This is a genomic window from Salinibaculum salinum, assembly GCF_037645885.1.
GTDB classification, from domain to species: domain Archaea; phylum Halobacteriota; class Halobacteria; order Halobacteriales; family Haloarculaceae; genus Salinibaculum; species Salinibaculum salinum.
Map to the genome: position 1 here is coordinate 169,785 of NZ_JBBENW010000001.1, position 54,520 is coordinate 224,304.

62 protein-coding genes and 1 pseudogene (2 of these 63 only partly in view) are annotated in these 54,520 nt (G+C 62.0%); 20 read left to right on the forward strand and 43 right to left on the reverse strand.

Features of this window, described 5'->3' with window-relative positions:
* A protein-coding gene (locus WDJ60_RS00800; protein ID WP_340097833.1) for a V-type ATP synthase subunit I crosses the window boundary here: on the reverse strand, positions 1-1,222 show its 5' portion. The gene continues 1,049 nt to the left of window position 1, outside the view; only the first 1,222 of its 2,271 coding nucleotides appear in the window; the start codon lies at positions 1,220-1,222; its stop codon lies off the left edge, out of view.
* Positions 1,209-1,541: an ATP synthase archaeal subunit H gene (gene ahaH / locus WDJ60_RS00805; protein ID WP_340097834.1), complete on the reverse strand. Its 333-nt coding sequence runs from the start codon at positions 1,539-1,541 to the stop codon at positions 1,209-1,211. The genes WDJ60_RS00800 and ahaH overlap by 14 nt, the downstream gene beginning before the upstream one ends.
* 179 nt (positions 1,542-1,720) lie before the next feature.
* Here ahaH and WDJ60_RS00810 point away from each other — a divergent pair, with 179 nt between their 5' ends.
* Entirely contained in the window at positions 1,721-2,344 is a 624-nt protein-coding gene (locus WDJ60_RS00810) for a methyltransferase domain-containing protein (protein ID WP_340097835.1), read from the forward strand.
* Positions 2,345-2,349: 5 nt separating this feature from the next.
* Here the strand turns inward: WDJ60_RS00810 and WDJ60_RS00815 are convergent, their stop codons facing one another.
* Positions 2,350-3,624 (reverse strand): DUF7094 domain-containing protein, encoded by a 1,275-nt coding sequence (locus tag WDJ60_RS00815; RefSeq protein WP_340097836.1) that lies wholly within the window; start codon positions 3,622-3,624, stop codon positions 2,350-2,352.
* Between the two features lie 153 nt (positions 3,625-3,777).
* Here WDJ60_RS00815 and WDJ60_RS00820 point away from each other — a divergent pair, with 153 nt between their 5' ends.
* The 4 genes from WDJ60_RS00820 to WDJ60_RS00835 all read left to right on the forward strand — a co-directional run bounded on the left by WDJ60_RS00820 (position 3,778) and on the right by WDJ60_RS00835 (position 6,977).
* Positions 3,778-4,950: a helix-turn-helix transcriptional regulator gene (locus WDJ60_RS00820; protein WP_340097837.1), complete on the forward strand. Its 1,173-nt coding sequence runs from the start codon at positions 3,778-3,780 to the stop codon at positions 4,948-4,950.
* An 87-nt stretch (positions 4,951-5,037) separates the two neighbouring features.
* Positions 5,038-5,817, forward strand: a complete 780-nt coding sequence (locus tag WDJ60_RS00825) for an electron transfer flavoprotein subunit beta/FixA family protein (protein ID WP_340097838.1) — start codon at positions 5,038-5,040, stop codon at positions 5,815-5,817.
* Positions 5,814-6,767: an electron transfer flavoprotein subunit alpha/FixB family protein gene (locus tag WDJ60_RS00830; RefSeq protein ID WP_340097839.1), complete on the forward strand. Its 954-nt coding sequence runs from the start codon at positions 5,814-5,816 to the stop codon at positions 6,765-6,767. Before WDJ60_RS00825 ends, WDJ60_RS00830 begins: the two co-directional genes overlap by 4 nt.
* A gap of 63 nt (positions 6,768-6,830) precedes the next feature.
* Positions 6,831-6,977 (forward strand): hypothetical protein, encoded by a 147-nt coding sequence (locus tag WDJ60_RS00835; protein ID WP_340097840.1) that lies wholly within the window; start codon positions 6,831-6,833, stop codon positions 6,975-6,977.
* A gap of 24 nt (positions 6,978-7,001) precedes the next feature.
* Here WDJ60_RS00835 and WDJ60_RS00840 read toward each other — a convergent pair whose 3' ends face one another.
* Genes WDJ60_RS00840 through pyrH form a run of 5 tightly spaced genes read right to left on the reverse strand, consistent with a single transcriptional unit; the run spans position 7,002 to position 14,225 of the window.
* Positions 7,002-8,960 (reverse strand): heme-binding protein, encoded by a 1,959-nt coding sequence (locus tag WDJ60_RS00840; protein WP_340097841.1) that lies wholly within the window; start codon positions 8,958-8,960, stop codon positions 7,002-7,004.
* A gap of 43 nt (positions 8,961-9,003) precedes the next feature.
* Positions 9,004-10,002, reverse strand: a complete 999-nt coding sequence (locus WDJ60_RS00845) for a LamG-like jellyroll fold domain-containing protein (protein WP_340097842.1) — start codon at positions 10,000-10,002, stop codon at positions 9,004-9,006.
* Between the two features lie 48 nt (positions 10,003-10,050).
* On the reverse strand, positions 10,051-11,823 hold the full coding sequence (locus WDJ60_RS00850) for a site-2 protease family protein (protein WP_340097843.1): 1,773 nt from the start codon (positions 11,821-11,823) through the stop codon (positions 10,051-10,053).
* 57 nt (positions 11,824-11,880) lie between these two features.
* Complete coding sequence (lysS, locus tag WDJ60_RS00855; RefSeq protein ID WP_340097844.1) at positions 11,881-13,545, reverse strand: lysine--tRNA ligase; 1,665 nt, start codon at positions 13,543-13,545, stop codon at positions 11,881-11,883.
* On the reverse strand, positions 13,542-14,225 hold the full coding sequence (gene pyrH, locus WDJ60_RS00860) for a UMP kinase (RefSeq protein ID WP_340097845.1): 684 nt from the start codon (positions 14,223-14,225) through the stop codon (positions 13,542-13,544). Before pyrH ends, lysS begins: the two co-directional genes overlap by 4 nt.
* A gap of 336 nt (positions 14,226-14,561) precedes the next feature.
* Between pyrH and WDJ60_RS00865 the strand changes: the two genes are divergently transcribed.
* Positions 14,562-14,807 (forward strand): DUF7123 family protein, encoded by a 246-nt coding sequence (locus tag WDJ60_RS00865; RefSeq protein ID WP_340097846.1) that lies wholly within the window; start codon positions 14,562-14,564, stop codon positions 14,805-14,807.
* Between the two features lie 97 nt (positions 14,808-14,904).
* A complete protein-coding gene (locus WDJ60_RS00870; protein WP_340097847.1) occupies positions 14,905-16,038 on the forward strand; it encodes a site-2 protease family protein in 1,134 nt (377 codons plus the stop codon).
* Between the two features lie 16 nt (positions 16,039-16,054).
* On the opposite strand, the gene thiL is transcribed toward WDJ60_RS00870, so the two are convergent.
* The gene (gene thiL, locus WDJ60_RS00875) at positions 16,055-16,927 is read right to left on the reverse strand and encodes a thiamine-phosphate kinase (protein WP_340097848.1); all 873 of its coding nucleotides are present in this window, start codon (positions 16,925-16,927) and stop codon (positions 16,055-16,057) included.
* Positions 16,928-17,011: 84 nt separating this feature from the next.
* Here thiL and WDJ60_RS00880 point away from each other — a divergent pair, with 84 nt between their 5' ends.
* Both WDJ60_RS00880 and WDJ60_RS00885 read left to right on the forward strand, forming a co-directional pair.
* Positions 17,012-18,031 (forward strand): lysylphosphatidylglycerol synthase transmembrane domain-containing protein, encoded by a 1,020-nt coding sequence (locus tag WDJ60_RS00880; RefSeq protein WP_340097849.1) that lies wholly within the window; start codon positions 17,012-17,014, stop codon positions 18,029-18,031.
* Between the two features lie 55 nt (positions 18,032-18,086).
* Positions 18,087-18,548, forward strand: a complete 462-nt coding sequence (locus tag WDJ60_RS00885; RefSeq protein ID WP_340097850.1) for a 30S ribosomal protein S19e — start codon at positions 18,087-18,089, stop codon at positions 18,546-18,548.
* 47 nt (positions 18,549-18,595) lie between these two features.
* Here the strand turns inward: WDJ60_RS00885 and WDJ60_RS00890 are convergent, their stop codons facing one another.
* A complete protein-coding gene (locus WDJ60_RS00890) occupies positions 18,596-19,639 on the reverse strand; it encodes a sensor histidine kinase (protein ID WP_340097851.1) in 1,044 nt (347 codons plus the stop codon).
* A 121-nt stretch (positions 19,640-19,760) separates the two neighbouring features.
* Here WDJ60_RS00890 and WDJ60_RS00895 point away from each other — a divergent pair, with 121 nt between their 5' ends.
* The 3 genes from WDJ60_RS00895 to WDJ60_RS00905 all read left to right on the forward strand — a co-directional run bounded on the left by WDJ60_RS00895 (position 19,761) and on the right by WDJ60_RS00905 (position 21,210).
* Complete coding sequence (locus tag WDJ60_RS00895) at positions 19,761-20,108, forward strand: DNA-binding protein (RefSeq protein ID WP_340097852.1); 348 nt, start codon at positions 19,761-19,763, stop codon at positions 20,106-20,108.
* Positions 20,109-20,110: 2 nt separating this feature from the next.
* Positions 20,111-20,701, forward strand: a complete 591-nt coding sequence (locus WDJ60_RS00900; RefSeq protein ID WP_340098354.1) for a DUF7411 family protein — start codon at positions 20,111-20,113, stop codon at positions 20,699-20,701.
* Positions 20,702-20,763: 62 nt separating this feature from the next.
* On the forward strand, positions 20,764-21,210 hold the full coding sequence (locus WDJ60_RS00905; protein WP_340097853.1) for a universal stress protein: 447 nt from the start codon (positions 20,764-20,766) through the stop codon (positions 21,208-21,210).
* On the opposite strand, the gene WDJ60_RS00910 is transcribed toward WDJ60_RS00905, so the two are convergent.
* The 20 genes and pseudogenes from WDJ60_RS00910 to WDJ60_RS01005 all read right to left on the reverse strand — a co-directional run bounded on the left by WDJ60_RS00910 (position 21,207) and on the right by WDJ60_RS01005 (position 38,169).
* Positions 21,207-21,638, reverse strand: a complete 432-nt coding sequence (locus WDJ60_RS00910) for a DUF5807 family protein (RefSeq protein ID WP_340097854.1) — start codon at positions 21,636-21,638, stop codon at positions 21,207-21,209. The genes WDJ60_RS00905 and WDJ60_RS00910 overlap by 4 nt on opposite strands.
* A gap of 40 nt (positions 21,639-21,678) precedes the next feature.
* Entirely contained in the window at positions 21,679-23,424 is a 1,746-nt protein-coding gene (flaJ, locus tag WDJ60_RS00915) for an archaellar assembly protein FlaJ (protein ID WP_340097855.1), read from the reverse strand.
* Positions 23,424-25,100, reverse strand: coding sequence for a type II/IV secretion system ATPase subunit (locus WDJ60_RS00920; RefSeq protein WP_340097856.1), 1,677 nt, complete (start codon positions 25,098-25,100; stop codon positions 23,424-23,426). Before WDJ60_RS00920 ends, flaJ begins: the two co-directional genes overlap by 1 nt.
* Positions 25,101-25,109: 9 nt before the next feature.
* Complete coding sequence (gene arlH, locus WDJ60_RS00925) at positions 25,110-25,874, reverse strand: archaellum protein ArlH (RefSeq protein WP_340097857.1); 765 nt, start codon at positions 25,872-25,874, stop codon at positions 25,110-25,112.
* A complete protein-coding gene (gene arlG / locus WDJ60_RS00930; protein ID WP_340097858.1) occupies positions 25,871-26,335 on the reverse strand; it encodes an archaellum stator protein ArlG in 465 nt (154 codons plus the stop codon). Before arlG ends, arlH begins: the two co-directional genes overlap by 4 nt.
* Positions 26,335-26,799, reverse strand: a complete 465-nt coding sequence (arlF, locus tag WDJ60_RS00935) for an archaellum stator protein ArlF (protein WP_340097859.1) — start codon at positions 26,797-26,799, stop codon at positions 26,335-26,337. Before arlF (WDJ60_RS00935) ends, arlG begins: the two co-directional genes overlap by 1 nt.
* 21 nt (positions 26,800-26,820) lie before the next feature.
* Positions 26,821-27,264, reverse strand: coding sequence for an archaellum stator protein ArlF (gene arlF / locus WDJ60_RS00940; RefSeq protein ID WP_340097860.1), 444 nt, complete (start codon positions 27,262-27,264; stop codon positions 26,821-26,823).
* Complete coding sequence (locus tag WDJ60_RS00945) at positions 27,248-28,798, reverse strand: FlaD/FlaE family flagellar protein (protein WP_340097861.1); 1,551 nt, start codon at positions 28,796-28,798, stop codon at positions 27,248-27,250. Before WDJ60_RS00945 ends, arlF (WDJ60_RS00940) begins: the two co-directional genes overlap by 17 nt.
* 244 nt (positions 28,799-29,042) lie before the next feature.
* Positions 29,043-29,567 (reverse strand): chemotaxis protein CheD, encoded by a 525-nt coding sequence (locus tag WDJ60_RS00950; protein WP_340097862.1) that lies wholly within the window; start codon positions 29,565-29,567, stop codon positions 29,043-29,045.
* Positions 29,568-29,569: 2 nt separating this feature from the next.
* Entirely contained in the window at positions 29,570-30,784 is a 1,215-nt protein-coding gene (locus WDJ60_RS00955; protein ID WP_340097863.1) for a chemotaxis protein CheC, read from the reverse strand.
* Positions 30,785-30,786: 2 nt separating this feature from the next.
* Positions 30,787-31,146 carry a chemotaxis protein CheY gene (gene cheY / locus WDJ60_RS00960; protein ID WP_340097864.1) on the reverse strand — a complete coding sequence of 120 codons (360 nt, stop codon included), beginning with the start codon at positions 31,144-31,146 and terminating at the stop codon, positions 30,787-30,789.
* 93 nt (positions 31,147-31,239) lie between these two features.
* Entirely contained in the window at positions 31,240-33,330 is a 2,091-nt protein-coding gene (locus WDJ60_RS00965) for a hypothetical protein (RefSeq protein ID WP_340097865.1), read from the reverse strand.
* Between the two features lie 13 nt (positions 33,331-33,343).
* Positions 33,344-33,820 (reverse strand): hypothetical protein, encoded by a 477-nt coding sequence (locus WDJ60_RS00970; protein ID WP_340097866.1) that lies wholly within the window; start codon positions 33,818-33,820, stop codon positions 33,344-33,346.
* An 18-nt stretch (positions 33,821-33,838) separates the two neighbouring features.
* On the reverse strand, positions 33,839-34,486 hold the full coding sequence (locus tag WDJ60_RS00975; protein ID WP_340097867.1) for a DUF7500 family protein: 648 nt from the start codon (positions 34,484-34,486) through the stop codon (positions 33,839-33,841).
* Positions 34,487-34,696: 210 nt separating this feature from the next.
* Positions 34,697-35,203: pseudogene (locus WDJ60_RS00980) on the reverse strand (archaellin/type IV pilin N-terminal domain-containing protein); the annotation flags it as partial.
* A gap of 231 nt (positions 35,204-35,434) precedes the next feature.
* The gene (locus tag WDJ60_RS00985; RefSeq protein ID WP_340097869.1) at positions 35,435-36,004 is read right to left on the reverse strand and encodes an archaellin/type IV pilin N-terminal domain-containing protein; all 570 of its coding nucleotides are present in this window, start codon (positions 36,002-36,004) and stop codon (positions 35,435-35,437) included.
* Between the two features lie 35 nt (positions 36,005-36,039).
* Positions 36,040-36,321, reverse strand: coding sequence for a DUF7521 family protein (locus WDJ60_RS00990; RefSeq protein ID WP_340098355.1), 282 nt, complete (start codon positions 36,319-36,321; stop codon positions 36,040-36,042).
* A 120-nt stretch (positions 36,322-36,441) separates the two neighbouring features.
* Complete coding sequence (locus WDJ60_RS00995) at positions 36,442-36,780, reverse strand: helix-turn-helix domain-containing protein (protein ID WP_340097870.1); 339 nt, start codon at positions 36,778-36,780, stop codon at positions 36,442-36,444.
* Positions 36,781-36,942: 162 nt separating this feature from the next.
* The gene (locus WDJ60_RS01000; protein ID WP_340097871.1) at positions 36,943-37,668 is read right to left on the reverse strand and encodes an RAD55 family ATPase; all 726 of its coding nucleotides are present in this window, start codon (positions 37,666-37,668) and stop codon (positions 36,943-36,945) included.
* 63 nt (positions 37,669-37,731) lie between these two features.
* The gene (locus WDJ60_RS01005) at positions 37,732-38,169 is read right to left on the reverse strand and encodes a chemotaxis protein CheW (RefSeq protein WP_340097873.1); all 438 of its coding nucleotides are present in this window, start codon (positions 38,167-38,169) and stop codon (positions 37,732-37,734) included.
* A gap of 210 nt (positions 38,170-38,379) precedes the next feature.
* Here WDJ60_RS01005 and WDJ60_RS01010 point away from each other — a divergent pair, with 210 nt between their 5' ends.
* The 5 genes from WDJ60_RS01010 (at position 38,380) to WDJ60_RS01030 (ending at position 44,490) form a co-directional block, all read left to right on the forward strand.
* Complete coding sequence (locus WDJ60_RS01010; RefSeq protein WP_417750420.1) at positions 38,380-39,435, forward strand: protein-glutamate methylesterase/protein-glutamine glutaminase; 1,056 nt, start codon at positions 38,380-38,382, stop codon at positions 39,433-39,435.
* Between the two features lies 1 nt (position 39,436).
* Complete coding sequence (cheA, locus tag WDJ60_RS01015; protein ID WP_340097874.1) at positions 39,437-41,455, forward strand: chemotaxis protein CheA; 2,019 nt, start codon at positions 39,437-39,439, stop codon at positions 41,453-41,455.
* Positions 41,452-42,261: a CheR family methyltransferase gene (locus tag WDJ60_RS01020; RefSeq protein WP_340097876.1), complete on the forward strand. Its 810-nt coding sequence runs from the start codon at positions 41,452-41,454 to the stop codon at positions 42,259-42,261. Before cheA ends, WDJ60_RS01020 begins: the two co-directional genes overlap by 4 nt.
* A gap of 48 nt (positions 42,262-42,309) precedes the next feature.
* Positions 42,310-43,548: a HEAT repeat domain-containing protein gene (locus WDJ60_RS01025; protein WP_340097877.1), complete on the forward strand. Its 1,239-nt coding sequence runs from the start codon at positions 42,310-42,312 to the stop codon at positions 43,546-43,548.
* A 75-nt stretch (positions 43,549-43,623) separates the two neighbouring features.
* On the forward strand, positions 43,624-44,490 hold the full coding sequence (locus tag WDJ60_RS01030) for a CheF family chemotaxis protein (protein ID WP_340097878.1): 867 nt from the start codon (positions 43,624-43,626) through the stop codon (positions 44,488-44,490).
* 154 nt (positions 44,491-44,644) lie between these two features.
* Here WDJ60_RS01030 and WDJ60_RS01035 read toward each other — a convergent pair whose 3' ends face one another.
* The 4 genes from WDJ60_RS01035 to WDJ60_RS01050 form a co-directional block, all read right to left on the reverse strand.
* Entirely contained in the window at positions 44,645-45,025 is a 381-nt protein-coding gene (locus WDJ60_RS01035; protein WP_340097879.1) for a CBS domain-containing protein, read from the reverse strand.
* Between the two features lie 83 nt (positions 45,026-45,108).
* Complete coding sequence (locus tag WDJ60_RS01040; protein ID WP_340097880.1) at positions 45,109-45,987, reverse strand: CheF family chemotaxis protein; 879 nt, start codon at positions 45,985-45,987, stop codon at positions 45,109-45,111.
* A 92-nt stretch (positions 45,988-46,079) separates the two neighbouring features.
* Positions 46,080-46,511: a DUF7112 family protein gene (locus tag WDJ60_RS01045; RefSeq protein ID WP_340097881.1), complete on the reverse strand. Its 432-nt coding sequence runs from the start codon at positions 46,509-46,511 to the stop codon at positions 46,080-46,082.
* On the reverse strand, positions 46,508-46,891 hold the full coding sequence (locus WDJ60_RS01050) for a 30S ribosomal protein S6e (protein WP_340097882.1): 384 nt from the start codon (positions 46,889-46,891) through the stop codon (positions 46,508-46,510). The genes WDJ60_RS01045 and WDJ60_RS01050 overlap by 4 nt, the downstream gene beginning before the upstream one ends.
* Positions 46,892-46,984: 93 nt before the next feature.
* Between WDJ60_RS01050 and WDJ60_RS01055 the strand changes: the two genes are divergently transcribed.
* A complete protein-coding gene (locus WDJ60_RS01055; protein ID WP_340097883.1) occupies positions 46,985-47,212 on the forward strand; it encodes a hypothetical protein in 228 nt (75 codons plus the stop codon).
* A gap of 13 nt (positions 47,213-47,225) precedes the next feature.
* On the opposite strand, the gene WDJ60_RS01060 is transcribed toward WDJ60_RS01055, so the two are convergent.
* Entirely contained in the window at positions 47,226-47,651 is a 426-nt protein-coding gene (locus tag WDJ60_RS01060) for a dCTP deaminase/dUTPase family protein (RefSeq protein WP_340097884.1), read from the reverse strand.
* A gap of 109 nt (positions 47,652-47,760) precedes the next feature.
* Between WDJ60_RS01060 and WDJ60_RS01065 the strand changes: the two genes are divergently transcribed.
* Positions 47,761-48,663: an alpha/beta hydrolase gene (locus tag WDJ60_RS01065; protein ID WP_340097885.1), complete on the forward strand. Its 903-nt coding sequence runs from the start codon at positions 47,761-47,763 to the stop codon at positions 48,661-48,663.
* Between the two features lie 52 nt (positions 48,664-48,715).
* Here the strand turns inward: WDJ60_RS01065 and WDJ60_RS01070 are convergent, their stop codons facing one another.
* From WDJ60_RS01070 to WDJ60_RS01100, 7 genes are all read right to left on the reverse strand, one after another.
* Positions 48,716-49,381 (reverse strand): HAD family hydrolase, encoded by a 666-nt coding sequence (locus tag WDJ60_RS01070; protein WP_340097886.1) that lies wholly within the window; start codon positions 49,379-49,381, stop codon positions 48,716-48,718.
* Positions 49,382-49,474: 93 nt separating this feature from the next.
* Entirely contained in the window at positions 49,475-49,714 is a 240-nt protein-coding gene (locus WDJ60_RS01075; RefSeq protein ID WP_340097887.1) for a hypothetical protein, read from the reverse strand.
* Positions 49,715-49,733: 19 nt separating this feature from the next.
* Positions 49,734-50,834 (reverse strand): aminopeptidase, encoded by a 1,101-nt coding sequence (locus WDJ60_RS01080; protein WP_340097888.1) that lies wholly within the window; start codon positions 50,832-50,834, stop codon positions 49,734-49,736.
* A 36-nt stretch (positions 50,835-50,870) separates the two neighbouring features.
* Positions 50,871-51,737: a rhodanese-like domain-containing protein gene (locus WDJ60_RS01085; RefSeq protein ID WP_340097890.1), complete on the reverse strand. Its 867-nt coding sequence runs from the start codon at positions 51,735-51,737 to the stop codon at positions 50,871-50,873.
* Between the two features lie 40 nt (positions 51,738-51,777).
* Positions 51,778-52,356, reverse strand: a complete 579-nt coding sequence (locus tag WDJ60_RS01090) for a TetR/AcrR family transcriptional regulator (protein WP_340097891.1) — start codon at positions 52,354-52,356, stop codon at positions 51,778-51,780.
* 31 nt (positions 52,357-52,387) lie between these two features.
* Positions 52,388-52,975, reverse strand: coding sequence for a DUF4188 domain-containing protein (locus WDJ60_RS01095; protein ID WP_340097892.1), 588 nt, complete (start codon positions 52,973-52,975; stop codon positions 52,388-52,390).
* Positions 52,972-53,271 (reverse strand): SHOCT domain-containing protein, encoded by a 300-nt coding sequence (locus WDJ60_RS01100; RefSeq protein ID WP_340097893.1) that lies wholly within the window; start codon positions 53,269-53,271, stop codon positions 52,972-52,974. Before WDJ60_RS01100 ends, WDJ60_RS01095 begins: the two co-directional genes overlap by 4 nt.
* Positions 53,272-53,380: 109 nt before the next feature.
* Here WDJ60_RS01100 and WDJ60_RS01105 point away from each other — a divergent pair, with 109 nt between their 5' ends.
* A complete protein-coding gene (locus WDJ60_RS01105; RefSeq protein WP_340097894.1) occupies positions 53,381-53,899 on the forward strand; it encodes a DUF8173 domain-containing protein in 519 nt (172 codons plus the stop codon).
* 108 nt (positions 53,900-54,007) lie between these two features.
* Here WDJ60_RS01105 and WDJ60_RS01110 read toward each other — a convergent pair whose 3' ends face one another.
* Positions 54,008-54,520, reverse strand: partial view of an aconitate hydratase gene (locus tag WDJ60_RS01110; protein WP_340097895.1) — the 3' portion only. Its footprint extends 1,458 nt past the window's final position; 513 of the gene's 1,971 nt are visible here — the last part of the coding sequence; the start codon falls outside the window, past its right edge; the stop codon is at positions 54,008-54,010.

Genomic DNA, 54,520 nt, shown 5'->3' on the forward strand with positions numbered 1-54,520 from the left:
CGATCATGAACCCGAAGAAGGCCGGGAACGTCAGGAAGAAGATAAGCGTCGGGTCGAGTTCCGAGTACTTCGGTCGGTTGATGACCTCGACCAGCGCCTCGAAGGGTTTGACGCTGCCGGGATTGTCCTGCACGACCGGCGGGTCGTCTGCACCCATGGTGACCGTTCCACCATCTGCGCGAGCGTTCTGCTCACCATCAGCAGTCACGTCTTCGTCGCCGCCGTCCGCGGCAGTCGGCTGACTTCCGGGCTCGCCGCCCTGTTCGATCTGTTCGTGGTCGACGACGTGACCGTCGTCGTCGTACTCGGCCCGTTCGAGTTCCGCAATCTCGACGTGGTCGCCGACCGCGTCGTGGAGTGCGCTCTCGAACTCGGGGACCTGTTCGGAGGGAATCCATCCCTCTGCGACGAAGGCGTTCGCTGTCGTCGCGTAGGTGAGTGGTGCCTCCCGCTTTTGCACCTCGATGGTCAGTTCCTCCTCGGCCGCGAGCAGGAAGCCACCGACATCGAGGCGCATCTCTTCGAGTTCGTCCTCGATGGTGGTGAGCTTCGATTCGAGTTGCTGTTTCCGGTGACGGAGTTCTCCGAGATACTCCGACGGGTCGCCGTCGCCTTCAGGAACGTCGATTGCGGTGAAGTTCGCGTTGACGAGTACGTCCTGGAGAGCGTCCTCGTCGGTGTGTGCGAAGACGGCGACGGTGCCGGCTTCGGAGAACACCTCGAACGTGTCGATATCGCTCTCGACGAGTGCACCGGAGACCGTCTCGGCGTCACCCTGACCGACCCGCACCGTGAGCGAGTCGTAGCCCCGGAGCAAGTCGAGGTCGATGCCGAGATCGACGAACGGCTCCATCGTGTCGATCTGTTCCTCGACAGCGCGGAGGTCACCGCGGAGCTCGTCACGTCGGTCGTCGAGTTCGTTGACCTCCTGGCGAATCTCTTCGAGTTGTTCCTCGAGAGCCTCGCCGGTGACGATCTGATTGCTCGGACCGGCGTCCTCCTCGGTGACTCCGAGCGTGGACTTCAGCGCGCGAACCGTCACGAGCTTTCCGGATGCCTCGTCGGCACCCTTCTGTGGGTTGCCGGGCTCGAAGCCCTCCCACGAACCGTCGTACTCCGTGACGTGGAGCAGTCGGAGGCCGTGCACCGTCTCGATGACATCGTCGATGACGCGTTTGGACCCGGTCACCGAGACGCGGCTCATCCGTTCAGGTCTGAGCATGTACCGCCTCCTCGAACAGGTCTATCACGTAGTCAGTCACGTCGTCGACGCGCTCCTCGGCGGCCGTTTCGAGGCTCTCGCGCTCTGTTCGGCCCTCCGCGAGGATTTCCTCTCGCTCTTCCTCGATGTCGGCGTTGGCATCGTCGAGACGCTCGGTGGCCGCTGCCTCGGCCTCTTCGCGGGCTTCCTCGCGAATCCGGTCGGCCTCGTCGCGGGCCTCCTGGATGCGCTCGTCGGCCTCCTGTTCGGCTTCGGCAACGATTTCCTCGGCCTCACGCTCGGCGTCCTTGATGCGCTCGAGTACCTGTGTCTCTGGCATTCCTCAATCGTCCGGATGTACCACGAACGCCTATTTCATAGTTGCGAAGCCTCCTCGTGCGTGTGGGAACGCCCCGCTCCCCCGAAGAGAGGGCAGTCTTCCCCGGCGAGGCGAACCCTGCCGCGGCTCTGTGGCCGAAATCCGGGGTATTATCACGGTGAGGGCCCAAACTCGGGTCGATGGGCGTCCTTGAAAACAAGTCACGTGCCCGGACGTTCTACAAGTACCTCTCGAAGGTCTACGACCGCATCAACCCCTTCATCTGGAACGAGCAGATGCGCGACGAGGCAATCGGGATGCTCGACATCGGGCCCGACGACCACGTCCTCGACGTGGGCTGTGGCACCGGGTTCGCGACCGAAGCACTGCTGACCGAGACTGACAACGTATACGGCCTCGACCAGAGTGCCCACCAGCTAGAGAAGGCGTACGCGAAGTTCGGCAAACGCGGCCCGGTCCGGTTCCACCGCGGGGACGCCGAACGGCTCCCCTTCGCCGACGACACCTTCGACGTCGTCTGGTCCTCCGGTTCGATCGAGTACTGGCCGAACCCCGTCACCGCGCTCCGGGAACTCCGGCGCGTGACGAAACCCAGCGGACAGGTTCTCGTCGTCGGACCCGACTACCCCAACAACACCGTCTTTCAGAAGATGGCCGACGCCATCATGCTGTTCTACGACGAGGAAGAAGCCGACCGGATGTTCACCGAAGCCGGCTACACCGAGTTCGAACACCACATCCAGCAAGCGCGGCCCGGGAGTCCGCGCGCGATTACGACGATTGCACAGGTCTCAGACGAGTAGAAACCCTATCCCGACCGGATAAACTGTGTTCGCCTGAGTGAGACCTCGGTGCCGTTCTCACTGGCAGCCGTCAGCGTGAACGACCCGGAGGGACGGACAGTCCAGAGACGACCGTCGTCACCCGTCGTCCCGACGGGCTGGCCGTCGACCAGCACCGTCCCGTTTTGCGTGATCCCGCCCGGCGTGGACAGGTTGACCCGCATCGGTCCGGATTCTGTCGTCGTGGTGACCGTCAGGTTGAGGTCGGCAGTCTCGTTGGACACAGTCCTGTAAACCGGAATCTCGGTCGGGTCGAGCGTCTGTATCTCGTGAAAGGCGTTGGTCGTCGAGCCGCTGAGATACGACGACAGACTGCCCTGCGGGTGGTCTGCTTCGATACGGTAGATACTGGTCGTCGGTCCGGCGGATTCGATGCGCCGGGAGAACTGCTGGTCGTTCGAGTACGCCCACGGGTACAGTTCGGTTGTGCGTTCGACGACCTGCGCGATGGCCTGCTGGTCGCCCTCCTCGAACTGGTCGGGCGCGCCGGGCTGATGCTCGCTCAACAGCGTGGCCTGTCGGCGGAACGTCGGTCCGTCGACAGTCGCGAGGACGAGCGCATCGTCGGCTCCCTCGGTGTAGACGACCAGCGGCTCGGCGTTGCCGACCACCGACTCGCGGACACGCTGGCTGAGTGGGGCCGGAAGCGTAGCGACGTTAGATTGGAGTCTCGAGAACCGATTCTCGAGCGAGACTGGAAGCGAGTTCCCGAACTCGGACTCCGCGCTGGCTTCGACCCGGTCGAGATACCGCTGGTACTCGGTCGCCCGGACCTCCAGCTGCACGAGCTGTCGGAGGAACTGCTGTCGGGAGAGGGTGCCGTCGTTGTACGACCGATAGAGCGATTCCTGCGTGGCGTTGAGTCGCGCCATCCGCGCCTCCGCGTCGGCGACGGTTTGTTCGACGACGGCGAGTTTTCTGTCGGCGTCGTCCGACTGGCTCGCGAGCCGCCTGTCGAACGTCTCGGTCCGGTGGGCCCCCTCTAGTTGGGTCGCGCTGGTGTCGACGGCACTCCCGACGTCAACGCTTGCGCGGACGTACTCCTGACGGTCGGGATTCGTATCGGGGAACAGGTAGTTCGTGGTATTCGCCACGTTGACGACGCGCGTTGGCTGCTCACCGAGGAGCGCCGGTGACGTATCGTCGTCGAGAGCTGGTGGTGGCGGGTGACCAGCGGCACCGACGCTGAGAACAGCAACCGCGAGGGCGACGAGCCCGAGTAGCAGGAACGTCCGAGACATCTACCCTCCCTATACCAACCCCGCCTACAAAAATTAGTCCCTTCTTCGACTGGTGAACGAGCGGTTCAGTGACGCCGAGACGGTTTACGAGCGATTTTAACGTTTTATTGCCGGATGGAAAGGGTTTTGCCGTCAGGCGAAGCACACGATGATATGGTCTCGGGGCCGCGTGCGTTGCTCGTTCTCAGCCTCGTAGTGCTGAGTGCAGTGGCAGTCGTCCCCGGGATGGCCTCGACCGGGCCGACAGACAAACAATCCCAGACTACCGGGGAACTGTCAGCGTCACAGACGATGGTCGTCGATCTCCAGCAAGATGGGGACGCTCGGTGGACGATAACCAAAACGTTCACTCTCAGTTCGCGAAACGAAACCGAAGCGTTCGACGACGTAGCGAGCGATTTCGAAGACGGACAGACCGACGACCTCGGACTGGCGGCCTACCAGCGTGCGAGCCAGCTGGCCAGTGAGTCGACGAATCGGGAGATGACTATCACGGACATCACACGGGAGAGTTCACGGACTGGGACGGCGACGAATGGCACGGGGCAGCTCTCGATTTCGTTCACCTGGACGGACTTCGGACGGATAGAATCGGACACGTTCCACGTCGACGACGTGTTCGCGACCAGTCCGCGGTGGCTCGACGGGCTCTCGGCGGACCAGCAACTCATCATCATCCCACCGGAGGGGTACCGCTTTTTCGATGCCTCGGTCTCCGTGACACTCCGGAACGGGACGATCCAGTGGACCGGGCCCCGCGATTTCACGGACACCACACTCAGTGCCACGTTCGAGCAGACCGGCGATATCGACCCGGGAACGACGACGCCGGGTGTGACGACCGGGACGACTGCGCCCCCACCTGATGGGAACAACACCAGTTCGTTCCTGTGGCTCGGGCTGGCAATGCTCGGTGCTGGCCTCGTCGGCTACCTGCTCGTCCGAGACGGCGACATTCTCGACGCGCCCGGTGGCGGAAGCGAACCGCCAACGGACTCATCCGACGGCGGACCGGCCGCGCCGGCGACGCCAGCGGCCGGCGAATCCACGACTGAAGAACCAGTCGCCGAGAGCGACGACGGGAGCGAGAGCGACGCCATCGACGAGGAGTTGCTCAGCGATGAGGAACGCGTCGAGCGCCTGCTCGAGCAGAACGGCGGGCGGATGAAACAGGCAAACATCGTCAAGGAGACGAACTGGTCGAACGCGAAGGTGTCGCAGTTACTCTCCTCGATGGAAGAAGCGGGTGAGATAAACAAACTCCGCATCGGTCGGGAGAATCTCATCTCGTTCCCCGACCAAGACATCACCGACTTCGAAGAGTGACAGCGTCGTCACCGAACTAGTAAACGGTTGACTAGTTTCCACACACCTGAAAACGTTTATCGGGATTGGGGTCGCATGCTCGACTGTATGAAGATTCTCGTTACAGTCTCCGAAGCCGTCGACGTCGACGACGACTTCGAGATCGCCGGGACAGCTATCGACGAGCGGTATCTCACCTACGACTTGAACGAGTGGGACAACTACGCCGTCGAAGAAGCGGTCCAGATTAGCGAAGCCTCCGACGACGTGGAAGTCGTCACCGTCACGGTCGGCCCGGAGCGAACGGAAGAAGTCATCCGGCAGGCCCTCGCGAAGGGTGCAGACCGCGCTGTTCGCGTCTGGGACGACTCGCTTGCAGAGGCGACAGTACTCGACCCCGCAACGAAAGCAGCGCTCATCGCTGCCGTCGCGCGCGAAGAAGAGCCAGACCTCGTCCTCACCGGCGTCCAGTCCGCGGACTACTCGTTCGGTGCGACCGGCGTCACGCTCGCGTCGGAACTGGACTACGAGTGGGCCGCCGTCGTCAACATGCTCGACCTCGAAGACGGCACGGCCAGCGTCCACCGCGAACTCGAGGGCGGTATCGAGGAACTGACCGACGTCGAACTACCCGCGGTCCTGACGATCCAGACCGGTATCAACGATCCCCGCTACGCCAGCCTCCGTGGGATTCGACAGGCCCAGAGCAAGCCACTGGACGTCAAGACGCTCGACGATGTGGGCGTCGAAGTCGGGGACCTCCCGCTGACGCTCTCGTCGCTGTACGAACCCGAAACCGAGGGCGAGGCAACGCTGTTCGAGGGAAGCGCCGAAGAGACGGCCGGACAACTGGCTGAGCTTCTCGAAGAGAAGGGGGTGGACGCATGAGCGTTCTCGCCGTCGCCGAACACCGACGCGGCGAACTCCGTGACGTGAGCTACGAACTGCTGACCGCCGGCCGCATACTCGCCGACGCGACTGATGGCGACCTCCACGTCGCGGTCGTCAGCGGTGACGTCGACGCCTACGCCGATAAGCTGAACCGCGACGACGTCGACGCAATCCACACCGTCGACCACGGCGAGGAGTTCAACCACGACGTGTACGTCCAGGCCGTCGAACAACTGGTTGACAGCGTCGACCCGACGTACGTGCTCGCGCCCAACTCGGTCAACAGCCTCGACTACGTCCCCGCGCTCGCCCAGCGACTCGACTACCCGCTCGTGACCGACGCCGTCGGTTTCGATGTCGACGACGGACTGACGGTCACTCGCGAACTCTACGGCGGGAAAGCGGAGAGCACCATCGAGGTGGCTGGCGACCGCGCAGTCCTCACTATCCGGGGCGGCGAGTGGCCCGCTTCCGAGGGGACCGGTGAGGCCGAAATTTCCGCCTTCGATGCCGACATCGACGAGAGCGCGGTTCGCTCGACCGTCACCGGCTTCCAGGAAGTCGGCGCTGGCGACGTGGACATCACCGACGCCGACGTGCTCGTCTCCGTCGGCCGAGGTATTGAGGAAGAGGAGAACCTCGACATCATCCACGACCTGGCCGACGCGCTGGGTGCCACCGTCTCTGCCTCCCGGCCGATCGTCGACAACGACTGGCTCCCCAAGGACCGGCAGGTCGGCCAGTCCGGCAAGGTCGTCTCCCCCGACATATACATCGCGATCGGTATCTCCGGAGCAGTCCAGCACGTCGCCGGGATGAAAGGCTCCGAAATCATCATCGCGATCAACGACGACCCCTCCGCGCCTATCTTCGACATCGCCGACTACGGAATCGTCGACGACCTCTTTGATGTCGTGCCGGCGCTGACCGAGGAGTTCGGCGGGTAACGAATAGACGGGTGTGTTCGGACGGTCCCCAAACATATCCCCACTGCGCCCGTGAGTGACAGTATGCGCGACGAAGAAGAAATCCGCGAGCAGTACGAGTTTCTGAAGGAGCAACTCGACTCCGAAGAGATGAAACACGAGAGTGTGCGCCAGATGTTCACGTACTACAAACGGGCGCTCGGCTGGGCACTCGAAGAAGAGCACATGTAAACGGCCCGCGGCGGGAGTAGCAGCTCAGGCGAGGAAGACGTGCCGCGGTTTGTCGGCGAGGATGTCCCGGCCCCAGTCGACAGTGTCGGAGAAGTCATCGGAGCGGAAGAAGGCCATTGCGTCCTCCTTCGAGTCCCACTGGCTGGCGATGAACATGTCGTTCTCGTCGTCGACGTTGGCCAGCAGCGACGTCTCGCGGTGGCCGTCCATACCTTCGAGTACCCCGCCGACGACATCGAACTTCTCGACGAAGTCCGCTCGGTGTTCGGGTTTGACGGTGTAGAACATCCCCATCGTACCGAAGCCCTCGCCTTCGCCGGCCCAGCCGACCACGCCGGGCAGATCCGAGAGGTAGTCACTGGCTGTGTCGGCAGCGTCTTCGGTCTCCCAGAGGCTGACGACGGCGTTTCGCTCGCTGTCAGGATCTTCGTAAACTTTCGTCCCGCCGTGGGTGTCGTAGCGGTCGAAGCCGTCCGAGAGGTCCTCGACTTCCGCGACGAGTGCGTCGCGGTCAGCCTCCGAGTACAGCACCAGCGCGTAGATGTCCTCGCCGTGGGGCTGGCCAGCGTAGATGTCGAGGTCGGCCAGTTCCTCGCGGATGCTCTCGGACCCGTCCTCGTCGTCGGCCGCCTCGGTCGCCGTCTCGCCGCTACCGTCGAGCGGCCCGCGAACCGTCTCGGAGATACCCGGGAGGTCGGTCAGGAAGCCGTGGGCGGTGTCGGCAGCCCCCTCGTTGTCCCAGATGCTGACGACGGCTGCGCGGCCACCGTGGGCGCGTACCGCCGACGCGACGTGGGAGTCGTAGTGCTCGAAGTTGCTTCGGAGCCCGTCGAGTTCGGAAGCGAGTTCCTGCGTCTCGGCGTCGGAGTACAGCACCAGTCCGTAGTCGCCAGTGTCGTAGTCCTCGCCAGCGTGGAAGCCGAGGCTGGCCAGGAGACTCTGTACGTCTTCGCGTTCGGTCTCTTCGACGCCGCCGTCGTGGGGGTGGTCACCCTCGGCTGAACTACCGGGGTGGGCACCGCCCCGTGACTCTGCATCGCCGTGTCCGCGGTCGCTGTGCCCGTCAGCGTCTGTCTCGGCGTGGACGTGCGCCTCGTCGTCGTGGTCGTGAGCGTGTGTCTCGTCACCGTGTCCCGCATCCGCGTCGGCCGGGTGGACCGGACCCGTCTCGGTCGCGCCGTCTGTGCCCTCGCTCGGGACCGGATCGCCAGAGAGAAGCGCAGGCAGGTCCGCCGGCGGGAAGCGGCGGCCGACGTAGAAGGAGCCGAAGTCGGCGTACTGCGAGGTCGAGGGGTCAAAGCGCATCTCGTAGAGCAGGTCTTTCATGTCGGTGAGGTCGTCGCCCCAGAGCGTGACGCCCCACTCCCAGTTGTCCATCGCAATTGCGCCGGTAATCATCTGCTGGACCTTCCCGCCGTAATCGCGGCCGATATCGCCGTGGGCGTCCATGTGCTCGGCCCGCTCGTCGAAGGGGAGGTCGTACCAGTTTTGCTCGGGCTGGCGGCGCTTGTCCATCGGATAGAAGCAGACGTGTGTCGCGTCCGGTACCGACGGTTTCAGCCGCGTCTGGATGTAGTTGTACAGTCCCGAGTCCTCGTCTAAGTCGCCCGTAAAGTAGTCGCGCGCGCGTTCGGAGTAGCCCGACGCTTCGGTGACCGAGACGAAAGAGGTCGTCCGCTCGGTAAAGCGGGCGAACTCCGTCTGCTCGAAGCGGCGTTCGAGCGCGCCGGTGTCGGCCGTCGACGGCCGGAGGTGAAGCACGAGGAGGTCCGCCTTGTGGCCGAGAATCGAGTAGAGGGCGGAAGCGCCCTCGTCGGCGTCCTCGACGGCGAGTGCCGACTGGAAGAACTCGATTCCGTCCTCGAGAGCGCGCTGACGCTCGCGTTCGGTGGCCTCACGCCAGGCACCCCAGTCAATCGTCCGGAAGTCGTGCAGCGTGTACCAACCCTCGTCGGTCGGCGGCGGGTCGCGTCGGTCTGGCATAGACGAAGGTTGTGCCGGAGCGCTAAGGAAGCTTGCCATTTCGTCAAGACATCGCGTTCGTCACGACCTCGACTTCCTGCTGGTCGAACGCCTCGTAGTAGAGCCTGATTTCGTAGATGTCGCCGTCGAAGTGCTGGTCTAGACTCGTCTCGGCATCAGACGCGACCGTGAGGTCTCCGAGACTGATTTCACGGGGTGGATTGCTGGCGTTCGCCGCTTCGTTGCCGTCGACGTACAGTTCGTACGAGTCACTGTCGTACGTCCCAACGACGACGTGTCGCTCGCCACGGTCGTATCCCCTGGCAAATATTTCACCGTTCTGCTGCCCACCGTTATCGTCAACCGTATAAGCAATATCGTAGGTCCCATCGGAACCACTTTTCAGTTCGAGAACCAGGTTCGTCCCGTCCTCCGTATCGATATGTTCGATTAGTTCTTGATGGTCGGCCGAATCAGGGCGGTACGCGACTGCGACAGTGAATTCAGAAACGGACGTCTCGGCATCGAGACTGTCCACAGTTACGTAGTCGTTACTACCATCGAAGTCGAGAGAACTGCCTCGCCAGATCGGATCACCCTGAATATTGCCGTCGTTGCCGTTTCCCGACCGGTCTTTGAGTGTATCCCCGCTGTCGCTGTCGAAGGTATAGTAGGCGATGAAATTCCCGACCTCCGACCGACCGTCGACCTGCTTGTTCACGAGTACGGAGCGGTCACCGTCCTGGGAGACGACTGTGATGCTGTCGCCGGGCGCAGTCGGTAACAGCACAGACTCCCCGGCGCTATCGGCGCTGAACGTCGTGACCTGCTTGCCGTTCAGTTTGACGGCTATGTCAGTCCCGAGGGCCTCGGGAGTCATCCGCAGGCCGGCCGGGGTCTGCTCGTAGTCGAACGACGCTTCGGCCGTCGGTGCCCCCGTTTCTTCGAGAAACGTCAGAGAGAGGAGAACGAGTGCAACAGCGAGCACCACGACCACGGCGACCAGCAGAATATTTCCAATTACCGGCGTCACTGCCCTCGCATCGTCGCCGTCTTCGACCATTGAACAGTTCTAGTTATTCAGTTCATAAAATAATCACGATAGGACGGCTCAGGAGAGCAACGCCGGCCCGAGAATCGTCGCCAGCAGGGCGATGAGCATCGTCACCGTGATTCCCATCGTAATCGTCGAGGCTAGCGACTGGCGGTTCGAGACGGGGAGCCGCGAGACGATAGCCTCGGTACTCGTCCGGAGGATGTGCCCGCCGTCCAGCGGGAATGCCGGGATACAGTTGAACACGGCGAGGTTGAAATTAATCCATCCAGTCCAGAACAGGACGTTCGCGAGCAGGAAGACGAGCCCCCCGCCGAGGAATCCGAGCGGGCCGCCGACGGTGTAGAAGTTAACGATCTCGCCGGTGAAGCCGGCGAAGTTGTAGCTGATTTCCGGCGAAAAGGCAGCCAGGAAGGGCATAAACAGGATACCCGAGATACTCACGAAGAGCCCCTCGAGTCCACCGGGCCCACCGCTGAGGAACGACAGGAACGTCGCTGCGGGGTAGGTGTCGATACCGAAGTCGTCGACGACCATTCCCGAGTACCCCGCTCGAAGTTCGACGCCGAGGTGGGCCTCGCCGTCCTGCTCGCCCAGCGTGACGGTGTAGGTCTCTCGTTCCCCGTCGACGTAGGCGGTAACGGTCACCTCGTCACCCGGTTCGTACCCGTCGAGGACGTCACCGAGTGCGGACGCGTTGACGACACGCTGGCCGCCGATGTCGGTGACGATGAGTGACGTATTCTGGGGTGCGCCTTCAGCGGCAAGTGCGTTCCCGGGTTGCACCTGTGCGACGAACGCGCCGACAGGCAGCGTCTCGTCGCCGCGGTCAGTCTCCAGGGAGACGATTTCACGGGCGGTGACAGCCTCGCGGAACGCCCCCTCACTCGAAACGGCGGTGCCGTTGACTGACTCAACCCGTGGCAGCGTGTCGCCGTCGAACGTGATGTTCGAGTACTGTCCCTCGACGACTCTGGTGATGACGGGATAGCGCTCGACAGTCACCGTTTCCTCGCCGTTGACGGTGACAGCGACAGTCCCACCGAGACGAGAGAGTTCGCGGTCGAGTTCGGTTTGATTGTCGACAGTGGTGCCGTTGAGTGCGGTGATGCGGTCACCGTGACCGATACCCGCTTCGGCGGCAGCGGAACCGGGGAACGTGTCACCGACGGCAGCGCCGGGTGCGACGGCAATCGACCCGGCGACGGGACCGAAGAGAAGAACGAAGACGATTGCAGTCAGTGCGAAGTTGTTGGTGACGCCGGCAGCGAACATTCTGGTCTGTGCACCGCGGTCCGCGTTCGCGCGACTCTCCTCGTCGGGTTCGACGAAGGCACCGATGGGGATGAACGCGAAAAAGACCAGTCCCAGCGAATCGATGTCGATGTCTTCGACCCGACAGAGCAGGCCGTGGCCGCCCTCGTGGACGACGAGGCCGAGCAGGAGACCGGTGACGATCTCGGGGGCGGCCGACAGCGGGAGAAACTCGTTGACACCGGGGATGACAAGCGCGTTCTGCGGATTTCTTATCGGCGACTGAGCGGCCTGTTCTGGTCGGAGACCGATGAAGATGGCCGAGGCGAAGATGACGGCACCGAAGCCGACCATCACGACCAGCGACATGCCGACGCCGATGTTCGACCACGCGCGCCAGAAGCGCCGCGGGCGGGAGAGTTTATCGAGGAGCTTGCGTCCGTACGTCGTGTGCAGCGTCACGAGCGGGCCGGAGACGCGCACGGAGTCGGGGAGGACACCACGTGCTCGCAGCGACATCACGACGAGCGTGTAGATAGCGATGCCGGCGAGCACCCACAGCCAGGTGTTTGCCATTACACCGGGGGAGGGGACAGTCGCCAAAGAGCGTTTGGTTCCGGACAGCGCCCGTGGTCACCGCTCGCGGCGCAACCGGGCGACGACAAAGTCGCGGTCGAGTTTGGCGAGGAACGGACCGAGCTTCGGCCCCTCCTCGTCGTCGAAGAACAGCTGGTAGCCGGCCGAAAAGAAGTCGCCAATCTCGATGTCGTGGCGCTTTGCCGTCTCGTAGATTTCGCCCTGGATTGCCTCGCCGTCGTGGCCGGCTTCGACGAAGTCCGCGAGGTCATCGAGCGCGGCGGCAGTGTCTGCGTCGAACTCCACCGCCGGCATGTCGGACCGCTTGAGTTCGTAGTCGAACTCGTTGCCAGTCCGGCGTGCCCACTCGCGGGCGCGCTCGACGCGAGCGAGCGCTCCTTCGACGGCCCACTCGGGTGCGTCGTCGGGGATGTGCCCCTCTCTGCGAGCGATTTCCTCGCGCAGGTCGGTGTCGTCAGTCATCCCCAGCACGGCGGCGAACGTGTAGGGGATACGGATGCGCTCTTCGCGCGGCTCGTCGACGACCATCGGGTAGGCTCGGTCGGCCCGTTCGCGCTCCTCGTCGTCGGTGTCGGTTTCGCCGAAGTAGGTAGCCTCGAACCGGTCGAACTCGTCGACGAGCTGGTCGAGACTCTCGATGCTGAAGTCGCGCTGTTTCAGCGGTGCCTTCGCGAAGAAATAGCGGAAGACCTCGGGTTCGAGCAGTTCCAGCACTTCGTCGACGGTGACGATGTTCCCCGACGAGGAGGAGAGCGCATCGCCGTCGAGCGTGAACCACTCGTAGACCATCGGCACGGGCGGGGTGATACCGAGGACGTTGCGCGCGATGTCGACGCCGCTGGGCCAGGAGCCCTCGGCGTGGTCCTTCCCGAAGGGTTCGAAGTCGACGCCGAGAATCTGCCACTGGCCGGGCCACTCGAAGCGCCAGGGGAGTTTCCCCTCGCTGAATGTTGCGGTCCCCTCATGACCACACCCCTCGATGGTGTCGTCGCCGGCCTCCCGGTCGGTACAGACGTACGAGACGGTGCCGGCGTCGAGGTCGATATCGGTGACGCCCTCGGTGAGAATCCCACACGCAGCGCACTGAGGGACGAACGGAACGTACTCGTCGTCAACCTTGTTCTGGTACTGCGAGAGTACCTCGCGAGCGTCGTCCGCGTGTTCGAGGACGTGGCGAACGACCGGGTCGAACTCACCGGATTCGTAGAGTTCCGTGTTCGAGACGAAATCGATGGGGACGCCGACGCTCTCGGCGTGGCGTTCGAGCAGGGTCGTAAAGTGTGCGCCGTAGGAATCACAGCAGCCGAAGGGGTCCGGAATCGACGTGTAGGGTTTTCCGAGATTCCGTCCAAGTGCGCCCGCATCGACCTCACCGAGGCCGACGACGTTCCCGTCAAGGTCGGCGAGCGTCCGTGGTATCTTCCGGAGTGCATCTTTGTCATCGGCAGTGAACACCTGCCGAACCTCGTGGCCGCGGTCGCGGAGCGCTTCGGCGACAAAGTAGCCCCGAAGAATCTCGTTGAAGTGACCGATGTGCGGGACGCCAGACGGGGAGACACCGCCCTTGACGACGATTGGTTCCTCGGGGTCGCGCGCCTCGACCGCGTCGGCGACCGAGTCGGCCCAGAAGGCGCGGTTGGTCCCGTCGAGCACCGCGTAGGGGTCCTCGTCGAACGTGGTGTCGGGAGCGTCGTCGGTCATGATTCGGAGACGATGGTCGTACCGTCGTGGTCACCATCCATAGCCTGCCGGACGGCTTCGGGGTCGGTTCCGTCGACGACCGCGGCGTTCAGGTCCGCTCGCTGGAGGAGCTTTGCCGCCAGCAGGTCGACCGGTGCGTTGCTGCCGGCGTCGACGTCGAGGTCGCCGACCAGCGAAACGAGTTCGCCGGCAGTCATCTCGTCGTACTTGGTCGCGGCGGGGTCCTCGTTGGGGTCGGCGTCGTAGACGCCGGATACGCTCGTCGCGTAGACGAGCAGGTCCGCGTCGGTGTACTCGGCCAGCGCAGTGCCGACGGCGTCGGTGGTGTGACCGGCTTCTGTTCCGCCCATAACCGGCAGGTCACCCCGGCGAAGTGCCTCGCGAGCGGTTTCGTGGTCTTCGGGCGGTGTCGGTGCCGCCTGGTCGTCCAGCGCGGCGATGAGTAGCCGGGCGTTCAGTCGCGTGACCGCGATGCCGAGCTGGTCGAGTTCAATTTCGTTCGCGCCGAGGTCGCGGCCGGCCGCGATGTACTCGCGTGCCGCCGGCCCGCCACCGACGACGACTGCGAGTTCGTGTCCGTCGGCGACGATATCCTCCAGCACAGATGCGTAGGCTGCGACCCGGTCGCTCTCGACCTCCGGGACGAGTACGCTCCCACCGATGGAGACGACGACTTTCATTGGCTCGGCGTAACCGCGATGCCGTCTTAAGGGTTGCCAAGCCGTCACCAGACTCCCCACAGAACCTATCAGCGGTCCGATTAACGTCAGACGCAATAGGCAATAATATCCTTATTTTGCGGCCAGAGAGTGGTATTTTCCTCTCTAGAGAAGTCGTAATTAAATCAGATTCGAGATGGGCGATACAACTTCAGGGACTTCGATAAAACATCTAAACGCCATTCGTACCGTTATAAAATGTCGTTTAACCGTGGAATCGGCTGAATCCTGTCGAACGAACCCAAAGGTTCCCGCCTTTATATGCAGGTATGGGCAGTACGAAGAAGTGAGGCAGACATGAGCGCCACACAACAGCCCTCTACCGACGACCGTTCGAAAGAAGAGCGCCTCAAGAGCTTCCTGGCACGGAAGGCATCGGACGGCGAGATGTACTTCAAAAGCAAGTTCATCGCCGACGAGGTCGGACTGTCACCGAAGGAGATCGGGGCATTGATGGTCAAGCTGAAAGACTCCGCCGCAGAACTCGAAATCGAAAAGTGGTCGTACACGAGCGCGACGACCTGGCGCGTCGAGTCGGCCTGATCGGTCGCGGACCGTAGACTGCCACTAGCCGTCCAGAATCCCCCTACTCGCGCGCCAGCCGAGTTTTTTATGCGCACGCGAAGTGTACGTCCGTTCGATGAGCGAGCGCGACGAGTCGGTCGCCCGGCCGACCACAGGTGACCTCGCTCGCGTTTTCACCGTTGTCGACGTCGAGACCGACGGCGAGACAGTGGTGTACGTCGGTCATCCCACCGTCGACCTGGGGACGCTCGAGCGCGAGGTCTGGCCGCTGTTTCGCGAGCAGGGCTACGAGATTCGTCTCCAGCGAGAGTACGACGGTACGGTTCCGCCAGACGCGTATGCGCTCGTCGCCGAACCCAGGGCAACCAGTGATGGAATACCGTGGCGGAACGTCCTTTTGTTCGTGCTTACCGTCGCTTCGACGCTGTTTGCGGGTGCGTTCTACTGGTACCAGCTCCCGGTGTTCGAGCAGCCACTCAGTGCGCTGGAAGCCTGGCCGTTCTCGGCGGCGATCATGGGCGTCCTCGGCGTCCACGAGTTCGGTCACTACGCGATGAGTCGCTATCACGACGTGGACGCCTCTCTTCCCTACTTCATCCCACTGCCTCTCTTCGTCGGGTCGATGGGTGCGGTTATTCGCATGCGCGAGCGCATGCCCGACCGGAAAGCGCTCTTCGACATCGGTGCGGCCGGACCGCTGGCGGGGCTCGTCGCGACGGCCGTCGTGACGCTCGTCGGCCTCCAGCTCGACCCGCTCCCGATTCAGGAGGCGGCCGCCAGCAGCGGTCAGGGGGCGCGCGTCGTCTTTCACAACCCGCCGCTGCTGTGGCTGTTAGCCGAAGAGAGCGGGACGGCAGCGAAACTCGAAGCCGGCCTGGTTCACCCCGTCGTCTTCGCCGGCTGGGTCGGGATGCTCGTCACCGTGTTGAACCTCCTCCCGGTCGGCCAACTCGACGGCGGCCACATCGTCCGCGCCATCGCCGGCCACCGACAGGAGACGTTGGCCGCTGCCGTTCCCGGCGCGCTCTTCGCGCTGGCTGGCTATCTCTACTTCGTCCGCGGCGGGCTCGACTCGGTCGGCATCTGGGCGATGTGGGGACTGTTCACCGCCGGTCTCGCCTACGCCGGCCCGGCGACTCCCGTCGTCGACGACTCCCTCGACCGGAACCGAATCGCCGTCGGGGTGCTGACGCTGGTCCTCGGCGCGCTCTGTTTCACGCCGGTTCCAGTGGAAGTAATCGGTCCTTGAGGAAGTCAACCACTCCTTACTTCCCGTGCGTGTACCCGCTGTCGGACAGTGGACTCCCATCGAGTGTCACACCTGACTCCGTGACTGTTCCGATACGAGCCAACGACACGGACAGCGACGAACGCACCGTGTCGAACCGCGATTCTGGCACCGTACAGACCAGTTCGAAATCTTCGCCGAAGAACACGCCAAGTTCTCGCCGCTCGGCGGCGTCGCTGGTCACCTCGTCGACTACCTCGTCGATTGGTAGCGGCGACTCGATAGCGAATCCACAGTCGCTGGCCTCTGCGAGTTGGTGGAGCGACCGCGCGAGACCGTCACTGGAGTCCATCATCGCCGTCGCCTCACCGGCGAGTGTCCGCCCGGCCTCGATTCGCGGCTCGAACCGGAACAGGTTGTTGGCCCGCTCGATATCGCCATCCCGGAACAGACGCAGTGCAGCACCGCTCCGACCGAGCGTCCCGGTCACACAGACCGCGTCGCCGGGCGTGGCACCGGACCGCAACACCGGCTTTTCGGCGCGGCCGACGACTGTCGAGGAAACGGTGAACTCCTCGTGACCGTCGAGGTCACCGCCCACGTACTGGCTGTCGACAGCGTCGCACACGTCACACGCGCCGTCGACGAAGGCCGCGATTTCGTCGTACTCGAAGGTAGGGGCACCATAGACGGCGACCGCCGCGACTGGGTCACCGCCCATCGCGGCCACGTCAGAGAGCGACGCGCCGACGGCCCGCCAGCCCGCGGTATATCGGGTCGTCCCCTCGGGAAAGTCCGTCCGGTCGTGGAGCATGTCCGTCGTCAAGAGTAGTCCGTCGACGACGGCAGCATCGTCGCCCGCGTGTGAGAGTCGGTCGGCGAGTCGGTCCAGCGCAGCCCGTTCGTCCATACTCCCGATTCGGACGGCGTCGTAAAAACGTCGGTCATCCGCCCGACCGGTGGCTTCAAGCCACTCTCGACCAACGGTGTGGTCATGAACGGCGACCGTCTCTCGACGCTCGTCGGCTTTCTGGCTGCGCTTGTGGTCCTCGCTGTCGTCGTCTGGGTCATCGGCATCGACGGAATCCTCGGCGCCCTCCAACAGGCCGACCGACTGGTTCTCCTCGGTGTGCTCCTGGTCGCAACCATCTGGCTCTCGGCGTGGGGGCTCGCACTCTGGACGGTCCTGAAAGCTATCGGCACGCCCATCTCCGCCCCGAAAGCCATCCTCGTCTTCGCCGCGGCAGTGTTCTCGAACAACGTCACGCCGTTCGGACAGGCCGGCGGTGAGCCGGTGAGTGCGATGCTCATCTCCTCGGTCGCCGACAGCGAGTACGAGTCCGCCCTGGCCGCGATTGCCAGCGTCGACACGCTTCATTTCGTCCCATCGATTTCCTGTGCTATCGTCGGATTCGTCTACGTCGTCGCCGGCGCGGCCAGGTTGACCCAGGACGTGTTCGTCGCAGCCGCCGGTGCCGTCGTCCTCGTCGCCGTTATCTTCGCCGTGGCCACGCTCGGCTGGCGAAACCAGCGCCGCGTCGAGTCGACGCTGGTCCGGGTCGTCACCCCGATTCTCGGTCTCGTTTTCCGTTTCGTTCCCGGCCGAGCGCCACCCGGCCGGGCCGATATCCAACGCCGTGTGGGTGGATTCTTCGAGGCCGTCGGTCGCGTCGGTCGGGATCGGCGGACGCTCGTTACTGCGATGACCTTTTCGGCAGTGGGCTGGGTCGCTCTCTCCACGTCGCTCTGGCTTTCACTGTACGCGTTGGGGTACGCCGTCCCCTTCGCCGCGACGCTGTTCGTCGTTCCGGTCGGGTCGATTGCCGGCGTGACCCCACTCCCTGGCGGCCTCGGTGGCATCGAGACGGTGTTTATCGCGCTCCTCACGCCGACCGCCGGCGTCTCGGCCTCCGTCGCCACCGCCGCCGTGCTGGTCCACCGCGGTGCGACGTACTGGCTCCCCACACTCGTCGGCGGTGGTGTGGCAGCGGTTATCGGGGCACAACACCGGTGACAGCGGCGGGTGGAAGACGACGCGCTTAAATGACGGCAAAGGGAAAGAGACTCCAATGACGACACTCTACGACGCGCCCGCTGAGGACCTCATCGAGGCGGTCGCCGAGAAGCTCGCCGAGGAAGCAGCTATCGACGAACCCGAGTGGCTCGAATTCACCAAAACCGGCGTGGACCGCGAGCTCCCGCCCGAACAGGACGACTTCTGGGTCCGCCGTGCAGCCAGTCTTCTCCGGAAAGTCGCGACCAACGAACCCGTCGGCGTCGGCAGCCTCCAGACCGAGTACGGCAACGCAAAGCAGGGCACGAACCGCTACCGCGTTCGCCCGCGCCAGCAGTCCGAAGGCTCCGGCAACATCATCCGAACCGCGCTCCAGCAACTCGAAGAGGCCGGCTACGTCGAAACCGCAGACGGCGAGGGCCGCGTCATCTCCGCCGAGGGTCGCAGCCTCCTCGACGACACCGCCGGTGAAGTCCTCGAATCGCTCGACGACCCGGCGCTCGAACGCTACGCGTAAACTCACGTTTTTTCGACGAGTATCAGAGACACCGCTCAGGAGACGAGTCAGTTGAATTCGACGCCAGCGAGTTCGATTCGCACGCCGCCCGTGCTGCTTTCCGTCATCGATATCTCCCAGCCGTGTGCGTCTGCGATGTCACTCACGATAGCCAGTCCGAAACCAGTCCCGTCCCGGTTGGTCGAGTATCCGCTTTCGAACACCCGTTCGCGGTTCGCTTCGTCAACGCCAGGACCGTCATCGGCGACGTAGAATCCCTCCCGCTCCTCAAGAGCGCCTATCGTAACCGTCACGTCCTCTCCACCGTGTTCGACAGCGTTCCGCATGAGGTTCTCGAGGAGTTGTCGCAGGCGAGAGCGGTCGGCCTCAAGCTTCCGGTCGATTTCAATCGCGAGCGAGGCTGTCCCCGTCGAAACCGTTTGCCAGCAGCCGTTACTGAGGGATGCGAGTTCGACTCGATCCGTCTCGGTGACCAGATTCCCATCCCGAGAGACGGTCAGGAGGTCCTCGATGAGTGTCTGCATCCGCTCGTGAGCCTGCACGACATCAGTGAGGTGGTCGCTGTCACAGTCCTCCATCGCCAGGTCGAGGTGGAGCATGGCGACGTTCAGCGGGTTCCGGAGGTCGTGGCTGACGACGCTGGCGAACGCGTCGAGACGCTCGTTCGTGCGTTCCAGTTCTCGCTCGCGCTCTTTCCGGTCCGAGATATCCCGCGTGTTGACGACGTAGTGTCCCTCCGGCGTCGGATCCGACGAGGCGGTAGATTCGACCCACCGATAGGTTCCATCCGCCTGTTCGTGTCTGTACTCGACGGATTCGACTGTGTCGTCGGAACGAGAGACGACGGTCTGGAACGCGTCGCGAACCGCTTTGCGGTCGTCGGGGTGGAAGTACTCGGCAACCTGTTCGCCCACTAGCGCGTCCTGGTCGTAGCCGTACAGGCGCTCAATCGAAGGGCTTTCGTACTGGATGATTCCGTCCGCATCGACCACGGTAAGCAGGTTCGTCGAGTGCAGCGGAATCGTGTCCAGCGGGACCGACTCCTCAGAGACAGCGTCCGCCGGAGGATTCGTCCGCTCATCGTTGCCCATACCACGCCCTCTCACGGACAAATAATGACTCCTTCGCCGGGGGTCAACCGTGAGTCCAGAGAACGAGACTGCCACCCCATTCTCCGTAATCGTTTTGCACGCGAGTAGACAATGCGTAGGTATGAGTGGCGAACCCAGCGAGGAAGAACTCGAAGAGCTTCGCAAAAAGAAGCGAGAGCAGCTCAAAGAACAGGCAGAAGGACAGGACGGAGAGGCAATGGAAGCCCAGCGCCAGCAGGCCGAGGCCCAGAAGAAGGCGGTCCTCCGCAAGAGCCTCACCGACGGGGCGCGCAAACGGCTCAACTCCGTCAAGATGTCCAAACCCGAACACGGTGAGAAAATCGAACAGCAGATCGTCGCACTCGCCCAGAGCGGCCGTATCCAGGGCAAAATCGACGAGGAAAAGATGAAAGAACTGCTGCAGGAACTCACGCCGGACTCCAAAAGCTTCGACATCCGTCGGCGGTGAGCGTGGAAGTCGGATTGCTGTACAGCGGCGGTAAAGACTCGACGCTCGCCGCACTCCTGCTCGAACCGGTCGCGGACGTAACCCTTCTGTGTGGAACCTTCGGGGTGACCGACGACTACGAACACGCACGCGCGGCCGCCGATGCCGTCGGATTCCCGTCAGAGCGACTCGACCTAGCGCCGTCCGTCGCAACCGACGCCGTCGAACAGATTGTGATGGACGGGTATCCCCGCAACGGCATCCAGCAGGTCCACGAGCACGCACTCGAACGTGCAGCCGCGACAGATTTTGACGCCATCGCCGACGGGACGCGTCGAGACGACCGCGTCCCGACCGTCGAGCGGCCGCTGGCACAGAGTATCGAGGACCGACACAGTGTCGCCCACCTCGCACCGCTGGCCGGCGTCGGCCGAAGCGCTATTGACACACTCGCCGAGGCGCACCTCGACATCGAGACGGGGCCGAGCGAGACAGTCTCGAAAGGCGACTACGAGACAGAACTCCGAGCGCTCCTCGCAGACGAATACGGCCGCGAGCGCGTCGAGTCGGTGTTTCCCTCACACACCCAATCGCGGGTAACCGGCCGGCGCTAAACCGGTCTCAGTACGCGGGAACGCTACGAGAGTTTATTTGTTTTAGCTCCCAACTTCCCCGTATGGGGGTACCGATGAAATTCTTCGTGCCATTCGATGGGACAGAACTGGCCGTGGCTGCACTAAAACGAGCAGACTCACTCGCGACTGGAACGGGGGCCGAGATCGTCGTCGCCACAATCATCCCGAAAGACCGCGAGTACGCGCTCGAACGGGGATGGCTCGACAGCAACGAGACGTTCGAAATCGAAGCAGTCCGGGATACGCTGCGATCGCAGGTCGCCGAAATCGCACTGGACGCCGAGTTTCGGTGCGAGAGCGTCCGATCGTACATCAGTGCCGGGAACATCGCGACACGCTTGCGTGACATCGCGACGGATATCGACGCTGATGTGGTCTTTCTCGGCAGCGAGAACGTCGGCTCTATCGCCGCACCCGTCGGCTCTATCGGGTCGAACGTCGCCACGCGCGTTCCCTACGACATCTACCTCGTCCAGTCGCGGGACTAGCGCTGGCCGACGACCCACTTATCCGAGTAGGCCCTGCCACACGCACAGGAGACGTATCCGTGGATGACGTCGCCTTCGGCGTAGAGGTCTCCCACCTCCTCGTTCTGTTCTTCCGCGAACGCAAAGACGAAGCGTGCTTCGTGGTCGTCACCGTCGCCTGCCGGACAGGTGCCACCGGTACAGTCGGCGTCGATGGTTCCCTCGGTGCCCATCGCTTCCTTGGCGAACGCCATCGGGTCGATACCCGCGGCCTGCTGGAAGACGCTTCGAGCCTTCTCGCCAGCGAGGACGAGAACGATACCACCGTCGACGCGTTCGCCGTGTGCCTCCAGCGCCTCGGGGTTCGAGACGGCTGCCTCGTCAAGGTAGATGAACACGTCCTCGGGCCGGTCACCGGCCAGAAACGCCGCACGGTCGCTCTCAGTCATTACTGACGGAGACGAGAGCGGCAGGGAAAAACGCCGCGTTCTAGATGGAGAGGAAGACGTTGACGAGCCACTTCGTCGCGAGCGCGGTCAGCGACCCGATCCAGGTCAGCATGACGAAGTGCAGGTACGTGTTCATCTTGTGCCCGCCGTCGATGGTCCGAATCATCAGCGCCGAGAGCATCGCGCCGAACATGATGATGATTATCAGCAGGAACTCGATGAGCGGGATGTCGTAGACGCCGGTGTTGATGAGCGTCCCCACGTCGAAGTTGGAACTGGTCTCTAAGTCCAGGCTCATATTCGCGAGAATATTGACAACCTCCAGCCCGATGAAGAAGGCAAAGGTCGACGCCGCCGTAATCCCGTACAGCAGCCCGACGAGCGTTGTCGTCGCCTGCTTGCGCTGCTGGCGAAGCTGCAGCACCTCGTTCATGTTCTCGGCGATGAGTTCGCCGAGTACCTTCGGCGAACCACCCATCTCGCGGCCCACGAGGTACATCTCTGAGAACGTCTGGATCAGATAGGACCGACACTCGGCGGTGAAGTATCGCCAGGCCTCGGATGTCTCGATGCGCATATTGAGCCGCTTGTAGAGGCCGTTGATGTTGTCGGTCAGCACCCCGAAATCCTTCTTTCGGAGCGTTTTGAGAACCATCGAGGTCGTCGACTGTTTGACCCCCTCCGTGGCACCGAGCGCCCGGATAAAGCTCGGGAACTCCCCGTCGCGTGCCTTGACTTTCTCCTCTTCCTGTCGCATGACGAGACCGGGAATCAACAGCGGCGTTATCGGAATCGCCGCGTACATCGGGAGCGGCAGTGGTTCCGAAACGAACGGGACGATATCACCGAGTGCGACCGGGCTGAAGCCGAACATGCCGCCAAAGGAGACGAACAGCAAGACCAGCGAGAGGCCGACGCCGGCGGCAAAGCTCTTCTGAGCGCGTTCGTCGGTCGGTGAGGACTTCTCCGGCGGGTGGTACCACAGCGGGTCGTAGGGGGCCATCGACCGAATCGCGAGGAAAAACCCCGACTGAACGAAAATGTACATGACGATGACGGCACTGACCGTCAGCGTCGGGTTCGTCCCGGTCAAGATCGGCAACACGACCGCAAACACCAGCGCGAACGTCATCGACAGCACCATCGACAGGTAGAGGTCCTTCATCACCTCCAGACTGTCCAGCGAGGACTCGTAGACCGTCGAGTACTCCTGGATGATCTGTTCCTGTTCGGTGATGAGGTAATCCTTGAGCGACTGCCCGGCACCGAGCGTGTACGCGAGGCGGTCGAAGAAATCCGACACTGCGTCGCTGGGGACCTCCTTCGCACGACGGCGAAGCGCGTCGTCGAGGCTCTGGTTCCAGGTGTCGACCAGCTGGACGACGCGGTGCATCTCGTTTGCGAGTTCGCCGTACTCCTCCTCGCGCGCGAGCTTCCGGAACACCTCCATCCGGTCGATGTTCGTCGTCGCCAGCACGGTCATGTGCGTGACCAGTAGGTGAAAGCGATTGTTGAGTTGGCGCTTGCGCTGGGAGAGCAGGATTTTCGGATAGAACAGCGCCGCGCCGAACGCGAGCAACCCCAGCAGTGGAATCGGTGCGCGAATCGACATCGGCAGGTCGATCAGGAGAGCAGCGACGATGGTCACCACGAAAAACGCGCCAGAGGGAATGAGAATGAAACTGAGGTACTGCTGAATCGGCATCTGCATCCGGCGATACGACTCCAGTAGTGACTGGATCGTCTCGGAAACCGTCAGATTCAGTCCGCCCTCTTCGGTGGCCATCAGTCTCGTCGGTGGATGTCGAAGGGGAGCCCCTCGACGCCGTCTCGCTGGTAGTCCGCGATCAGTTCGTTGACTTCGTAGTAGCCGAGGATACCCTCCTGAATCGCGCGCTCGATGATGCGCGCCCGGAACTGCAGGTCGTCGTAGATGTCACGGGTGTCCTCGTAACCGAGCAGCGTCGCGATCTGCTCTTCGAGCACGTAGGAGTTGTTCATCCCCTGGAAGACGATCTCGTCTTCGACGGGGTCCCAGTAGAACGACTGGCGGGTGACGACACCGTCCATCTCCTTCGAGTACCCCTCGATTTCCTGGACGGAGGTGACCCGGCGAAGCACCTGATCGCCCTGTTTGACCCGGTTCTGGAACAGTGCCACGTCGGCCACGTCCATGAACGTCTCGGGGACGTTGATTGGTTCGCCGGTAAAACGCTGGATCATCGAGACGATGTCGCTAGCGTGGAAGGTCAGCATGACCGGGTGGCCGGTCTGGGCTGCCTGGAACGCCATCCGGCCCTCCTCGCCACGGACCTCACCCACGATGATGTAGTCGGGGCGAGACCGCAGTGCCGCAGCAACCAGGTCGAACATGTCGATAGAGGTGTCCTCGCTTTCACCTTCGCGCGTCAGGAGTTGCTGCCAGGTGTCGTGCGGCGGGACGACCTCCGCGGTGTCCTCCGCGGTGTAAATCTTCGAGTCCCGCGGGATGAAGGCCATAATCGAATTCAGCGTCGTCGTCTTCCCCGACGCCGTCTCCCCGACGACGAACACCGTCTGTTCGTTCTCCAGACACAGCCAGAGGTACGCCGACAGCTCCGGGCTGAGCGTGTTCCACTTCGTAATCTGGAAGATGGAGAGAGGGATATCCTCGCCCTGACGGATGGTCAGCGAGGGGCCCTGAATGGACACGTCATCGGAGTAGATGAGATTCAGGCGCGAGCCGTCCGGGAGCGTGGAGTCGACGATAGGGTCCGAGTCCGAGACGGGGTCGCCGATACGTTCGCCCATGTTCTTGAGCCACTGGTCGAACGACTCCTTCGACTCCCACTCGACGGTCGTCTCGAGCATCGAGTACACCGAGTGGTCGACGAAACACTGGTCCCGGCCGATGACGTGGATGTCCTCGTTTGCCGGGTCCCGCATGACCGGTTCCAGCGGGCCGAGCCCGACGATGTCGCGGTTCAGCCGGTAGCGGATGTTCTCGTAGGTCTCCTGGTTGAGTTCGACCTTGCCAACGTCGGTAATCTTCGAGAGGCGCGTCAGGACACCGCTGTCGCTGGTTTCGCGGTTCTTGACGCGGGTGGTCTCCTGGAGGAGTTCCTCGATTCGGTCGTCGTACTGGGCCTCGTTTTCGGGGGCTTCCTTGGTGACGCTGCGTTCGAGCAGGCGGTTTCGGACCTTGTCGAACACGGGGCGCTCTTCTTCACCCAGCTCCGGCTCGATGGCGTAGTACTTCATGTCCTGGCCGATGTCGCCGTAGATGTGGGTGTAGATGGGGCCACCGACCGGGTAGAGGACGTTCGGACGGTCGGTCTCGTAGTCGTCGTCGGCCTCCTCGATGAACTTCGGGAACTCGCCGGTAATCTGTTTGAACTTCTTGAGGTGTTCCCGGAGGTGCGGTCGTCTGGCTGCGTGTTGTCTGAGTTCGTCCGACGGTTTTGCGCTTCCGTGTTCAGTCATGGGTAGATTTTATGCGACACTGCGGCTCTCGATGACGATACCAGTGCCAGAACGCACCGAGTATCCGATGGTGTCACCCACCTGTTCGCCCATCCCGGCAAACCGCATCACGCTGATCTGCCGGCGGACGTCGTTCCCGACCTCGACCATCTCGAGTTCGAGGAAGACGTCCGCGATCGACCGGAACGGGCCGATGGCTTCCTCTTCGAGGGTCGTCGGGTCGACGGTGAGGACCACGACCTTTCCCTGAGAGATGACATCCCGGAAAAACGAGATGATCTCCAGTGCGGCCTGGCGCTCCTCGTTTTCCCTGACCAGCGCCTCGAATTTGGGGTCGTTCCGGAGGATGGCGTCGAACGTGTCGATGATGACGATGTCCGACTCCCACATCACCTCAGCCTCCATCAGACGCTTGAGCAGGTCCTTTCGTTCCTCCTCGCCGCTGTCGTCGGAAAAGGCACTCTTCGAGTCCCCGATGTCGGCGTGCAAAAAGAGCACGTTCTCGTCTAACATGTGGTCGACCATGTCGTAATCCAGGGAGTTCATCTGTTCTAAGAAACTCCCGACGGTCAGTTCGGTCGACAACATCGTGACGGTGTTGCCCTCCTCGCAGAGTCCGTAGGTGAACCGCTGGCTAATCGCGGATTTGCCAGCACCGTAGTCTCCTTCCACGAGGACGATACTCCCCGGTGGCAGGCCGCCACCGAGTTCCTTGTTCAGTCTGTCCCGCTCGTCCAGTCCGATGGAGAACAGGTCGTTACTTGCAATACTCATGTGCGGAATTCGAACACCTCCTCGTCGCCGTTGACGATGACCTTCGCCCGGTGGTCACCCGAAGACAGCCCCGGCGCAGAGACGTTGACGCGGACGACCGCCCCGCGGTCCCAGGTATCGCTCTCCCCGAGCACCGTGACGGTCTTGTCGCTGGCCGGCGTGAACTGCCCGTCTATCAGCACGTCGATCTGGTCGGGTTGGGCAGATAGCTGCCGGGAGCCGGTGTTTTTCACCAGCAGCGTGAGGTTGCCGTTGCCGTCGCAGTTGTAGACGCACGCGCCGGTTCCATTGTCGCTGATAACCTCGACGTCGGTCCGGACGTCGTCGCTCACCTGCAGTCCCTGGTCGTCGATAGCCCCGCTGAGCCGGTCGACGCTGGTAGTGAACACGCCCGCGACGCTCGCCGCGATGAGCATACTCGCGATGAACAGTATCATGTGCGAGATCGAGACACTCGCCATCAGGCGCTCACCTCCGTCACACCGTGGGTGTCGGCGATGCCCGGTCCGGAGACGAACTTCACGCGCTCGGGCGTGTCCGACAGGGCAGCCACAGAGTCACCGTCTGTCAGGACGAGTTGTTCGCCCGGCCGCCAGACGCCGGATTCCCGGCCGTCGACAGCCACGCGCTCGAAGTCGCTGCTATCGAGATACGATCCGTCGACGACCGCGTCGACACGGTCGGTCGACAACGTCGACTCGCCGGTGTTGGTGACCCGAAGCGTGAAATTCGACGACGAGGTGTTGTACGTCGCGTTGGTCACGTCGACCTGGGTACCAAGGATTGTCCGGTGGTGCTCGTCCCGGGCGTCCTGTGCGTCCCGAATTTCCTCAGTCGAGTTCGCCGTCGCCGTATAGAGGGAACTCACGGCGAGAAACAGCGCCGCGAAGACGATGAACGCGCTCCCGCTGGTTCCGAATCCCATCTCAGACACCTCCTCCGACGCTCATGCCAGCGTCACCTCCGTCGTCGCCGCCGAGACGCCGTTCTCGGTGACGATTTTCACCCGTCCGGGTTCTGCCTGCGTCGCCACCGTGATAGTGAGTTGCTCACCGGCGAGCCACAGACGCGTGTCCGTGCCCGCGACGGTCGCGCTGCCTTCCCAGCCACGCTGGTACTGCCCGTCGACGAGCAGGTCGGTCGTCTCGACCGACAACTGTGCAGCGCCGGTGTTGGTCACCACCACGGTCAACTCCGCAGACGTGTTGTTGTAGGTCACGTTTGCAATCGAAATCGCCGTGTTCTGCGCCTCAAGAGCTCTATCGCTCTTGTCAGTCTCGGCGTCGGAGACCGACTCGAAACTGTTGGCAGAGGCGGTAAACCACATGCCGAAGGTGACGAACATAGTGGCGAAGATGATTGCCGCGGCCCCACTAACGCTGAAGCCCATCGGCACCACCTCCCATCATGCCAAAGGCGGCTGATTCGCCGTTGAGCTGGCTGATGTATTTGAGACTCTGCGTGTGGTGGTCGATGGTCAGCGTCCCGGTGCCGCCGCCGTCGAAGCCGCGCAAATACTCCTGAAGGTCGTCCGCGACCGCTTCGTTGACCCAGTCGATGGTCTCGTAGTAGTCGATTGCCTGTGCCGTCTCGCGGACGCCCGCCTCCTCGACGAGGAACTCCAGCCACTCGACGACGATGAGGTCCGACGCGTACCCTTCCGGGAGCGCCGACAGGTACGGTTTGCCCTCGCCGGAGGACTGGTCAGTGTCGGTCTCTGATGCCGATTCAGTGTTTGTAGTCGTCGGTTCCGGATCCGTCTCTGGTTCCGACTCAGGCTCTGCCGTGGTCGGCTCTGATTCTGGTTCGGTCGTCTCCTCGGCGACGGCCATCTCCGACTCCTCGTCGTCTCCGTCGATGACTTCGTCGAAGAGTTCGTCGTCACCGAACTCGTCCGTCGAGTCGTCCTCGCCCTCATCGAACGCGTCGTCCATCTCTCCGTCCACCGCCATCTCCTCGTCCGATTCCTCAGCGTCGTCCTCGTCTTCGTCAGCCCAGTCTGCGTCGCCGGACTCGTACTCGTCTTTGAGGTCGGCAAACGAGGTTCCGCCGCCGCTGTCCTCGCTGTCGTCGTCCGTGTCGTCACCAGCCATATCGTCCATGCCGTCGTCGAAATCGTCATCGAAGTCGTCGTCGAAGCTATCCTCAAAGTCGCCGCCGTCGTCCATCTCCATGTCGTCACCGCCGCCCATTTCATCGCCGAACACGTCGCCCATGTCCCCGTCTGCCTCCATGCCACCGTCGTCCTCGACGAGATCCTCATCGAAGAATCCCTCCGCGTCTGCTTCGGCAATCTCCTCGTCGAGGTCCTCGTCGTCGCCACCGTCATTGTCGTCACCGAACAGCCCGAACGAACCGTCGCCGCCATCCATTCCACCGCCGCCCATTCCGGCGTCGATGTCGTCGGCAAACGGGTTGACCCCGCGGGTCACCATCTCGTAGATATCGAGCAGTTTCCGGACGTTCTCCTCGACTTCCCCGACGCTCTCCGATATCTGCTCGTTCTCGTTGCGCACGGTGTTGACAGTCGACGAGAGGCTCCCGACTTCGTTTTCCAGTTCGTCCAGTCGGTGTTCGAGTTCGTCGACGTTGCCGCCACCGCCGCCGTCGTCCATCTCGCCGAACTCGTCGTCGCCGAACCCGCCCAGATCGTCGCCACCGTCGTCCAGTCCACCGAGTCCGCCCAAGTCATCGTCACCGCCGTCGCCGTCGTCTGCCATCAACCCACCGCCGCCACCCAGGTCGTCGTCCCCGCCGTCGTCGCCGTTGGCTTCGTCTTCGTTTTCGTCACCGACGATACCCTCCAGCATATTCCGGATACTCATGCCGACGAGTCCGCCAGTGAGCAAGACGAACAGCCACACAGCATCCGTCACTTCCAGTGCGACGGACTGTAACGGCTGGGCGAACGCGGCACTACTCATTACGCGTGAGCAAGGTACTTGCACTCTTGAATGTACCGTCTATTCTATCACATCTGATAATATACGGTTCGAAAGAGGGAAATAAACATTATCTTATGCTTTTTATTCTTGTAAAATAGTGTCGGACGTTTATTTCAGAACTCGTTTCCAGAGAACAGCGTCGGACGTATCACAGTTGGTAACAATGTCTGCCACGCGTCTGACGGGAGCGCAGCAGCCCCACAGTCAAACCGGCCTCACACAGTCACAGACGAGTGTTCTCGGAGTTGGCACTCTTGACGACGAGGTCACCGGTCTCCGCTTCCAGACGGAGCGACCGGCCGTGGTCTCCGCCGACGTCCTCTCCGACGATGGGAATCCCGTAGTCGTCGAGCGTCTCGCGGACCTGAGCGATGTTCCTGTCGCCGATTCCCGACCCCGATTCCGAGAAGTCGAGCATATCGCTCCCGCCGGCGATCTTGGCTTCGAGGCGAGTGATGTTCGCACCCGCCGCTTCCATCTTCTCGACGAGGAGGTCAGTGCCGGTATCTGCGAACTTCGCATCGTTACCGTCCTCCATATCGTCGGCAGATGGGAGCATCACGTGGACCAGCCCCGCAGTACCTGTCTCGGGGTCGTACAGCGCGAGCCCGATACACGACCCGAGACCGCTGGTTGTCAGCACTGCACCGTCCGCCGTTACGTCGTACTCCGCGATACCGACCTTCACCCGTTCGGGGTCGGCGTCCTGTGACTGCTCGGTCTGGCTGCTACCGTCGTAAACTTTCATTGCTAGAATATCTGTTCCACATCGGCGTCCGTCTCCTCGGCTCGCTCGACCAGCAACTCGTCGAGCGCCTTGCGCAACTCTTCCTCGTTGGGCAACGCGTGAATCGAACTCTCGAAATCCACCTCATCGGTTTTCATCGTCGAATCGATGATGAACGCGTGGCGCTGGTGTTGTCCGAGCTGGGCTGCCAGCGGGTCGATGATCGCCTGCCCCATGTCGTGGACCAGTCGCGGCGGCGTGTGCTCGACCGACTGCTGGAGGACGTTCGCCCAGCCGTCGACGAACCCGCTGGTCATGATGTTGCCCAGTTCCTCGATAGCCGCCTTGTGCTGGTCAGTCAGCCCCTCAGCCTCTGATTCCACCGGCATCAGCGCTTCCGCGACGTTGATTGCAGACGTTTCGTCGAACAGGACAAGTAAATAGCCACTGGGAGTCCCCGTAAACTCCACCACCGTGCCGACATACGTGTCGTTGCCCACCTGCTTTGGCACGTCCTCGATCGGTGCAAAGGAGATCTGGGTGACCTCGGCCTCGGTCGAGATACCGGACATCATCTCGACGTTTTCCGCAGCCTTCTCGGTTCCCCTCCGGGTCATCCGGTTGAACGCTTCCAGTTTCTCGATCGGAATCGCATCCTCGCCGGTGGCGACGTGGTCGGCCAGCATCTCCGCCATCGGCCCGTACTCGGGCAGCATGTAGATGTAGAAGTTGACGGACTGGTCGAGCCACTCGATTTCGCTCCGGAAGACGAATATCTGGTCGTTCTCACTGGCCTCCGGTGCCGCCGGAAGCACGCTGGAACCGGACCGCTCGATGTACTCCGGCGGCGTGTGTTCGATGGTCGCACCGAGATAGTCCGCCCAGCCGTCGATGAAGCCACTCATCATGATGTTGCCGATCTCCTCGACGCTGGACTGGGCCATCGCCGGGTCGTCGGCAGCACCAGGCATCAACGAGTTCACGATTTCGTCGGTGCTCTCGTCGTCGAATACCAGCACCGTCTCACCGCTGAGTGCACCCTCGAAGCCGAACTGCACGCCGACGAACTCGCTGTCACCGAGCTCTTCGCCGATGTCGGCCCGGTCGACGAGCGAAATCTTCGTCACGTCGACCTCGGCGTCGATGCCCGTCATCTGGGCCATCGACCGGGTGGCCTGTTCGGCTCCTTCGTGAGCGAGCTGGTTGAACGTGCCGAGCGACTGGACGTCTACCTTCATCGTTAGGACGGGACGACGTCCTGGATCGCCTCTATCACGCTCGGTTTCTGGAACGGTTTGGTGATGTACCCATCAGCCCCGGCCTTGACGGCCTCTTTCATCTTCTCTTCTTGCCCCACGCTGGTGCACATGATGACGTTCGCGTTCGGTGCGGCGTTTTTGATTTCGTCAGTCGCCTCGATACCGTCCCGGATCGGCATCACGATGTCCATCATCACCAGGTCCGGCTGTTTCTCTTTGAACACTTCGACGGCTTCGACGCCGTTTTCCACCTCTCCGACAATCGTATGGTCTTCTTCGAGAATTTCCCGGAGGAGGTTCCGCATGAACTCGGAGTCGTCGGCTATCAGTACGTCTGCCATATCTGCTCACCACAGAGTACCGTCAAAAGCTAAATAAACCTGTCCCGTTGATTATCGGCGCTGATACTCGATGGTGCGCCGCCTGACAGAAAATCACGCGGGAATTACCGGAAGCAGTTCTGACAATACACGAACAACATCCAGGACAAACACGGCCGGATTGTCGTCCGAGGGCACCCGGTAGCTGAAGTACTCGATTTTCGCAAGGAGTAAAAACACGGTCGTCACCCCAGCAGGGAGTGCCAGCCCGACAGCAACGACCCGAATATCGTCGTGCAGCGGCCACGTACTCACGACGACGACTGCTACAAGTGCCGCGCCCAGGCCGACCAGCGCGTGCAGTTGCATCGCCTCACCGATTGCCGGGTCCGCCAGCGCCAGTGTCGCCGTCAGCACTGCGCCACCGACGAAGACAGTTATGAGGTAACTCCCGAGCAACCAACCGGGACTGTCAGCGACGGCCCGGTGAACGAACGAACACCGCGCCACCCCGTAGAGCAGTAACGGCATCACCGGCAAGATGTAGCGAACCGTAATCTGGCTGTGTAACGGCAGTTTCGGCAGGTAGATGAGTGCAAAAACGATAGCGAAGCCAGCCGCCAGGAGGTCTGTCTGGCGGCGGGTTGTCGTGATTCCCGCCCCGACGACCCGTTCGCGGAGTCCCCGAATTACGGCGACAGGTAGCCAGATGAGCGCCGCAGCCAACGGGAACGATTCGAGCAGTGTGAGTTCGATTGCCTCGGCGTTGTTCACGCTGTTCGTGAGACTGGGAATGCTTCCACCCCGGACGAAGATGTGATACAACCGTTCGTGCTGCCCGAGAACGTCGAGACTCTCTCCAATCCAATCGCCGACGAAGCCGACGAGACTCCCTGCGAACGCGAGGAGAGACACAAACGTCGCCACGAGACCGCTCAACGGACCGTTACCGCCAGTGTCAGTCCCGGGTGTTCCATCGACACCACTCCCACCGTCGCTACTACCGTTCCCATCGCTGCCGGCCGGCATCTGTGTTTCACCTTCTGGAACAGGTGTTCGTGTTCCGCCGTCGTCAGCCGGTGTTTGGGTCCCACCGCTGCCTCCGCCGTCTCCACCGCCGTCCGGAGATAGCGATGTTTCGAGTCCGGACCCGGCGCCGCTGATGATTCTCGGCGACTCCAGCGGATTTCCGGAAATAAGCGTGTTCAGCGTAACGAACGGAAGCATCGAAATCGCAAACAGGAGACCGACCAGCAGGAGTGATCGAAGCGAGTTCTCCGGTGCAGTCACCAGGTCGACTGGCGCGAGAACGGCAAACAGAAAGAACGCCTCGAACGGGTGGACCGTTGTCAGCAATCCGAGCACGCCGTAGGAGCACGCACGAGAGAGAGTACCGCGGCGGTCGGTCCGATCCCGACTGACGGCAAAACAATACAGCGCGACGACGGCGGCCGCGGCGGTGACGACGTGCCGTTTCGGAATCGTCGCCCAGAACCCCACCGGTGTCGCCACCACTACCGCTACCCCGGCGACGACACCCATTCGGTCGCCGTGGAATCGTCCGATGAGGCGATAGAGTACGACGGCGACGAACGCCGCGGCGAATATCGTACTCAACTGGAGCGCGACCAGCGCCAGCACGCCTTCCGGGAGCGCCGTCACGGACAGCACATTCCCGACGAACACGAGCAGTGCACCGACACTCCCGACTGCCGCAATCTGTTCGCGACCCGTGAGTCGTCCGACCTGTCCGGCGAACGCGACCAGTCCGAGACTCCACGCACCGGCGAGCAGGAGCTTCGGCGCAACGAGCGCAGACCCCGCTTCGAGCAGCCACAGGAGCGGGAGCGCGAGCAAGACGTGGCCGTAGTTTCGGCCGTACGCCTGGCCGTCGACTTCGACGAGTCCCGGCTGTTCGCCGAGTGTCAAGGCATACGGACTCTCGAGAATGGCGAGATGACCGTCTGCGACGTTGGCCAGCGCGTTCGCGACCGTCACCGTATCCTGAATGAAGATACCGACGCGCCACAGTGCACCACACCAGAGCACTGCCCCCAGGAAGAGCGTCAGGCCGAGTCGGTCACCGAACGCCACCCGACCGACACTCTGGACAATCGACGACGCACGCTCCTGAACGGAAGCAACGCGGTCGGTCGTCACCGATTCTCCCGCGCCGTCCCGAGACGACTCCGTACTATCACTCATCTCGGCATCACGCTCATCCACGACGCACCTCGACAGTCCTGTTCATCACGACCTGTCCCCCAGCGTAACTCTGGACGCGGACGACGAGATGTGCCTCCGTCCCGTCGAGTGCCGTCCCTTTCGAGACGGTGTGGTCGCTAATCGGAACACGAAGACGACCGGTCGACCGAACGAGTTTGTCGTTTTGCATCCGAATGTTCAGTTCGGGAATCGTCACCTGATAGAGGACCCGTGGTTGCCCGTCGACGCGGGTTACGTCGATGATTAGGTCCGGAATGCGAACGTAGGAGACGTTCGTGCCGAATCGACCCTCGGTAACCTGAATCGTCTCCGCAGTCGGTTCGACGACAGTCACCGATGCTGTGCCGTCGTCGAGCGACGGCCGATCACCGACCAGTTCGACACCACCCACCGGTCCCGAGAGGAGCATCCCCACGAGAATAAGGGCGACAGCAATCTGAGGAACCGAAACGGAATCTCCCTCACTCATCGTTAGCTGCGGCGCGTCTCACAGTTCGACTCCGTTGTCTTCGTCAACAGCAGCGAGCAAGTCGGCAATCGTGTCGTCGGGTCCGAGTCCCGTCGACTTGACGAGATTCGTCAGACTCTCCGAAGGATAGCGAACCGGGACGTTCGATTCCATGAGTAAGATGCCGAGCACTTCCTCGACAGGCGTGTCGTTGTCTATTTGCTGGGCGTACCACAGAATGAGGCTCTCGAAAATCGTGACGACGTCGTTCGAGGCCATTCGGCGCTGGCTGACAGAGCCGTCGAAGATAGCCGTCACGTCGAACCCGTACCGGGACCCGCCGTTAGCGAAACTCTGGCGGAGCCACTCGTGGACCTCCTCTCGCGATATATCGTCTTTTTTCGACGGTTGAGGGGAGTTCTGCGAGGGAGCAGGCTGGGATTGCGGCTCCGGTTGTTGCTGGGGACTAGGTTGGGACCGCGATTGCGACTGGTTTTTCGCCGGCTGTTGCTGTGAGTGGCCCGGTGTCTGCTGTTCGCGGGCGTCGGGCGAGACGACGAATCGACCCTCGTCGAGTTTCGTGACGTGTTCGTCGTCGGCGATGTCGAGTTCCTCGGGAGAGAGAATCGGACCCTCATCTGGGTCTCCACCATCGCCCATGTCGACGTCGTCGGGCCCGTCGGACATACGCTGTACTCTGTCGTAGAGCGGTATAATTCCGTCGGCGATGTCAGACGCGGCGCTGACGCTGGTCGGCGAAATAAAACAAAAGGAAAGAGAGTGCCGTTACGGCGAGAGGGTAACGCTCGTCTGCTGGAAGGTGTCAGGAGCCGTGATTTGGATTTCAGTCTCGCCACCTGCGTCCGTCGTAAGCGTCAGCGTCGCGGACTGACCGGTTTCGAGCGAGAGATCATCCTCGAGAGAGATACCATCACCAGTACCGGTCCCGTCTAAGCTAAGTTCAATGTTGGCAACATCAGTGTCATCGTTCAACACACTGTTATCAAGACTGTCGTCGTCGTCTTTTGTGGCAGTAATCTCTATGACATCGTTGCTACCAGTTTCGGGGGATTGAGTCATATCAACGGTCGCCGTACCATCAGGTGCAACTATCTGAACCGTTGCGTCCTCAAGGTCAATATCGCTGGCACCAGATACGCGTTTGACATTAATATCAACCTCCGAAATGCTGTCGCCTGAAACTGTCCCCGTCACGCTACCGGCGACGGAGACGCGATTCGTCGTCTGGTCACTCGCACCAGTACCCGATTCTTCGGCCGAACTCTGGAGGAATCCAGCCGTGTTGATGAGGACGCCCGCGGCGATCGCGGCGACCAGGACCATCGCGATGAACACGATGAGCGTCCCGATACCGACCTGGCCCTTCTCTCGTTTGTGTGGCATTTTCAGTTCCATGGTTTATCTCGCCTGGGCAGTGTCTGCCGCAGACTTACTTGGAAGGTCACTATCCGACGGTAATAAGAATGACCCCGAGATTATCGTCTGTGAAAACGAGTTTTCGACCGGTATACAGAATTTCAACGAGTGAAAAAGACGATTTCAGCGTTGATACTCTCCAGTAGAGAGTTCGTACGCACCGAAACCGATAGTGAATGACAGTCAGGCATTACATCTTCATAATCCGACCGTCGACTTCCCTTCCAGCGACCGTGGTACCCGTAGACGATAGACGAGTTCGGAGTCGGTTCCGATTGTAATCGTCACGGTATCTCCGGGTTCGAGCGCTGAACCGAAGGTTTCCGGGTCGATAGTGAACGTCGCCCGGTCCGTCCCGGCATCGAGAACAGTGTCCGGCCGACCAAACACGGTTATCCCGAAGGTTGAGCCGGTGGTATTTTGCCCGTCCCAGGTGAGCGTCTCGACACCTGCCGGCCCGATCCACTGGATCGTCGCAGCGCTGAGATCGGCTGTGCCACTATCAGAGGACAGTTTCACAGTGACGTTTACCCGGTCGACTGTGTCGTCGGACACTTCGCCTGACACAGAGACGATTTCGAGACGACCGTCGAACTGCTGTGAGACGCCCTCGCTCGTGCTTGCGGTTTCGCCCTGAAGCAGCCCGGCAACGTCGAAGAAGACGCCAGCGGCCATCGTCGCGACCAAAATTGCAGCAATAAGAATGATGAGCGTCCCGATTCCCGACTGAGCCCGATCAGCGTGGTCGTGTTCTCGTTGGACACTCATAATCATACAACGCGCGACCGAGAGTTCCGCCAGTCCTACTCGTAGGTGACGAGACTGTACATCACGAACAGGAAGCCAAACGTCGTAAAGCCGCTGTTGACCAGCAGCAGCGACTCGATGTACGCCCCGTCGAACCCGAGCAGGAACGCACTAATCATCGTCGCGGCCGCGCCCGCGACCGCGAGCGAAAAGCCGAGCGAGAGATGGAGCATGGCTTTCCGAGATGTCTGAACGTACGCGCGGATCGCCATGCCGACCATCGTCAGGCCGGCGACGACGAAGACCAGCGTCGAAAGCGCATAGAGGAGTTCGACTATGTCGGGCACTACCTCTCTGTTGCAGACACCCGCTCTTAAATCCACTCACGAAAATATCGCACCTGATAATCTACGGATTAAACGGTGATACTCACACTTAGAGCCCCCTCAAACAGAAAATTATCCTTCCGAAAGTGTCCGCCAGGCCTCGTCGAGTTTGTTGGTGACTTCCGACCGCTCCTCGACGTCGACGGCGAGTTCTTCCTCGTCGAACTCGACGCGAATCGCATCGACGTTCCGCCGGTACACCTTGATTCGTCGGCGGTCGTCGGAGAGAATGTTGTCGTGTAGCTCCAGCAAGTTGTGTTCTGTCAGTTCGTCGATCCGTCGGTAGCACGTGGCAATCGGAATCTCCAGTTCGTCACTGAGCTCTTGCGCCGACCGGGGTTCGTCGGTCGCATCGAGAATCTCAGCGCTGTATTTATTCCCCAATGTCTGGAGTAATTCCGCTGAAGCCATCGGTTATCAAATTATGAATCACCCAAACCATAAAACTATCGTGTGCTGAAATGAGCTGCTTGAAACTATATTGATACGAATCGAAGATTTCGCAAGAATATAGACAGAAGCAATTTCAGGCAGTAAAAAGCCTATTTTCGTACAGAATAACCAGGCTAACAATCAGATTGGTGACTCTTCTTCGCTCATCATCGAGAACGCACTGGCGTTCTGGTGAACGTTGATACCGCCGTCGGAGATTTCCATCGGGAAGATGTCAGTATCGATGTTTTGCTTGCGCATCTTGGCAACCCAGACGTACCGGTTGACACCGGAATCGGTCGGCGTCTGGAGCAAGAAAATGTTCCCGTCAGTGAGGAAGTTCTCCAGTCCGATATCTGTCTCCGGAAAGACCGTTCCCTGCTCGTTCGTCATCAGAGTCGTGAGGTTATTCTCCCGCAGTATGTCGGTGAACTTCAGCAGATACGTTCGTTTCTCTCGCTCGCTCTCGAAGAACAGCTGGAACATCGTGAGCGAATCCAGCACCAGCCGTTCGTACCGGTCGTCGTCGAGGTCGTCGAGCAGAATCTCCAGTGCGCTGCTGAAATCGTTCTCTCGGAGGAGAACTTGCTTGTCGTAGACGTTGATTTTCCCCTCTTTGACGTACCGGTCCCAGTTCTCGAAACCGATAGACTCGGCTGCCTCTGCGAGGTCTGACTCGTTTTCCTCGAAGGAGAGATAGATACCCCTCTCGTCGAACATCTCGACTCCGTTGTAGATGTACTGGAGGCCGAGCAGACTCTTGCCGGCACCCGGGTTTCCACTGATGAGTGTCGTCGAGTTTCGCACGATGCCACCGTTGAGGATATCGTCGAGTCCGTCGATTCCGGTCTTTGTCAATTCTATCATAATTCTTATTCAGGAAGGTGATTGGAAGATGGTGTCGCGGCCGATTGAAAAACCTTGCCCATACTACGACGTGCCGTGGACAGATTTGGGGTCGACCCAGATGACGAAATCGCCGTCGCCGCGTTTGACGACGCCATGGATAGCATCGTCGTCTTTAGCCGGTGAAGTGTCTACGTCCGCCTCGTCGATCTGGACGACCTGGTCAACCTCGTCGACGAGCCAGCCCGCAGCGCCCTGGTCTTCGACGATTTCCGGGTCGTAGACGATTATTCGCTGTTCTGCGCCGTCGTCGGCGATGTTGAACACGACTTTCGGATTGATGATGGACGTCGTTCGGCCACGGAGGTCCATCACCCCCTCGACGTGTGCTGGAGAGTTCGGTACCTTTGTGAGGTCGCCGATGTCGACGATTTCCGTCACGTAGTCGATGCTCACACAGTACGTCTCGTCGCCGAGTTCGAACTCGAGTACCTGTCCACTGGTGGATGCTGTCGTTGACATGGTTGCACTGGAATCGGGACGAACCCTGGGACGGCACCGGCTGCCGTTGGTCGATGGGAACCAGTAGAGGGACTTAAATCTGCCCTCCGTGCTATCACATTTGATTACGGAGGCGGTGTATTTATGCGAGTCGTAGCCGGAGTACGGACTGAGAATGGAGTGGATTCTGTACCGTGGGCGAGCGCGCTCGGTCGGGCAGGTGAGCGCGTGATGGCAGGAGTCCGACCGCGCGCAGTTGTCGCCGACGACTCGCATTTCATGCGGAGTGTTATTTCCGATATCCTCGAGGATGGAGGTATCGATGTCGTCGGGCAGGCCAAGAACGGTCGCGACGCCGTCGAAACTGTCGCCGACCTCAGCCCGGACGTAGTGACGATGGACGTCGAGATGCCGGAAATGAACGGTATCGAAGCGGTCGATCGCATCATGTCTGAGAACCCGACGCCGGTCCTGATGCTGTCTGCCCACACCGACGAGAACGCCGACGTAACCTTCGAAGCCCTCGACAAGGGGGCAGTCGACTTCTTCACGAAACCCGGCGGAGAGGTGTCTATGGAGATGTCCCGGCTGGAAGACCAGCTCGTCGAGATGGTCACCTCCGTCGCAGAAGTCGATGCGACGGCTGCGACCGGGTCCGAGAAACAGACCAGCGCACCGACATCCTCGACACGAACGTACGTCGAGAACCCGACACTGCTGATCGGCTCGTCGACGGGCGGTCCGAAGATGGTCGAACGCGTCCTCTCGGAGCTGCCGCTGGAGGCGGACTTTCGGGTCCTCATCGTCCAGCACATGCCAGACGGGTTCACGGAGCGGTTCGCAAAACGCATCGACTCGCGGAGCGACTACGACGTGCGTGAAGCAAGCCATGGCGACCGAATCGGCGGTGGGGAAGCGCTGGTCGCGCCCGGTGGTAAGCACATGATCGTCTCGAACTACCGGAGCGGTCGCCTCCGAGTGAAGCTGACCGAGGACCCGCCGGTCAACAGCGTCCGGCCAGCCGTCGACATGACGATGAACAGCGCGGCAGAGGTCATCACGGACCCGCTGTTCGGTGTCATTCTCACCGGGATGGGAGAAGACGGAGCTGCCGGCATCAAGGCGATCAAAGCCGTCGGCGGACGGACTATTGCGCAGGACGAGGAGACATCAGCCGTCTTCGGGATGCCAAAGCGAGCTATCGAGACAGGGTACGTCGACGACGTGCTCCCGATCGACGACATCCCGAACGGGATTTTGAACACCGCGAAAGCGGAGGTGAACTAACATGGACGACCAGTATCTCGACGCATTCATCCGCGAAAGTGAAGAAGAGATTACGAAACTGAACAACTCGTTGCTGGACCTGGAATCGGACCCCAGCGACCAGGAGGCGATGGACCAGATTTTCCGGACGGCCCACACGCTGAAGGGGAACTTCGGTGCGATGGGGTTCGAGGCCGCCTCGAATCTCGCCCACGCGATGGAGGACCTGCTCGACGAGATGCGCCAGGGCGAGATGGAGGTCACACCCGACGTGATGGACCTCATTTTCGCCGGCGTCGACCAGATCGAAGTCATCGTCGGCGAAATCGAATCGGACGGCGAGCCAGAGACCGACACCGACGAGATGGTCACGCAACTCCGGGCAGTCCTCGACGACGGTGTCGAGGCCGCCGCCGGCAGTGCCGCTACCGAAAGTGGGAGCAGTGCAAGTAGCAGTAACGACCAGTCCAGCGGGAGCGTCGATATCGATCCGGACGACGTTGCCATCGATCTCGGCGACGTTGCGGACAAAGTCGTTCACGTGGAAGTCGATGTGGGCGAGACGGACATGCCGGGTGTCGACGCGATGTTCGCCATGGAGGGCATCGAAGAGCTGTTCGAGATCCTCGACAGTAACCCCAGTCGGGCTGACATCGAAGACGGAGACTACGACGACACGTTCGGTCTCTTCATCGACGCCGACGATCTCGGACGCGTGGACGCGGAAATGGAATCTGTCGGGAAAGTAGAGACAGCGACGGTCACCGACGTGACCGACAAGGTGCAGGACGATGGAGCGGCGGGTGACGCTGCGTCGACCAGTGGAACCGACAGTGACGGGGAAAGCGACCACTCCGTCGACGAAATCAAATCCGTTCGGGTGGACGTCGACCAGCTCGACGACCTACACGGGCTGGTCGAGCAACTGGTGACCAGCCGCATCAAGCTCCGGCGGGCCGTCGAACAGGACGACCTCGATTCGGCAGGCGAGACGTTAAACGAACTGGACAAGATTACCGCGAACCTCCAGAACACGGTCATGGACATGCGGCTCATCCCGCTCAAGAAGGTCGTCGGGAAGTTCCCCCGCATGGTGCGGGACCTCTCGCGGGAACTCGGCAAGGAGGTCGATTTCGAAATCGAGGGCGAAGACATCGAACTCGACCGGACCATCCTGACCGAGATCTCGGACCCGTTGATGCACATCATCCGCAACTCGCTGGACCACGGTATCGAACCACCCGAGGAGCGCGAACAGAAGGGTAAGCCCCGCGAGGGACAGGTCACGCTCCGGGCGTCCCGCGAGCGAGACCACGTCATCATCCAAGTCGTCGACGACGGGGCAGGGTTAGACGTGGATGCAATCAAAAAGAAGGCCATCGAGAAAGACGTGCGCTCGCCCGAAGAACTGGAGACGATGGACAACTCGGCCATCTACGACCTCGTCTTCCATCCGGGTTTCTCGACGGCCGACGAGGTGACAGACACCAGCGGCCGGGGCGTCGGGATGGACGTCGTCCACGACACCGTCACGCAACTGGACGGCTCTGTCAACGTAGATTCGACGCCCGGCGAGGGAACGACGGTGTCGCTTCGCCTCCCAGTGACGATGGCTATCGTCAAGGTGCTGTTCGTCGAGGTGGGCGACGAGGAGTACGGCATCCCCATCAAGAACGTCGACGAGATCACCCGGACCGAGGATATGAAGAAAATAAACGACCAGCAAGTCATCAAACACAACGACGAGATCTATCCGGTCATCGACCTCGGAGAAGCGTTCAACGTTCCCGGCCGGGCGACGGCCACCGACGGCGGCGAAGGCGTCGAACTCGAAGAAGTCGAGGAGGCCGGCGACGGCATGCTCGTCCGCATCCGCGAATCCGAGCGACAGGTCGCGCTGAAGTGCGATTCGGTCAACGCGCAGGAAGAAGTCGTCGTGAAACCGCTTGAGGGGATTCTCAGCGGGACGCCCGGCCTCTCCGGGACCGCAGTGCTTGGCGACGGAAACATCGTCCACATCCTCGACGTGGTGACCCTATGAGCCGGCAAGAGGACCGCGCGTTCACGACCCTCCTCGAATACGTCGAGGACAACATGGACTTCGAGACCGGCTTTTACAACGACGCCTACCTCGACCGCCGTATCACCGCCCGGATGCGGCGGACAGACGTCGACGACTACCGGTCGTACCAGCGACTCCTCGAACGCGACGACGAAGAGCAGGAGGCGTTGCTCGACTCGCTCTCGATCAACGTCACCGGCTTCTTCCGCAATCCCGAGGCGTGGGAGAAGCTTCGCCTGGTGTTGCGCGACCTGACGGCGAACAACCGCCGGGTCCGCGTCTGGTCGGCACCGTCTGCCGACGGCCGAGAACCGTACTCGATTGCGATGCTCGCGATGGACGACGACGAGATTACCGACCGGCGGATAGAGATTACCGGCACCGATATCAACGCCGACATCCTCGAAGAGGCCCGAGCGGGCGTCTACGAGACCTCGCAGACGACAGATATCGCCGAGGAACTGGCACCACTCGAGGACTACTCGCGGTACATCGAACAGGACGACGACCAGTTTGCCGTTCGCGACCGGGTCAAAGAGATGGTCACCTTCGAACAACACGACCTGATTCGGGGGGACCCAAAGCGGGACTTCGACCTCGTCCTCTGTCGCAACCTCCTCATCTACATCGACGCCGAGTTCAAGACGCCGATCTTCCAGACGATTCGCGGGTCACTCCGCGAGGACGGCTATCTGATGATCGGGATGACCGAGACACTCCCCGCGGAGTGTCGGGACAGCTTCGACCCGGTTCACAAACAACAGCGCATCTACCAGCGTGCCTGAACCGGGCTGACCAACGAACATAATTGCTCGCCCGTCGTACCGCCAATAATGTCTCTCTACCAGTACGAGCGTTCGGGCGACGCTCAGAAGCTCATCGGTCTTCTCAAGCGCTCGGACAACGCGGAGGTCCGCCGCCGCGCTGCTGAAGCGCTCGGGCGACTCGAAGAACACGACGACCGCGACGACATCATCAACGCGCTCGTACAGACCGCGAGCGACGACGACACTGACGCCGTTGTCGCTGCCACCATCGACGCACTCGACGAACAGGGACAGGATGCCCTCGAGAAGTTGATGACGACGATGGCGAACGTCGACCTCGACGACGACGCCGCAGACTGGGTGAAGGCGAAAGCGTTCGTTCGCGCACTGGACGCCGAGATACCCGAACTCCGGATGGCCGCAGCGAACGCGCTGGGTGAACTCGACGAGTCCGACGCCGTCCCGAAGCTCACGGCGGTGTTCGACGACAGCGACCCACGGGTCCGCGCCCGTGCGGCGCGTGCCACGGGACAGATTAGCGACCCGCGCGCGACCAACCCGCTGGAGTCGCTCCTGACCGACCCGAAAGCCGGCGTCCGCCGGGAGGCCGCCGAGGCGCTCGGTCGCATCAGCAACCGGCAGGCGCTACAGGCGCTGCTTTCCCTCTACGACGACGATGACGAACGCGTCCGCCGAATTGCGGTCTCCGCCTTTGGCAACTTCGACAACGACCGTCCGGTCGACCCGCTTATCAACGCCCTCGGTGACGACACGTCGACAGTTCGCCGGACGGCAGTCTTCTCGCTCATCGAACTGCTCTCGAACGTGCCGACCGAGAAGAGCCACGAAATCCGGGAGACGGTCGTCGAACAGTTGTCCGAAACCGACGATGCAACCGTCGTCGAGCCCCTCGTCGAGATTCTCCGCGAGAGCACACAGGCTGCCCAGCGGCGAAACACCGCGTGGCTGCTCGGGCGGGTGATGGACGACCAGGGGAACCACGACGCAATCGAGGCGCTCGTCGACGCACTGGCGGAGGGCGGACAGATGACCCAGCAGTTCGCCGCGACGAGTCTCGCCGAGATCGGCGGCAACCACGTCGAGCGGAAACTGCTCGAGATTGCCGAAGACCCAGATGCAGAGAGCAACGCCCGGGGCCACGCCGTGTTCACACTCGGCAAGGTAGGCGACAAACAGACCGGCCAGCGACTGGAGAAACTGCTCGACGATACCGAGGACGAACAGGTCCGCAAGAAAGCGTTCTCGGCGCTGTCGAAACTCGGCGGCCACAACGCGAGTCCGTAGCAGGAGACGGCAGTCAGAGAGCCAAATTGTTAATACTGGGGCGACTCCAACGGTAGCACAGCACTGGCGAGAGAAATGAGCGAGGGAGAACAGAAACTCGCGGACCAGCGGGGCAAGTTCGCACAGGTCGTCAAGGACGGCCGGAAAGTCCCGGACATCGAGTGGATTGGTGGTCGGATTCTCCTCTCGACCAAGCGCATCGTCCTCGTGAGCAACGAGGGCAAGCGAACGATTCCGTTATCGAAGATTCGAACTATCAAAGGCCGACAGGACGCCAACCAGCCGCTCGCACAGGTGTCAAGTTATATCTCCCTGCAGATGGGCGGTGACGTGACGCTGCTCTCGCCGAAGAACCACGAGAAGTTCGAGCAGACACTCTATCGAGCGATTCTCGACCAGCAGGTAATTCTCGCCAAACACCCTGCCGTCGAGGGTGGCGTCGTCCAGGATACCGGCTGGGAGAAAGGTCGGCTGAAAATCGACGAGGGCGAGGTCGACCTGGCAATCGCAACGGGGCAGTTCGTCGAGATAGAAATCGACGACGTGGGGACCGTCGACCAGAACGAGGGAACCATCAAGGGTGACGAGCGCCCGCTCATCGAAGTCGAACATACCGATGGCGAGGGGACTGCCCTCGAGACGCACATCTCCGGCAACCCACAGCACGTGATGGTGCTGGCCTCGCTACTCCGGAAAGGCGAGCAGAAAAACACCACAGATGCGGAGCTTTCCGACCGGGAAAGCGAGGTGCTGATGGCGCTGTACTCGGGCGTTTCACCGTTCCAGATACCGGAGTTCGTCGGGATGGATGTCGACACCGTCGAGGACATCTTCGACGGCCTCGTCGAACAGGGGATTCTCGAAGAGCGGCGAGTCCGTCGGGAAGTGCAGTTGAAAGCGCGGGGGCGGCATATTGCGAGTGAGGCGATGGATGAGGAATGAGTGGCCCGAGGAGCAGGGCGACGAGGGCCACTACAAACGAGCGGGAAGCGAAGCGACCCGCGAGTAGCGGACACTGTTGGCGTTAGTCGAGGTCCCGAAAAGATGACCGATTCGGCCGCTTTTGACGTCACCTTCCAATTGCTCGCCACCAGTTTCAGGCGAGTTCGGTCGTGAGGTCGGTCGACGTGACCATCCCGACGTAGTCACCGTGTTCGTCGATGACAGGGAGGTGTTTGATGCCGAAGTTGGTCATCATCGAGGCGACCTCAGTCAGGTCAAGCGTCTTGGTGACTCGCTCGACCGGAGCCGTCATCACGTCGCCCACACGAACGTCCGAAGGCGACTCCTCATCGGCGACGACATCGACCACGTCAGTCGTGGTGATGATTCCCGCCGAGCTTCCCGGGATGAACAGCCCGTTGATGTCGTGTTCTCGCATCTTCTGTGCGGCGTCTGTGATACTCGCATCTGACGAGATGGTCTCCAGTGGCGTCGACATGACATCCTCGACGCGAACAGTAGTCTCAGTTCCCATACGACGACGAACGGTATCCAGCCGCTTTGTCTTTTCTCTCCCGCCAGGGCCACGAGGTGAGTCTGTACCAGTGGATGAAGAGACTATGCGTTGACGTCTTCGAGGTGGTTGCTGACGACGACACGCCCTTTCGGCGTGAGTTTGGTGCCGCTGTTGGAGTCGACGACGAGCCCGTCGTCTTCGAGTTGGTTGAGCAGCATGGTCACCTGCGAGGAATCCTTGCCCACGACGTTGGCAAGCGAGAGCCTCTCCTGTCCAGCTCCGGAGTACAGCGCGACGAGAACCTCTTTTTCGTCGCCGGAGATTTCCATGTCGCGGAGTTCCGCCATCAGGTCAGAGTACTCCAGACGGAGGTAGCGACCGAGAATCGACATCTTTCGCGGGGAGTCGGTGGCCGCCATCGTCATGGTCGACTGCCCCTGGTACATATGCCGGACTTCGAGAACGGGGCGTTTCGCACCGCCGATCTTCCGCGAGGAGCGGTCGAAGCCGGTAATCGTCGACAGTCCGATATCGATTGGCCCGTCGCTGCTTTTGAACCGGACGGTGCGTGGCTGCAGGAAGAGTTTGGCGGGCCTGTACTCGGCGTCGGTGACGCGACCACCGAGCCGTGCCGGATGTTTGACAGTCATCTCAGTGCCGTTCAGCACCGCCTTGAACAGGACCGTCGAGAACTTGTCTATCTTCTCCTCGCCGGCCTCGACGGCGGCGACGTGGCGGTGGTCCTCATGTTCGAAGGCGATGGTCACCGTCGAGTCGAAGAAGTTCCCCAGGTCCTCGGGCACCTGCCCGACGGCGATGTCGAAAATCGAGGCGAGCGGAATCGTCGCCTTCTCTTCGTCGTTGGCCGCGAGGACGAGTCGCTTCTGACTCAGCAGCACTCGCCCCTTGACGGGTTCACCCCTGGCCGTGCTCTCGGAATTGAACTTGGCGACGAAATCCGCAATCACTGATTCCGACATGGGGTGGCGTTACGGGATGATACAGTCGGCCGGATATTGAGCGTTTCGTGCGAGTATCAGTTCAGAGAACGGCGTTCGAGGCCGACTCGCACTCACCCGTCGAGGTCGCGAGCGATATCCGCCAGCGACGAGGATGGTGGGTCGAGTGCCCGATAGACGACTCGCTCACCAGGCCGACGGAGTCCGAACTGGTAGCCCGCCGTCACCACATCAAGTTCGACCGGGTCGCCGACGGAGAGTCCGGCGTCGTCGACCCACGACTGCAGGAGATTCTCCCCGTCGTCCTCGGTCCTGGCCAGACGAGCGTTGACGAACGCGCCGCGGACCTCCAGGCCGCCGTCGAACGAGTCGACCACCTGCGCGTGGTACGTGTCACCACCGAACGAGAGGCGGATTGTGTCCCCGGCAGCCACGTCGAGCGCGTCGGGGAGCGGGAGGCGCGGGCGGCCGGTGCGCCCCACCTGCTTGCGGTGGGTTCGGTGCGTGGTGACCGTTTCGTGGTCGGAGGGGACGCGGTCGCTCACTCCTCGGCGAGCAGGTCCGCAACCGATTCGTCGCCACTGGCGGTGATTTTCGCGTTAATCTGGCGCGTGTTGTCGCTGACCTCGCGTCCGCGGACGGTCACGCGCTTGCGCTCGCCGTCGGTCTGTGGCTTGTAGCCGGTGCCGCCCTTCAGCAGGACGTTCTTCAGGTCCGGTCCGAGCACGTCTTCGCGCATCGGCCGACCGGCGTCGTCCGAGCCACCGGTGATTTCGAGGGTGTATCCCGAGAGACCGACGGCGCTGCCGTCGACGTCCTCGCCGATTTCCTTGCCGATGAAGCGGTTTGCGTCTTGGTCCGAAACATCTACCTGGTACGTCATGCCGTCCTCCGGGTTGGAGACGGCGACGGTGAATTCTGCCATTGTCCACCTGAAACCGGTCTGGCCTAAAAAGCCCACCTGTTTCCACTCGTCACGACCCCAACGCCTATTGGCCGGGCTACTGCAGCAATCAGCATGCGTGATGCCCTCCACGCCCCGCCCTGGGGCAACCTCTGGCGACACCTCGTAACAACGTACCTGTTCTTTCTGGTCATCGGTTTCACCGTTGCACTCCTGACCGACTTCGACGGCTCGACGGGCTGGCAGTGGAGCGGGACACTCCTGTTCATCGCTGCCGGTGCCTACGTCCTCGCAGCTATCGTCGTCTGGTCGGACATTCCGTGGCCCGGCGACCCCGAGTAAGGAGCGCCGAGAGTCACACAGATTCCGCGGCCACAATCGTCGACACCCGTGCATTTTCTTTGAGTCGGATGCCCGCCCCGCCGACAGAGAGTGGAACACGGGGCAGTTCAGTGACATCGAGCGTCGGGTGGAACGCTCCCCGAACGAGCAGTTCGTTCCGGGTCTGGAGCGTGAACGTCATCGCTGCCTCCGAGACGGACTCGTTGTACGCGAGGAGATACTGCCCGGCGTCGAGATTCCACCACTCGTAGTCGTCGTCCGGATTCCGCTTCTCGCTCGCGGCCGGTGTCGTCTCCGCCGGTTCGAGCTCACCACCACCGAAGTCGACCCGGCCAGGCTCAGCTATCTCGTACACCTCGGCGACGGTCAAATCGAGGCCGCGACCCTCGGTCTGTGTCGGTTCGTGGACGATTCCTTCGACGAACGGGGTGTAGTCCATATGTTTGTGTCTGAAATCCAACGGCAAAAACGTGGGGCAGGACCACAAACAGGGTCGACGTTCGAGTATCACCCTTGCGATATTTGCAACTGGCAGGCGAGAACCATCCATGAACCTCACGCAGAACGACGTGACGACACCGGACGGCGCGATGCTCAACGTCTGGGAGCGGTCACCTGACGACGCAGACGAAGCGGTCCTGTTCGTCCACGGTATCATCACGAACGCTCGCGGGCTCTTCGTCACGCCCGTCGAGGACGACACCTCGTACTCCTGGGTTCACGGCGCATCTGAGCGGGGGCGGGCAGCCTTCGCCATGGACCAGCGGGGCTACGGCGACAGCGACCAACTCCCGGAGATGGACGAGCCACCCGAAGCCAACGGGCCGCCGAACCGCGCCACACAGGCCGCAGACGATATCGGCACGGTCGTGGACTGGCTCGGCGAGGAGTTCGATACCGTTCACCTCGTCGGCGTCTCGTGGGGGTCACACACCTGTGGTCACTATCTCGCGCGCGCGGACGCGCCCGTCGACTCGCTGGTTCACTGCGCCCCGGTGTACAAGCCGGCGTACGACTTCCAGATTGCACTCGACGCGCTCGGTATCGACGACTACGACGTGGGCTGGTTCGAGCAGGACCGCGAAACGGTCCGCGCGCGCTCGGGCCACCCCGACCACGTGTTCGAGGCAATCTGGAAGTCACAGGTCGAGTCCAACCAGGGTATCGACGACGACCGGTTCAAGGTGCAAGCCGGCGGTATCGCCGACTGGGCAGATTCGACGGCCGGCGACCCGGTCTGGGACCCAGCCGACATCGACGTGCCGACGATGGTCTTCTACGGCAGCGAAGACCAGATTGCCGACCGACAGGGGTCGCTCGCGTGTTTCGACCGGCTCACCCACCCGGACAGCGAGTACGTCGAACTGGCCGGCGTTGACCACTACATGATGCACGGCGAGCGTCGACAGGAAGTGTTCGAGTTGACCAGCGACTTTCAGGACCGAGTGTAGCCCCAGCAACGCCGGTCGCAGTAACGGGAGACACTCACTACGAGGTGTCCGCTCACGCAACAGCGGGCCGGCAGATGGTGAGAAGGTCGGCCAGAGACGTGATTTCGTAGGTTGCAGCCGGCCGGGGGGCGTATCCATGCCGGTGTGGTCGTCGAATAAATGCAGAGTCGATACCGAGGTCGGCAGCCGCGGCCATATCGACACCGCTATCGCCGACGTAGAGCGGGTTCGTCGCATCGAGGTCGCGGATCGCCCGGTGCAAGTAGTGGGAGTTGGGCTTCATCCGTGCGAGTCCGTCGAGTGACGGTTCCCGGCCGTACTGTGTCTCGACGGCCTCGTCGAAGCCGAAGTGGTCGACGAGAAAGTCGATCGTCTCCTGTTGGTTGTTGCTGACGATACCAACCGCGTGGTCGAGATTCCGCAGGACATCGACGTCGTCGTAGGTGTGCTTGCGGCCAGTCCGGATGTGGTGGCGCTGGGCACGAGCGGCGTGGGCCTCGCGGCGCTGCCAGAACGAACCGCTGTTGACGCCGTAGCGCTCACAGATTCGGACGAGAGTGGACAAACTGTAGCCATCCAGTCGGTCGAGATGAGCGTCGACAACGTCGGCGACTCCAAGGTCGTGGAAGGCGAGTTGGCTCGCTCGGTGCCACAGCCGCCGGTCTGTCGGCGTCACCAGTACACCGTCGTTGTCGAAAATGATGGCGTCGTAGTCCATTGCCCCACATTCACCGTTCGACGCTCACCGCAAAAGCGTCGCTATGACCACTATACGGGTGTTAATAGACAGATATAGAATACAGAGCTAGCATCAGGACCGCCCGCCACCACTCAGCCACGCCATCTCCTCGCGGAGTTCGTCCTCTGTCAAGCCGTAGAACGCCGCAGCGTCGGCAAACGAGAAGGCCGCCGGGTCGTTGCCAAAGCGCAGCGCTGTCAAACGGGCGTACTCGTCTTCGGTGATTGTTCCGGCGTCGAGTTTCGCCTGGAGACGGCGTTCTTCGAGCGATGGGTCATCGGTCAGTCCTGATTCGGTGTCGTCTCCGGTCATCCCTCGCCGTCCTCGCGGCTCATCTCTCGCTCTCCCACCGGAACACGCCGTCCCGCTGAATCACCTCACCGTCGACCTCGATGGTTGTCCCCTCGGTTCGCATCTCCGTGATGAGGTCGACGTGGACGGCGCTGTCGTTGCCACTCTCGCCCTCGGGTAGGCAGGCGTCGTAGGCCCGCCCGAGTGCCAGGTGGACGGTACCGGCCATCTTCTCGTCGAAGAGTATCTGCCCAGTTGGTCGGTCGATGCCGCGGTTCATCCCGACGCCGAGTTCACCGAGTAGCTTCGCCCCACCGTCAGTTTCGAGAATCGATTCGATAACGTCGCCGCCAGTGCCGGCCTCCCAGTCGACGACGACGCCGTCCTTGAACACGAGTCGAACGTCCTTGACCCGCTGGCCCTGAATCGTCATCGGTACGTCGAAGACCACCTGCCCGGCGGTGTCGTAAGGTGCAGTGAACACCTCGCCGCTGGGGAGGTTGTGCGAGTCGTCGGCGACACTGGCCGTGGAGTTGACCGCCGTCCGGCCGTCAATGAACAGTGTGAGGTCCGTCACGTCGTTCTCTTTGCGGATGCGAACCTCGCTGCCCGCGTCGAGAATGGTCTTTAGCTGGGCCATCTCGTCGGCGAGTGACTCCCAGTCACGGAGGATGGCGTCGTAGACGAACTCACGGTAGGCTTCGACGCTCATCCCGGCCTGCTGAGCCATCGCTCGCGTCGGATGCACTGTTGACACCCAGTCTGTGTCGAGGCGAGCCTCCCGAATCTCCTCGCGAGCTTTCGCGTACGCCTGCTGATTCTCGTCTGGCACGTCCGCGGTCGCACTCGTGTTTCGCGTCCCGCGAAGCGAGAGGACGCTGTCTGCTCGCTCGTACATCTCGAGTTCGTAGGCAGGATCTGACTCGAAATTACCCCCGTGGGCACGAAGATAGGCACGGGTCAGTTCGTCGCTGTCGTAGCAGGCGAGCAGATTCGCGCCGCACTCGCCAAGTTTCTCGGCGACTGCGACGCCCAGGTCGTGTGCGCCTTCACCGACGCGGACGACGACGTCGTCACCGCTCTCGATACGTGCGCTCCAGTCGACTAACGTTTCGGCGTGGTCGAAAACGCGCTGGTCCATGCCCGGTGGTCGGCTTCCCGAAACAAAATTCCTCGCTCAGACGCGCGAGCCGAGTTCGCCGAGCGGTCGGGCAACCGACTCCGCCGGCGTCGTCACCTCGACGGTCGTCTCGGCCGAGATACCGGTGAACTGCAGGTGCAGCTGATAGGAGCCATCCGACTGAACGGGTGCGGCTTCGTACTGCCGGTCGACAGTCGCCCAGACGTACTCGCCGGCGTACTGGCTGTCGACGGAGCCGGAGATCGTCCACTGCTGGACGCTGGCCTGGCTATCCGCGACGAAGGCGGTCCCGGCCATCGGATAGCCACTGTCGGACCAACTGCCCTCCCTCCCGACGAACCCCTCATCGAGAGCGTAAACGTCGGTAAATCCCGCCTTCTTGAGTCCGGCAGCGCGAATCGAGGAGAGGTGGTGCGGGCACCCGCAGTAGGTCACGACCCGGTCGTCGGATGGCCATCCATCGATACCACCACCGACAGAGTCACGCTGCGCCGGTGAGAGTACGGCGCCGTAGACGTGCGCCCGTTCGTACTGTTCGAGACCGCGCGCGTCGACGAACCGAGTGGTACCGCGGCGGTACCACTGCTCGACAACGTCGATGGGGGCGAGGCCGACCGCCTCACCGTTGACATCGAGCGTCTCGAAGGAGTCGGTGTCGGCGTCCGCACTCGACGGTCGATCCTCGAAGGCAGGCGGTCGGCCATCTTCGGGATTCTCGTCGGGCGGATACTCGCCGTTGGTGGCAAACGTCGTCGACAGCGTCCCCGGATGCTCGAAAGGAGCAGTATCGGTCGAGGAAGAGCCATCGTCACCCGACGGGGTGTCGGATTCGCCGCCGGCGCAGCCGGCCAGACCAGCGCCAACCCCCGCACCCATCGAAGCGAGAAACGTACGTCGGTTCACAGCGGAATGGTAGCAACCACGCGGTCAAAAGTCTTGTCAGCTACTCGGCGAGCAGTGTGTCGATATACGCAGAGACGCCAGCGTGGATATCTGCCCCGACATCCATCTCGAGAGCGACGTAGAACCCCGTGGAACCGTCGGCAGCAGCGAGCAGCAAGGCGGCAGTCGCACCCGGGTCGACATTGCGGAACACTCCCTCCTCGACTCCCTCGCGAACGATATCCGTCAGGAGGTCGAGCGTCGCGGATTCGAGTGCGAGCAGCGGCTCGCGGAGCGTGTCGTTGTACGGCGCGTGCGAGAGCAGTTCCATGATGGCGACGTGGACGCCGGCCGCCTCATCACCGGGGTCGACGAAGAGATGCGTACACGCCTCCCGAAGCCGCTGTTCGGGACCGCCGTCGACGGTCGCCAGTCGCCCGCCGAGGCTGCCAGCGGTCTCGTCGAGGAACGCTGCGATCATCTCGTCTTTCGTGTCGTAGTAGTAGTAGAGGCCGGCCTCGCTTTTCTCGTACTCGGCGGCGATTTTCGCGGTCGTCAGTCGCTCGTACCCGTGCTGAGCGAGGGCAGACCGAACGGCAGCCGCGATCTCGGCGCGCGTCTCCGGTGCGATATCGGCCATATCACTGCGTGAGTGGTCACTCGCTTCAGCGTTACGCTGTCGACTCGGGGTCAGCCGCTGTTACCGTTGGATGAGGGTCATCCGTGCCGTCGAGACGACCTGCTGCCGACTCGTCCCGCCCGGTCGCGGACACCAGTTTGCTTCCGTTCGCTGCGCCCAGGCCTCGCGGTGGCATGTGGTTGTATACCGTCTCGCAGTCAGCGATACGGTAGGTTTCGTGCCAGAGACCCACCGCCTCATCCGACGCGTTCTCGTTGTACTCCGCCCACGCCTCGAGGTGAATGTGATCGCTGTCGCGAGCGTATCTCCGCAGGTCCTCGAAGGAGTCCCAGTACTGGACGAATCCGACGCCACGGGGCGGGGAAAGAAACGTCCAGCTGCCAAGCAGTCCCGAGTCCGCTTCGCGACGGAGTTCCCGGACCATCCGCGGTGCGACCAGAAACACCGGGAGCCAGCGGTGGAGCTTCCAGAAGGCGTTGATACGCATTCCGATGAGAAAGACGACCACGTCGTCGCGGTCAGCATGGACACGCCCACGACGGTCGTCCACGGCGTGACTCCCCGCGACCAACTGACGGATACGGTTGACGACCCGTTCGAAGTGCTCTACGAGACTCACCGCTGGTCGTCCTCCGTCGACAGCACCGACTCCAGTTCTGCTTCGAACTCCGCTTCGCTGACTTCGCCGGCAGCGTAGCGGTCCTGCAGTTCTGCCAGTTGATCCGTCTCCTCGTCGCCCTGTTCGGACTCGCGGGTCGCGTACCCGATAGCCAGCGGGAGGACAACGCCGTACCCAAGTGGCCAGACGAGCCACGCCATCGGGAGGTCCGCAGCCGTCACTGTCAGTCCGACGACCAGTACGAGCATCGAGACTGGGGCAGCGATAGCGGGGACATGCGTGTGTGAGTGCATCATCGTACGTCCCCCAACGTGTTCGAGGCTAATAAAACTGGGTGAGTACTTACTAATCAATGCGGCATAATCACCACCGTCGTTTTTACCCATCGACAGAGTGTAAGCGAGCATGACAGCTCTCATGACCCTTCTCGAGGCAGGAGCGGTGTTGCAACCTGGTATCTCGCGTGCACCCGAAGTCGACCCTGGTGTCGGGCTGGGGGGCAGCGCGTTCGGTGCCTTCCTCTCGACACTGCTGATCGGTGCGATCATGATCGCACTCGTCCCGGGCTACACCGAACGGCTGGTCGACCGCGTCGACAACGACATCGTGGGGTCGTTCATCTACGGCCTGATTGTGCTCGTCGCGCTCATCGTGCTGATTGTCCTCCTGGCGGTCACCCTCATCGGGATTCCCGTCGCGATCCTGCTCGCCATCCTGGTTGGGCTCATCTGGGCGGTCGGTGCGGTCGTCGGCTTTCTCGCGATCGGCGAGCGACTGGTCGGCAGCGAGGACGGCTGGCTCAAGCCACTGGTCGTGGGTGCACTCATCAACGGCGGCCTGACGCTGACCGGTATCGGGGGACTCGTGTCCTTCGTCGTTGGCGCGACCGGCTTCGGCACGGTCATGCGTGACTGGCGGGAGTGAGCGACGTCGTCACTGGCGATCGAAAAAACGGAGAAAGTTGGTGTGGGGCTCGCGGGTCACGTCGTTCCCCGCTCGCGAGACCGAGATTCTCGCGTCGCTCGAATCTCGCTAGTCGTCTGCGGGTGCCGCGCCGCCCTCGTCGTGCTGCTGTTTGACGTGGGTGAGCTTCCCGCCGTCGGCGAGGATTTCGCGCTCACGTTCGGAGGCGTCGAGGTGGCCCGTCGCTTCCCAGTCGTCGTTCACGCGGATGGTGAACTCTTCCTGGCCCGAGCGAACGGCCTCGGCGACGTCGTCGACGATTTCGATGTCGTCGCCCTGATCGATCTTCTCGTAGGTGTCCTCGTCGATTTCCAGCGGCAGGAGACCGAAGTTGAACAGGTTCGCCTTGTGGATGCGGGCGAAGCTCTGTGCGAGGACGCCCTCGATACCGAGGTACATCGGGCACAGGGCCGCGTGTTCACGCGAGGAACCCTGACCGTAGTTCTCGCCGGCAACGAGGAAGCCACCGTCACTGTCGAGGGCACGCTGTGCGAACGTGTCGTCGACGCGCGAGAGCGTGAACTCGGACAGTTTCGGGATGTTCGACCGGTACATCAGGATGTCCTGGGTCGCAGGGATGAT

Excerpts from the sequence above, each read along its gene's own strand:
- pyrH (WP_340097845.1), bottom strand. The coding sequence starts at position 14,225 with ATGAAAGTCGTCGTCTCCATCGGTGGGAGCGTACTCGTCCCGGAGGTC.
- WDJ60_RS00865 (WP_340097846.1), top strand. The coding sequence starts at position 14,562 with ATGAGCGCCACACAACAGCCCTCTACCGACGACCGTTCGAAAGAAGAG.
- WDJ60_RS00830 (WP_340097839.1), top strand. The coding sequence starts at position 5,814 with ATGAGCGTTCTCGCCGTCGCCGAACACCGACGCGGCGAACTCCGTGAC.
- WDJ60_RS00845 (WP_340097842.1), bottom strand. The coding sequence starts at position 10,002 with ATGGTCGAAGACGGCGACGATGCGAGGGCAGTGACGCCGGTAATTGGA.
- arlG (WP_340097858.1), bottom strand. The coding sequence starts at position 26,335 with ATGGCGAGTGTCTCGATCTCGCACATGATACTGTTCATCGCGAGTATG.
- WDJ60_RS00975 (WP_340097867.1), bottom strand. The coding sequence starts at position 34,486 with ATGTCCGACGGGCCCGACGACGTCGACATGGGCGATGGTGGAGACCCA.
- WDJ60_RS00950 (WP_340097862.1), bottom strand. The coding sequence starts at position 29,567 with ATGAAAGTTTACGACGGTAGCAGCCAGACCGAGCAGTCACAGGACGCC.
- cheA (WP_340097874.1), top strand. The coding sequence starts at position 39,437 with ATGGACGACCAGTATCTCGACGCATTCATCCGCGAAAGTGAAGAAGAG.
- WDJ60_RS01055 (WP_340097883.1), top strand. The coding sequence starts at position 46,985 with ATGCGTGATGCCCTCCACGCCCCGCCCTGGGGCAACCTCTGGCGACAC.
- WDJ60_RS00810 (WP_340097835.1), top strand. The coding sequence starts at position 1,721 with ATGGGCGTCCTTGAAAACAAGTCACGTGCCCGGACGTTCTACAAGTAC.
- arlF (WP_340097859.1), bottom strand. The coding sequence starts at position 26,799 with ATGGGATTCGGAACCAGCGGGAGCGCGTTCATCGTCTTCGCGGCGCTG.
- lysS (WP_340097844.1), bottom strand. The coding sequence starts at position 13,545 with ATGACCGACGACGCTCCCGACACCACGTTCGACGAGGACCCCTACGCG.
- WDJ60_RS01065 (WP_340097885.1), top strand. The coding sequence starts at position 47,761 with ATGAACCTCACGCAGAACGACGTGACGACACCGGACGGCGCGATGCTC.
- WDJ60_RS00885 (WP_340097850.1), top strand. The coding sequence starts at position 18,087 with ATGACGACACTCTACGACGCGCCCGCTGAGGACCTCATCGAGGCGGTC.
- WDJ60_RS01090 (WP_340097891.1), bottom strand. The coding sequence starts at position 52,356 with ATGGCCGATATCGCACCGGAGACGCGCGCCGAGATCGCGGCTGCCGTT.
- WDJ60_RS01075 (WP_340097887.1), bottom strand. The coding sequence starts at position 49,714 with ATGACCGGAGACGACACCGAATCAGGACTGACCGATGACCCATCGCTC.
- cheY (WP_340097864.1), bottom strand. The coding sequence starts at position 31,146 with ATGGCAGACGTACTGATAGCCGACGACTCCGAGTTCATGCGGAACCTC.
- WDJ60_RS00910 (WP_340097854.1), bottom strand. The coding sequence starts at position 21,638 with ATGACTGAGAGCGACCGTGCGGCGTTTCTGGCCGGTGACCGGCCCGAG.
- WDJ60_RS01070 (WP_340097886.1), bottom strand. The coding sequence starts at position 49,381 with ATGGACTACGACGCCATCATTTTCGACAACGACGGTGTACTGGTGACG.
- WDJ60_RS01100 (WP_340097893.1), bottom strand. The coding sequence starts at position 53,271 with ATGATGCACTCACACACGCATGTCCCCGCTATCGCTGCCCCAGTCTCG.
- WDJ60_RS00970 (WP_340097866.1), bottom strand. The coding sequence starts at position 33,820 with ATGAGTGAGGGAGATTCCGTTTCGGTTCCTCAGATTGCTGTCGCCCTT.
- WDJ60_RS00890 (WP_340097851.1), bottom strand. The coding sequence starts at position 19,639 with ATGGGCAACGATGAGCGGACGAATCCTCCGGCGGACGCTGTCTCTGAG.
- WDJ60_RS00850 (WP_340097843.1), bottom strand. The coding sequence starts at position 11,823 with ATGGCAAACACCTGGCTGTGGGTGCTCGCCGGCATCGCTATCTACACG.
- WDJ60_RS00965 (WP_340097865.1), bottom strand. The coding sequence starts at position 33,330 with ATGAGTGATAGTACGGAGTCGTCTCGGGACGGCGCGGGAGAATCGGTG.
- WDJ60_RS00825 (WP_340097838.1), top strand. The coding sequence starts at position 5,038 with ATGAAGATTCTCGTTACAGTCTCCGAAGCCGTCGACGTCGACGACGAC.
- WDJ60_RS00955 (WP_340097863.1), bottom strand. The coding sequence starts at position 30,784 with ATGAAGGTAGACGTCCAGTCGCTCGGCACGTTCAACCAGCTCGCTCAC.
- WDJ60_RS01080 (WP_340097888.1), bottom strand. The coding sequence starts at position 50,834 with ATGGACCAGCGCGTTTTCGACCACGCCGAAACGTTAGTCGACTGGAGC.
- WDJ60_RS00835 (WP_340097840.1), top strand. The coding sequence starts at position 6,831 with ATGCGCGACGAAGAAGAAATCCGCGAGCAGTACGAGTTTCTGAAGGAG.
- WDJ60_RS01035 (WP_340097879.1), bottom strand. The coding sequence starts at position 45,025 with ATGGGAACTGAGACTACTGTTCGCGTCGAGGATGTCATGTCGACGCCA.
- WDJ60_RS00880 (WP_340097849.1), top strand. The coding sequence starts at position 17,012 with ATGAACGGCGACCGTCTCTCGACGCTCGTCGGCTTTCTGGCTGCGCTT.
- WDJ60_RS01020 (WP_340097876.1), top strand. The coding sequence starts at position 41,452 with ATGAGCCGGCAAGAGGACCGCGCGTTCACGACCCTCCTCGAATACGTC.
- WDJ60_RS00920 (WP_340097856.1), bottom strand. The coding sequence starts at position 25,100 with ATGACTGAACACGGAAGCGCAAAACCGTCGGACGAACTCAGACAACAC.
- ahaH (WP_340097834.1), bottom strand. The coding sequence starts at position 1,541 with ATGCCAGAGACACAGGTACTCGAGCGCATCAAGGACGCCGAGCGTGAG.
- WDJ60_RS01105 (WP_340097894.1), top strand. The coding sequence starts at position 53,381 with ATGACAGCTCTCATGACCCTTCTCGAGGCAGGAGCGGTGTTGCAACCT.
- flaJ (WP_340097855.1), bottom strand. The coding sequence starts at position 23,424 with ATGGCCACCGAAGAGGGCGGACTGAATCTGACGGTTTCCGAGACGATC.
- WDJ60_RS00905 (WP_340097853.1), top strand. The coding sequence starts at position 20,764 with ATGGGGGTACCGATGAAATTCTTCGTGCCATTCGATGGGACAGAACTG.
- WDJ60_RS00995 (WP_340097870.1), bottom strand. The coding sequence starts at position 36,780 with ATGGCTTCAGCGGAATTACTCCAGACATTGGGGAATAAATACAGCGCT.
- WDJ60_RS01025 (WP_340097877.1), top strand. The coding sequence starts at position 42,310 with ATGTCTCTCTACCAGTACGAGCGTTCGGGCGACGCTCAGAAGCTCATC.
- WDJ60_RS01050 (WP_340097882.1), bottom strand. The coding sequence starts at position 46,891 with ATGGCAGAATTCACCGTCGCCGTCTCCAACCCGGAGGACGGCATGACG.
- WDJ60_RS01005 (WP_340097873.1), bottom strand. The coding sequence starts at position 38,169 with ATGTCAACGACAGCATCCACCAGTGGACAGGTACTCGAGTTCGAACTC.
- WDJ60_RS01010 (WP_417750420.1), top strand. The coding sequence starts at position 38,380 with ATGGCAGGAGTCCGACCGCGCGCAGTTGTCGCCGACGACTCGCATTTC.
- WDJ60_RS00945 (WP_340097861.1), bottom strand. The coding sequence starts at position 28,798 with ATGAGTAGTGCCGCGTTCGCCCAGCCGTTACAGTCCGTCGCACTGGAA.
- WDJ60_RS01060 (WP_340097884.1), bottom strand. The coding sequence starts at position 47,651 with ATGGACTACACCCCGTTCGTCGAAGGAATCGTCCACGAACCGACACAG.
- WDJ60_RS01040 (WP_340097880.1), bottom strand. The coding sequence starts at position 45,987 with ATGTCGGAATCAGTGATTGCGGATTTCGTCGCCAAGTTCAATTCCGAG.
- WDJ60_RS01030 (WP_340097878.1), top strand. The coding sequence starts at position 43,624 with ATGAGCGAGGGAGAACAGAAACTCGCGGACCAGCGGGGCAAGTTCGCA.
- WDJ60_RS00815 (WP_340097836.1), bottom strand. The coding sequence starts at position 3,624 with ATGTCTCGGACGTTCCTGCTACTCGGGCTCGTCGCCCTCGCGGTTGCT.
- WDJ60_RS00840 (WP_340097841.1), bottom strand. The coding sequence starts at position 8,960 with ATGCCAGACCGACGCGACCCGCCGCCGACCGACGAGGGTTGGTACACG.
- WDJ60_RS00895 (WP_340097852.1), top strand. The coding sequence starts at position 19,761 with ATGAGTGGCGAACCCAGCGAGGAAGAACTCGAAGAGCTTCGCAAAAAG.
- WDJ60_RS00820 (WP_340097837.1), top strand. The coding sequence starts at position 3,778 with ATGGTCTCGGGGCCGCGTGCGTTGCTCGTTCTCAGCCTCGTAGTGCTG.
- WDJ60_RS01000 (WP_340097871.1), bottom strand. The coding sequence starts at position 37,668 with ATGATAGAATTGACAAAGACCGGAATCGACGGACTCGACGATATCCTC.
- arlH (WP_340097857.1), bottom strand. The coding sequence starts at position 25,874 with ATGAGTATTGCAAGTAACGACCTGTTCTCCATCGGACTGGACGAGCGG.
- WDJ60_RS00870 (WP_340097847.1), top strand. The coding sequence starts at position 14,905 with ATGAGCGAGCGCGACGAGTCGGTCGCCCGGCCGACCACAGGTGACCTC.
- WDJ60_RS00985 (WP_340097869.1), bottom strand. The coding sequence starts at position 36,004 with ATGAGTGTCCAACGAGAACACGACCACGCTGATCGGGCTCAGTCGGGA.
- thiL (WP_340097848.1), bottom strand. The coding sequence starts at position 16,927 with ATGGACGAACGGGCTGCGCTGGACCGACTCGCCGACCGACTCTCACAC.
- arlF (WP_340097860.1), bottom strand. The coding sequence starts at position 27,264 with ATGGGCTTCAGCGTTAGTGGGGCCGCGGCAATCATCTTCGCCACTATG.